The sequence below is a fragment of the Mesorhizobium sp. M1143 genome (genome assembly GCF_040318435.1).
GTDB lineage: Bacteria > Pseudomonadota > Alphaproteobacteria > Rhizobiales > Rhizobiaceae > Mesorhizobium.
Window position 1 is genome coordinate 1 of record NZ_JAMYMJ010000014.1, and the last position, 57,279, is coordinate 57,279.

49 protein-coding genes (1 of these 49 only partly in view) are annotated in these 57,279 nt (G+C 63.6%); 26 read left to right on the forward strand and 23 right to left on the reverse strand.

Features of this window, described 5'->3' with window-relative positions; all coding sequences use genetic code 11:
• Positions 1 to 7 precede the first annotated feature (7 nt).
• Positions 8 to 955: a xanthine dehydrogenase accessory protein XdhC gene (xdhC, locus tag NKH35_RS12680; protein WP_352914852.1), complete on the forward strand. Its 948-nt coding sequence runs from the start codon at positions 8 to 10 to the stop codon at positions 953 to 955.
• Positions 956 to 967: 12 nt separating this feature from the next.
• Here the strand turns inward: xdhC and NKH35_RS12685 are convergent, their stop codons facing one another.
• The 3 genes from NKH35_RS12685 to NKH35_RS12695 all read right to left on the reverse strand — a co-directional run bounded on the left by NKH35_RS12685 (position 968) and on the right by NKH35_RS12695 (position 4,184).
• Positions 968 to 2,218: an LLM class flavin-dependent oxidoreductase gene (locus NKH35_RS12685; protein WP_023711321.1), complete on the reverse strand. Its 1,251-nt coding sequence runs from the start codon at positions 2,216 to 2,218 to the stop codon at positions 968 to 970.
• Positions 2,215 to 3,156, reverse strand: coding sequence for an LLM class flavin-dependent oxidoreductase (locus NKH35_RS12690; RefSeq protein WP_023711322.1), 942 nt, complete (start codon positions 3,154 to 3,156; stop codon positions 2,215 to 2,217). The genes NKH35_RS12685 and NKH35_RS12690 overlap by 4 nt, the downstream gene beginning before the upstream one ends.
• Positions 3,157 to 3,263: 107 nt before the next feature.
• A complete protein-coding gene (locus tag NKH35_RS12695) occupies positions 3,264 to 4,184 on the reverse strand; it encodes a LysR family transcriptional regulator (protein ID WP_023711323.1) in 921 nt (306 codons plus the stop codon).
• 135 nt (positions 4,185 to 4,319) lie between these two features.
• Here NKH35_RS12695 and NKH35_RS12700 point away from each other — a divergent pair, with 135 nt between their 5' ends.
• From NKH35_RS12700 to NKH35_RS12715, 4 genes are all read left to right on the forward strand, one after another.
• Complete coding sequence (locus NKH35_RS12700) at positions 4,320 to 5,537, forward strand: urate hydroxylase PuuD (protein WP_352914763.1); 1,218 nt, start codon at positions 4,320 to 4,322, stop codon at positions 5,535 to 5,537.
• A 2-nt stretch (positions 5,538 to 5,539) separates the two neighbouring features.
• Positions 5,540 to 6,856, forward strand: a complete 1,317-nt coding sequence (gene guaD, locus NKH35_RS12705; RefSeq protein ID WP_023831269.1) for a guanine deaminase — start codon at positions 5,540 to 5,542, stop codon at positions 6,854 to 6,856.
• Positions 6,857 to 7,167: 311 nt separating this feature from the next.
• On the forward strand, positions 7,168 to 7,674 hold the full coding sequence (locus NKH35_RS12710) for a heme-degrading domain-containing protein (RefSeq protein ID WP_023711326.1): 507 nt from the start codon (positions 7,168 to 7,170) through the stop codon (positions 7,672 to 7,674).
• A gap of 167 nt (positions 7,675 to 7,841) precedes the next feature.
• Entirely contained in the window at positions 7,842 to 9,122 is a 1,281-nt protein-coding gene (locus tag NKH35_RS12715; protein ID WP_023822081.1) for a glycerate kinase type-2 family protein, read from the forward strand.
• A 276-nt stretch (positions 9,123 to 9,398) separates the two neighbouring features.
• On the opposite strand, the gene NKH35_RS12720 is transcribed toward NKH35_RS12715, so the two are convergent.
• The 4 genes from NKH35_RS12720 to NKH35_RS12735 all read right to left on the reverse strand — a co-directional run bounded on the left by NKH35_RS12720 (position 9,399) and on the right by NKH35_RS12735 (position 15,059).
• On the reverse strand, positions 9,399 to 10,868 hold the full coding sequence (locus NKH35_RS12720) for a UdgX family uracil-DNA binding protein (RefSeq protein WP_023822080.1): 1,470 nt from the start codon (positions 10,866 to 10,868) through the stop codon (positions 9,399 to 9,401).
• Between the two features lie 2 nt (positions 10,869 to 10,870).
• Positions 10,871 to 12,106 carry a putative DNA modification/repair radical SAM protein gene (locus NKH35_RS12725; RefSeq protein WP_023831270.1) on the reverse strand — a complete coding sequence of 412 codons (1,236 nt, stop codon included), beginning with the start codon at positions 12,104 to 12,106 and terminating at the stop codon, positions 10,871 to 10,873.
• A 119-nt stretch (positions 12,107 to 12,225) separates the two neighbouring features.
• Positions 12,226 to 13,611 (reverse strand): glutamine synthetase family protein, encoded by a 1,386-nt coding sequence (locus NKH35_RS12730; protein WP_023822078.1) that lies wholly within the window; start codon positions 13,609 to 13,611, stop codon positions 12,226 to 12,228.
• 65 nt (positions 13,612 to 13,676) lie between these two features.
• Entirely contained in the window at positions 13,677 to 15,059 is a 1,383-nt protein-coding gene (locus NKH35_RS12735) for an aspartate aminotransferase family protein (protein WP_023732624.1), read from the reverse strand.
• A gap of 155 nt (positions 15,060 to 15,214) precedes the next feature.
• On the opposite strand from NKH35_RS12735, the gene NKH35_RS12740 reads away from it, so the two are divergent.
• Entirely contained in the window at positions 15,215 to 15,667 is a 453-nt protein-coding gene (locus NKH35_RS12740) for a hypothetical protein (RefSeq protein WP_023683507.1), read from the forward strand.
• A gap of 1 nt (position 15,668) precedes the next feature.
• Here NKH35_RS12740 and NKH35_RS12745 read toward each other — a convergent pair whose 3' ends face one another.
• Positions 15,669 to 16,643, reverse strand: a complete 975-nt coding sequence (locus NKH35_RS12745) for a WD40 repeat domain-containing protein (RefSeq protein WP_352914768.1) — start codon at positions 16,641 to 16,643, stop codon at positions 15,669 to 15,671.
• Positions 16,644 to 16,891: 248 nt separating this feature from the next.
• Entirely contained in the window at positions 16,892 to 17,944 is a 1,053-nt protein-coding gene (locus tag NKH35_RS12750) for a CobW family GTP-binding protein (RefSeq protein WP_023695947.1), read from the reverse strand.
• Positions 17,945 to 18,365: 421 nt separating this feature from the next.
• Here NKH35_RS12750 and NKH35_RS12755 point away from each other — a divergent pair, with 421 nt between their 5' ends.
• A complete protein-coding gene (locus NKH35_RS12755; RefSeq protein WP_023671361.1) occupies positions 18,366 to 18,836 on the forward strand; it encodes a MarR family winged helix-turn-helix transcriptional regulator in 471 nt (156 codons plus the stop codon).
• Positions 18,837 to 18,841: 5 nt separating this feature from the next.
• On the opposite strand, the gene NKH35_RS12760 is transcribed toward NKH35_RS12755, so the two are convergent.
• A complete protein-coding gene (locus tag NKH35_RS12760; RefSeq protein ID WP_023736881.1) occupies positions 18,842 to 19,705 on the reverse strand; it encodes an AraC family transcriptional regulator in 864 nt (287 codons plus the stop codon).
• Between the two features lie 46 nt (positions 19,706 to 19,751).
• Between NKH35_RS12760 and NKH35_RS12765 the strand changes: the two genes are divergently transcribed.
• On the forward strand, positions 19,752 to 20,159 hold the full coding sequence (locus NKH35_RS12765; protein ID WP_023695946.1) for a DUF2000 family protein: 408 nt from the start codon (positions 19,752 to 19,754) through the stop codon (positions 20,157 to 20,159).
• Here the strand turns inward: NKH35_RS12765 and NKH35_RS12770 are convergent.
• The gene (locus NKH35_RS12770; RefSeq protein ID WP_352914771.1) at positions 20,156 to 20,794 is read right to left on the reverse strand and encodes an alpha/beta fold hydrolase; all 639 of its coding nucleotides are present in this window, start codon (positions 20,792 to 20,794) and stop codon (positions 20,156 to 20,158) included. The genes NKH35_RS12765 and NKH35_RS12770 overlap by 4 nt on opposite strands.
• A gap of 264 nt (positions 20,795 to 21,058) precedes the next feature.
• On the opposite strand from NKH35_RS12770, the gene NKH35_RS12775 reads away from it, so the two are divergent.
• The 5 genes from NKH35_RS12775 (at position 21,059) to NKH35_RS12795 (ending at position 25,628) form a co-directional block, all read left to right on the forward strand.
• Positions 21,059 to 22,000: a LysR family transcriptional regulator gene (locus tag NKH35_RS12775; RefSeq protein WP_023755786.1), complete on the forward strand. Its 942-nt coding sequence runs from the start codon at positions 21,059 to 21,061 to the stop codon at positions 21,998 to 22,000.
• A gap of 182 nt (positions 22,001 to 22,182) precedes the next feature.
• Positions 22,183 to 23,067: a DMT family transporter gene (locus tag NKH35_RS12780; RefSeq protein WP_352914775.1), complete on the forward strand. Its 885-nt coding sequence runs from the start codon at positions 22,183 to 22,185 to the stop codon at positions 23,065 to 23,067.
• Positions 23,068 to 23,132: 65 nt separating this feature from the next.
• Positions 23,133 to 24,155 carry a LacI family DNA-binding transcriptional regulator gene (locus NKH35_RS12785; RefSeq protein WP_352914855.1) on the forward strand — a complete coding sequence of 341 codons (1,023 nt, stop codon included), beginning with the start codon at positions 23,133 to 23,135 and terminating at the stop codon, positions 24,153 to 24,155.
• On the forward strand, positions 24,152 to 25,135 hold the full coding sequence (locus NKH35_RS12790) for a 2-hydroxyacid dehydrogenase (RefSeq protein ID WP_352537992.1): 984 nt from the start codon (positions 24,152 to 24,154) through the stop codon (positions 25,133 to 25,135). Before NKH35_RS12785 ends, NKH35_RS12790 begins: the two co-directional genes overlap by 4 nt.
• Before the next feature lie 82 nt (positions 25,136 to 25,217).
• The gene (locus NKH35_RS12795; protein ID WP_352914779.1) at positions 25,218 to 25,628 is read left to right on the forward strand and encodes a hypothetical protein; all 411 of its coding nucleotides are present in this window, start codon (positions 25,218 to 25,220) and stop codon (positions 25,626 to 25,628) included.
• 10 nt (positions 25,629 to 25,638) lie between these two features.
• On the opposite strand, the gene NKH35_RS12800 is transcribed toward NKH35_RS12795, so the two are convergent.
• Entirely contained in the window at positions 25,639 to 26,412 is a 774-nt protein-coding gene (locus NKH35_RS12800) for a gamma-glutamyl-gamma-aminobutyrate hydrolase family protein (RefSeq protein ID WP_352914782.1), read from the reverse strand.
• Positions 26,413 to 26,707: 295 nt separating this feature from the next.
• On the opposite strand from NKH35_RS12800, the gene NKH35_RS12805 reads away from it, so the two are divergent.
• Positions 26,708 to 27,817 carry a TRAP transporter substrate-binding protein gene (locus tag NKH35_RS12805; RefSeq protein WP_023725935.1) on the forward strand — a complete coding sequence of 370 codons (1,110 nt, stop codon included), beginning with the start codon at positions 26,708 to 26,710 and terminating at the stop codon, positions 27,815 to 27,817.
• Between the two features lie 251 nt (positions 27,818 to 28,068).
• Here NKH35_RS12805 and NKH35_RS12810 read toward each other — a convergent pair whose 3' ends face one another.
• The 4 genes from NKH35_RS12810 to NKH35_RS12825 all read right to left on the reverse strand — a co-directional run bounded on the left by NKH35_RS12810 (position 28,069) and on the right by NKH35_RS12825 (position 32,614).
• A complete protein-coding gene (locus NKH35_RS12810; protein ID WP_352914785.1) occupies positions 28,069 to 29,097 on the reverse strand; it encodes a zinc-dependent alcohol dehydrogenase family protein in 1,029 nt (342 codons plus the stop codon).
• A gap of 33 nt (positions 29,098 to 29,130) precedes the next feature.
• Positions 29,131 to 30,909, reverse strand: coding sequence for a TRAP transporter large permease (locus NKH35_RS12815; protein ID WP_023750422.1), 1,779 nt, complete (start codon positions 30,907 to 30,909; stop codon positions 29,131 to 29,133).
• The gene (locus NKH35_RS12820) at positions 30,906 to 31,511 is read right to left on the reverse strand and encodes a TRAP transporter small permease subunit (protein WP_023683517.1); all 606 of its coding nucleotides are present in this window, start codon (positions 31,509 to 31,511) and stop codon (positions 30,906 to 30,908) included. Before NKH35_RS12820 ends, NKH35_RS12815 begins: the two co-directional genes overlap by 4 nt.
• A gap of 197 nt (positions 31,512 to 31,708) precedes the next feature.
• Entirely contained in the window at positions 31,709 to 32,614 is a 906-nt protein-coding gene (locus tag NKH35_RS12825) for a branched-chain amino acid ABC transporter permease (RefSeq protein ID WP_023746552.1), read from the reverse strand.
• 148 nt (positions 32,615 to 32,762) lie between these two features.
• Here NKH35_RS12825 and NKH35_RS12830 point away from each other — a divergent pair, with 148 nt between their 5' ends.
• The 10 genes from NKH35_RS12830 (at position 32,763) to NKH35_RS12875 (ending at position 44,827) form a co-directional block, all read left to right on the forward strand.
• Positions 32,763 to 33,371 (forward strand): CGNR zinc finger domain-containing protein, encoded by a 609-nt coding sequence (locus NKH35_RS12830; RefSeq protein ID WP_023746551.1) that lies wholly within the window; start codon positions 32,763 to 32,765, stop codon positions 33,369 to 33,371.
• Positions 33,364 to 33,894: a hypothetical protein gene (locus NKH35_RS12835; protein ID WP_023746550.1), complete on the forward strand. Its 531-nt coding sequence runs from the start codon at positions 33,364 to 33,366 to the stop codon at positions 33,892 to 33,894. Before NKH35_RS12830 ends, NKH35_RS12835 begins: the two co-directional genes overlap by 8 nt.
• 221 nt (positions 33,895 to 34,115) lie before the next feature.
• The gene (locus NKH35_RS12840) at positions 34,116 to 37,586 is read left to right on the forward strand and encodes an indolepyruvate ferredoxin oxidoreductase family protein (RefSeq protein WP_352914788.1); all 3,471 of its coding nucleotides are present in this window, start codon (positions 34,116 to 34,118) and stop codon (positions 37,584 to 37,586) included.
• A 112-nt stretch (positions 37,587 to 37,698) separates the two neighbouring features.
• Positions 37,699 to 40,041, forward strand: coding sequence for a putative bifunctional diguanylate cyclase/phosphodiesterase (locus tag NKH35_RS12845; protein WP_502896363.1), 2,343 nt, complete (start codon positions 37,699 to 37,701; stop codon positions 40,039 to 40,041).
• A 167-nt stretch (positions 40,042 to 40,208) separates the two neighbouring features.
• Positions 40,209 to 40,976, forward strand: coding sequence for an N-acyl amino acid synthase FeeM domain-containing protein (locus NKH35_RS12850; protein WP_023671342.1), 768 nt, complete (start codon positions 40,209 to 40,211; stop codon positions 40,974 to 40,976).
• Between the two features lie 105 nt (positions 40,977 to 41,081).
• Positions 41,082 to 41,231, forward strand: a complete 150-nt coding sequence (locus NKH35_RS12855; protein WP_352914791.1) for a DUF3096 domain-containing protein — start codon at positions 41,082 to 41,084, stop codon at positions 41,229 to 41,231.
• A 164-nt stretch (positions 41,232 to 41,395) separates the two neighbouring features.
• Positions 41,396 to 41,620, forward strand: a complete 225-nt coding sequence (locus NKH35_RS12860; protein WP_352914794.1) for an aa3-type cytochrome c oxidase subunit IV — start codon at positions 41,396 to 41,398, stop codon at positions 41,618 to 41,620.
• Between the two features lie 100 nt (positions 41,621 to 41,720).
• A complete protein-coding gene (locus NKH35_RS12865) occupies positions 41,721 to 42,998 on the forward strand; it encodes a Re/Si-specific NAD(P)(+) transhydrogenase subunit alpha (RefSeq protein ID WP_352914796.1) in 1,278 nt (425 codons plus the stop codon).
• Positions 42,998 to 43,423 carry a proton-translocating transhydrogenase family protein gene (locus tag NKH35_RS12870; RefSeq protein ID WP_032885960.1) on the forward strand — a complete coding sequence of 142 codons (426 nt, stop codon included), beginning with the start codon at positions 42,998 to 43,000 and terminating at the stop codon, positions 43,421 to 43,423. The genes NKH35_RS12865 and NKH35_RS12870 overlap by 1 nt, the downstream gene beginning before the upstream one ends.
• 6 nt (positions 43,424 to 43,429) lie before the next feature.
• Positions 43,430 to 44,827, forward strand: coding sequence for an NAD(P)(+) transhydrogenase (Re/Si-specific) subunit beta (locus tag NKH35_RS12875; protein ID WP_023671337.1), 1,398 nt, complete (start codon positions 43,430 to 43,432; stop codon positions 44,825 to 44,827).
• Positions 44,828 to 44,919: 92 nt separating this feature from the next.
• On the opposite strand, the gene NKH35_RS12880 is transcribed toward NKH35_RS12875, so the two are convergent.
• Complete coding sequence (locus tag NKH35_RS12880; protein WP_023732634.1) at positions 44,920 to 45,837, reverse strand: membrane protein; 918 nt, start codon at positions 45,835 to 45,837, stop codon at positions 44,920 to 44,922.
• 330 nt (positions 45,838 to 46,167) lie between these two features.
• Here NKH35_RS12880 and NKH35_RS12885 point away from each other — a divergent pair, with 330 nt between their 5' ends.
• Complete coding sequence (locus NKH35_RS12885) at positions 46,168 to 47,625, forward strand: hypothetical protein (RefSeq protein WP_031261923.1); 1,458 nt, start codon at positions 46,168 to 46,170, stop codon at positions 47,623 to 47,625.
• Between the two features lie 124 nt (positions 47,626 to 47,749).
• Here the strand turns inward: NKH35_RS12885 and gyrB are convergent, their stop codons facing one another.
• The 3 genes from gyrB to NKH35_RS12900 all read right to left on the reverse strand — a co-directional run bounded on the left by gyrB (position 47,750) and on the right by NKH35_RS12900 (position 53,643).
• Positions 47,750 to 50,221, reverse strand: coding sequence for a DNA topoisomerase (ATP-hydrolyzing) subunit B (gene gyrB / locus NKH35_RS12890; protein ID WP_023732636.1), 2,472 nt, complete (start codon positions 50,219 to 50,221; stop codon positions 47,750 to 47,752).
• Positions 50,222 to 50,366: 145 nt separating this feature from the next.
• Positions 50,367 to 52,997 (reverse strand): caspase family protein, encoded by a 2,631-nt coding sequence (locus NKH35_RS12895; protein ID WP_023732637.1) that lies wholly within the window; start codon positions 52,995 to 52,997, stop codon positions 50,367 to 50,369.
• Between the two features lie 76 nt (positions 52,998 to 53,073).
• Positions 53,074 to 53,643 carry an NADPH-dependent FMN reductase gene (locus NKH35_RS12900; RefSeq protein WP_023732638.1) on the reverse strand — a complete coding sequence of 190 codons (570 nt, stop codon included), beginning with the start codon at positions 53,641 to 53,643 and terminating at the stop codon, positions 53,074 to 53,076.
• A gap of 212 nt (positions 53,644 to 53,855) precedes the next feature.
• On the opposite strand from NKH35_RS12900, the gene NKH35_RS12905 reads away from it, so the two are divergent.
• Positions 53,856 to 55,226, forward strand: coding sequence for a cytochrome P450 (locus NKH35_RS12905; protein ID WP_023732639.1), 1,371 nt, complete (start codon positions 53,856 to 53,858; stop codon positions 55,224 to 55,226).
• A gap of 15 nt (positions 55,227 to 55,241) precedes the next feature.
• Here NKH35_RS12905 and NKH35_RS12910 read toward each other — a convergent pair whose 3' ends face one another.
• The 3 genes from NKH35_RS12910 to NKH35_RS12920 all read right to left on the reverse strand — a co-directional run.
• Entirely contained in the window at positions 55,242 to 56,222 is a 981-nt protein-coding gene (locus NKH35_RS12910; protein WP_023732640.1) for a complex I NDUFA9 subunit family protein, read from the reverse strand.
• Positions 56,223 to 56,326: 104 nt separating this feature from the next.
• A complete protein-coding gene (locus tag NKH35_RS12915) occupies positions 56,327 to 56,779 on the reverse strand; it encodes a DoxX family protein (protein WP_023732641.1) in 453 nt (150 codons plus the stop codon).
• A 326-nt stretch (positions 56,780 to 57,105) separates the two neighbouring features.
• Positions 57,106 to 57,279, reverse strand: partial view of an Ldh family oxidoreductase gene (locus tag NKH35_RS12920; RefSeq protein WP_023714560.1) — the final stretch only. It continues 828 nt past the right edge of the window; only the last 174 of its 1,002 coding nucleotides appear in the window; the start codon falls outside the window, past its right edge — the gene reads right to left on this strand; it ends in the stop codon at positions 57,106 to 57,108.

Consider the following 57,279-nt stretch of genomic DNA (forward strand, 5'->3'; position numbering starts at 1 on the left):
GGCCGGGGTGGGGGTGCGGACGATCGTGCCAAGCCACCCCGTTTCGGGGGGGGGGGGGGGGCGGCGCGGCCCGCCCCCCCCGCCCCCCCCCCCCCCCGCCGCCGGGGCGGGGGGGGCGTCTGCGAAGCCCCCCGGCCCCGGGCGCGGCGGGGGGGGGTGCGTTGTCTTACCGCGCGGGCGGGGGGGGGCGGGGCGGCCGGGCGCCCCCCCCCGCGCGTGGGCCCCCCCCCCCCCCCCCCCCCCCCCCCTCACCGACCCTCCCCACAAGGGGGAGGGTAAAGAAGCCCGCATCGCGGTCGATGAAGTCCGCGCCACGCTTGACGTGCCGCTAGGTCCCGAGATCGGCCAGTGCTGCGGCGGGCGCGTCGAAGTCTTGATCCGTATCGTCGATGCCGCGCTTGCTGCCGAGCTGATCGCGGCCGCAGAAGCCGAGGAAGCCCACCTGCCGCATGTCTATATCTTCGGCGGCGGCCATGTCGGCCAGGCGCTGGCCTCGACCGTTGCACTTCTTCCCGTGCGTGGTGTCGTCATCGAGACGCGGGCCGAAGCGCTGGAAGGCATGCCGGAAACCGTCGAGACGCTGCTGACGCCGATGCCCGAGGCCGAGGTGCGAAACGCCCCCGCCGGCACCGCCTTCGCCATCCTCACCCACGACCATGCGCTGGATTTCCTCATCGTCGCCGAGGCGCTGAAGCGCGACGACGCGGCCTATGTCGGCATGATCGGCTCGAAAACCAAGAGAGCGACGTTCAGGAACTGGTTCCTGAAATCGGCGGATGGCACGGAGGCTGAGTTGGCCCGCCTCGTCTCCCCGATCGGCGGCGACGCCGTCAGGGACAAGCGCCCGCCGGTGATCGCGGCGCTCGCGGCAGCCGAGATCATGACGGCACTGGTCGTTCACAACACCGCGCCGAATGCCGACCATGAAGTCCAGCACAAGATGATGGCCGGCTAAGCTTCGGCGCGGCTAAGCAGGCCGCTTCAGGCCGAGATGATCTCGCAAGGTGCTGCCTTCGTATTCCCGACGGAACAGTCCGCGCCGCTGCAGTTCCGGCACCACCAGCGTGGCAAAGGCATCGAGCTCGCCGGGGAAGTATGACGGCATGACGTTGAAGCCGTCCGCGCCGCCGCCCTCGAACCGCGCCTGCAATTCGTCAGCGATCTGCGCCGGCGTGCCGACGATACGCCAATGGCCACGTGCGCCGGCGAAATGGCGCGCAAGCTGGCGGATCGACAGGCCGTCGCGGCGCGATTGTTCGATGACCAGCGCCTGGCGGCTTTTCATTCCCTCGGTCTCCGGCAGCTCGGGCATCGGTCCGTCGATCGGATAGCTCCCGAGATCGGAGATGCTGAGATAGCTGGACAGCAGCGCCACGCCGACATCGTCGGGGATCAGCGCCTGCAATTCCTCCTGTTTCTCCCGCGCTTCGGCCTCGGTTTCCGCCACCACGGGGGAGACGCCCGGCATGATCTTGATGTCGTCGGGCTGACGCCCATAGGCAGCCATACGGCCCTTGAGGTCGTCGTAAAAGCCCTTGGCTTCCTCGAGGGTCTGCGCCGCCGTGAACACGACGTCGGCGGTGCGGGCGGCAAGGTCGCGGCCGACATCCGAGGCGCCGGCCTGCACCATCACCGGCGCGCCCTGCGGCGAGCGCGGCAGGTCGAGCGGGTCGCGCACCGAAAAGCTCTGGCCGTTGTGACCGTGAAAGCCACTGCCTTGCCAAAGTCCTGATACCACCTCGGCGAATTCGCGCGCCCGCTCGTAGCGGTCGGCATGGGGTTTCAGGCCCATCGCGCCGAAATTGGCGGCTTCGATGGGGCTGGCCGACGTCACCAGGTTCCAGCCAGCCCGGCCACCACTCAGATGATCGAGCGACAGAAAGGTGCGCGCCAGACCGTAGGGCTCGTTGTAGCTGGTCGACGCCGTCGAAACGAGGCCGATGCCGCTGGTCTGCACGGCGAGCGCGGACAGCAGGCTGATCGGCTCGAAGCCGATCGAGCGTGAGGTCTGGCTGGCGATGCCGACATTGGCTTCGCGCAGACCGGCGGCGTCCTCGCAGAACACCATGTCGAACTTTGCCGCTTCCGCCGTGCGCGCCAGCTGGATGTAATGATCGATGTCGATGCCTGCCGTAACATGCGCCTTGGGGTGACGCCAGGCGGCGATGTGGTGGCCCGTCGCCCACAGGAAGGCGCCAAGCTTCATCTGGCGGGTCATTGCGTTCCTCCGGCAAATCCGAGATGCGAGCGCAAGATGGTGCCGGGATAATCCGGGCGGACGAGGCTGCGGCGCTGCAATTCCGGCAGCACGCGGCCGATGAAACCGTCAATCGCGGCAGGCGGTATTGCGATGTTGAACCCGTCGCAGCTTTGCGAGCTGAACAATGTTTCGAGCGCGTTAGCAGCGACATCTGCGCCAACGTTCAGCAGCAGCTTGACCGCACCCGGATCGCGTCCGCAGGCCACAACGCGGCGCTTGAGATCGTCATGGCGCGCCTTGGCGTCCTCTGTGGGTCTGTCCAGCAGGACGACATCGGCGGTGCGGGCGGCGATATCCAAGTCGGCCTCGGACAGGCCGGACAGCACCAGCACCGGCGTATCCTGCGGCGAGCGCGCGACGTTCAGCGGCCCGCGCACGGAGAAAAATTCGCCTTTGTGGTCGAGCAGGTGCATTTTTTCGGGATCGTGGAAGCGGCCGCCGGCCTTGTCGAACAGCAGCGCGTCGGCATCCCAGCCCTGCCACAGGCGCTGAACGATGCCAATGTATTCCTGCGTGCGGCGGCGGAACACATCGTCCGAAAATCCATCCGGCCGGCTGAAATTGGCGGCTTCCCCTGGCGCCTGCGCCATGGTCGCGTGCCAGCCGGCGCGGCCATGGCTGATGATGTCGAGCGAAGCAAAACGGCGCGCCAGATTGTACGGCTGGTGAGCGACCGTCGAGGCTGCAGCGACAAGGCCGATCCGACTTGTCACCGTCGCCAGCGCCGCCAGCAAGGTCGTCGCTTCGAAAGAACTCGACCCGGCGCTGTTCGGCGCGGAATCATCGAGGACAATCATGTCCAGCCCAGCCGCTTCCGCTTGCTTGGCAAAGCCGGCCAGGTCGCTAAACCCGAGCGGCTGCCCGGAAGTAATGTTGAGCGAAACGGCAAGATGCATTGTGGCTTGCTGGTCAGTCGGCATGGGACCATCGATCATAGGGCAGCGTATGCGACCCTAAGGTCACCTGCTTGTAAGACAACCCTGGCGACTGGGCCAACAGCCTCTCACCTGCCGGCCAGCAAATCCTTGATCAGCCGCTGGCAACGCTCGGCCATGAAGTCGAGCAGCAGCCGCACCTTGGGGTCTTGCAGCTTCTTGTGCGGATAGACGGCGGCGAACTGCACCGGCGTTGGCGGCGTGCTGGCCAGGATGACCTGCAGCCGCCGGTCGCGGATGAAGGGTTCCACCTCGAAGCGCGGCTTGTTGATGATGCCGCGGCCCGACAGCGCCCAGCCGGTCAGCACATCGCCATCGTCGGTGTCGTAGGGGCCGTGCACCTCGAATTTCTGCGGGCCGGACGGCGTCTGCAGCGTCCAGACATATTCGCGCGCCCCGGAATAGCGCAGCATCAGGCAGTCGTGCTTCTTGCCGATCAGCTCCTGTGGCGCCACCGGCTCGCCGCGCGCTTCAAGATATTTCGGTGCCGCCACCAGCACGCGTTCACATTCCATGATGCCGCGCATCCGCAGGCTGGAATCCTCAATGATGCCGAGCTTGAAGGCGACGTCGATGCCTTCCTTCATGATGTCGATATTGTGGTCGGAGAGCCTCAGCCGCACCTCGATATCGGGGTATTTGTCGTGGAAATCCGGAATGCCCGACGCAACCAGCCGCCGTCCAAGGCCGAGCGGGGCGGTCACCTTGATGGTGCCGCGCGGCTGGCCGGAAAGAGCCGAGACCGCGGCTTCCGCCTCGGTGATCGCCTCCAGCACCTGCTTGGCGCCGGAGTAGAACACCGTGCCATGCTCCGTCGGCATCAATTGCCGTGTGGTGCGGTTGAACAGCCGCACGCCGAGGTGTTTTTCCAGCTCCTTGATGCGGTTGGAGGCGACCGCCGGCGAAATGCGCATGTCGCGGCCCGCCGCCGAGAGATTACCAAGCTCGACGACGCGGACGAAGACGGCGATGTTGTCGAGATAGGCCATTCGTGGCTCTTTATGTGGCGGCGTACGTGGTCAGCCTAGTATTTTCCATTTTTTTTTGAAAGTCATCGTACACCTCGCCTCTTTTCGTTTGCGCCCCACACCGTAAAGTCAGCCGATCGGCAGGGACGATTTCACATGATGGATTTCGCGATTTTCTGGGACTGGCTGAGTTTCGCCGTGCGCTGGCTGCACGTCGTCACCGGCATCGCCTGGATCGGCTCGTCCTTCTATTTCGTCGCGCTCGACCTTGGCCTGCGCCAGCGCCCCGGCATGCCGGTCGGCGCATTCGGCGAGGAATGGCAGGTGCATGGCGGCGGCTTCTACCACGTCCAGAAATATCTGGTGGCGCCGGCCGAAATGCCGGAACACCTGACCTGGTTCAAGTGGGAATCCTACGCCACCTGGCTGTCCGGCTTCGCCATGCTGTGCGTGGTCTACTATGCCGGCGCCGATTTGTTCCTGATCGACCCCAATGTGCTGCCGATGTCGGTGCCGGTCGGCATCCTTTTGTCGATGGCCACCATCGGCGTCGGCTGGGTAGTCTACGATCTGCTCTGCCGCTCGCCGCTCGGCAAAAGTGACACCGGACTGATGCTGGTGCTCTATGGCGTGCTGGTGTTCATCGCCTGGGGTCTGACGCATCTGTTCACCGGCCGCGCCGCTTTCCTGCATCTGGGCGCCATCACCGCCACGATCATGTCGGCCAATGTCTTCATGGTGATCATTCCAAACCAGAAGATCGTCGTCGCCGACCTGATTGCCGGCCGCAAGCCCGACCCGAAATACGGCAAGATCGCCAAGCAGCGCTCGCTGCACAACAATTACCTGACGCTGCCCGTGCTGTTCCTGATGCTGTCGAACCACTATCCGCTGGCGTTTGCGACGGAGTTCAACTGGGTCATCGCCTCGCTGGTGTTCATCATCGGCGTCTTGATCCGGCACTATTTCAACGCCGTGCACAAGCGTGCCGGCAATCCGCACTGGACCTGGATGGCAGCTGCCGTTCTGTTCATGATCATCATGTGGCTGTCGACAGCGCCGAAAATACTGACCGGCGAGCCCAAGGCATCCGCCGCGGCCGAAGTCTATATCGCCTCGTCGCATTTCCCGGCGGTGCGCGACACCGTGCTTGGCCGCTGCTCGATGTGCCATACGGCCGAGCCGGTCTATGAAGGCATCTACCATGCGCCGAAGGGCGTGATGCTCGACACCGACGCCGGCATTGCCGAGCATGCGCGTGAAATCTATTTGCAGGCCGGGCGCAGCCACGCCATGCCGCCCGCCAACGTCACCCAGATCAGCGACAAGGAACGGGCGCTGCTGGTCGCCTGGTTCGAAGGCGCAGGGAAATAGGGATGACCTCCACACTTCTGCGCGGCCGCACCCTAAGTTTTTTGCGCTGGCCCGAAGCCATCGACGACCATGCCGCCTGGCGCTATGAGGAGGATGGCGGCCTGCTGATCCGCGACGGCCGGATCGTTGCCGTAGGCAGCTACACGGAAGTCGAAAAGCAAGCGGGCGACGGTGCGAAAAAGATCGATCATCGGCCGCATCTGCTGCTGCCCGGCTTCATCGATGCGCATGCGCATTTCCCGCAGATGCAGGTCATTGCCTCCTACGGCGCCGAACTGCTCGACTGGCTGAACACCTACACCTTTCCCGAAGAGACCAAATTCGCCAACGCCCAGCATGGCCGCCGCATCGCCCGGCTGTTCCTGGACGAGATGGTGCGCCACGGCACGACGACGGTCGCCGCCTACTGCTCGGTGCACAAGGCGTCTGCCGAAGCGTTCTTTGCCGAATCGCATGCGCGCGGCATGCTCAACATTGCCGGCAAGGTGATGATGGACCGCAATGCGCCGGCAGGCGTGCTCGACACGCCGCAATCCGGCTATGACGATACGAAGGCGCTGATTGCGGAATGGCACGGCAAGGGCCGCCAGCTTTATGCGATCACGCCGCGCTTCGCCATCACCTCCTCGCCCGAGCAGCTGGAGATGGCCGGCACGCTCTGCCGCGAAAACCCCGACCTGCACATGCAGACGCATCTGTCGGAAAACCACGCCGAAATCGCCTTCACGCAAAAACTCTATCCGCAGGCGCGCGACTACACCGATGTCTACGAGCAGTATGGCCTGCTGGGGCCAAAGAGCCTGTTCGGCCACTGCATCCATCTCTCGGAACGAGAGGCCGATGCGCTGTCGGACTCAGGCTCGGTGGCGGTGTTCTGCCCGACCTCGAACCTGTTCCTCGGCTCCGGCCTGTTCGACTACCAGCGCTTTCGTCGCCGCGACAAGCCGCTCAGGATCGCTGCCGCCACCGATGTCGGCGGCGGCACCAACTATTCGATGCTGCGCACCATGGACGAGGGCTACAAGGTGATTGCGCTGAATGGCGAAAAGCTGAACCCGTTCCAGTCCTTCTGGCAGATAACGCGTGGCAATGCCGAGGCGCTGTCTGTGGCGGACAAGGTCGGCACGCTGGATGAAGGCACCGACGCGGACATCACCGTGCTCGACGCCCGCGCCACGCCGGCGATGCGGCTGAGGATGGAGACTGTGGAGACGCTGGCGGAGGAGCTGTTCCTGCTGCAGACATTGGGCGACGACCGCGCGGTGCGCGAGGTCTATGTTGCGGGGCGGCCGGCCAAGATCGATATGATCGTGGGGTAGGACCCATCATCCGCGCGGGACAAGATGATGATTGCGCCTGGTTGCCAAGTGGTCCCCCACTCCGTCGCCGCTTCGCGGCGCCACCTCTCCCCCCTCCGGAGGGAGAGGAAGGGAGCCTTTGCTTCGGAGGACGGGCGCCGGTTCGGACAGCTTGGCGCCCTTCCTCTACCCTGTCGATCGGGGGAGAGGTGTCGAGAGAAGCTCGACGGAGTGGGGGTCGACCCTGGCGGGGCAAGACCACCACCGCGACGAGACCTTGACCGGGCGGAGCTTGTCGTACACACGATTTGTGACTGACTTCGGAGAACAAAATGGCCGCTGCCGACGACATCGCTCTGATCCAGAAACAGGAAGAGACGCTGGTCTTCCCGGCCTTCGACGAGGCCGTCGCCTTCAAGGTCGGCGCGGCGATCCGCGAGCGGGCGCTGGCCGAAAAGCTGCCCATCATTGTCGATATCAGGCTGTGGGATCGGCCGCTGTTTTATGCCGCGATGCCCGGTTCAAACGCCTCCAACCCCGACTGGGCACGACGCAAGATCAATGTGGTCAAGCGCTACCTCAGGAGCACCTATCGTCTGGTGCTGGAACAGCAGCGACCGGACCGCACCTTCAAGGTCGGCGAGGGGCTGGATATTGCTGATTACGTACTGGCCGGCGGCGGGTTTCCGGTGACTGTAAAGGGTGCCGGCGTCATCGGCGTCATCGCCGTCTCCGGCCTGCCGGAACGCCAGGATCATGGCGTCGTCGTCGATGCACTGTGCGATCATCTCGGCGTCGATCGGACACAATTGGCGCTGCCGCCGGAAGGTAAATCGTGACGTTGGCGCTGCCCCTCATCCGCCTGCCGGCACCTTCTCCCCGTATAGTGACGGGAGAAAGGACAAGCTCGAGCGCTGGCGATCCCCTCTCCCCGTCTTTCACGGGGTGAGGGTGAGGGGCAGCGCCAACGTTTGCTCATTTTAAAAACCGCCAGTTACGGCCAAGGATAACCGTGCTCGATCCCAAATCCTTTCTCATCTCGATCTTCAATGCCGCTGTTGCCGCTGCCGATCCTGAACGGACCATCAGGGATCATCTGCCGGCCAGGCCCAAGGGCCGTACCATTGTCATTGGCGCCGGCAAGGGCTCGGCGCAGATGGCGGCCGCGTTCGAGAAGGTGTGGGATGGCCCAATCGAAGGGCTGGTCGTCACCCGCTACGGCTATGGCGCCAGATGCGAGCGCATCGAAATCATCGAGGCGGCACATCCGGTACCGGACGCTGCCGGTCTTAAGGCGTCGCGGCGCCTGCTCGAAAAGGTGCAAGGGCTGACTGCGGACGACCTGGTAGTGGCGCTGATATCGGGCGGAGGATCGGCGCTGCTGCCGTCGCCTGCCGCCGGCCTGACGCTCGCCGACGAAATCGCCGTCAACGAGGCGCTGCTTGCCTCCGGCGCGCCGATCGCGGCGATGAACACAATCCGCAAGCATCTCTCGACCATCAAGGGCGGCCGGCTGGCAGCTGCCGCCTGGCCGGCCAAACTGGTATCACTGGTTGTCTCTGACATTCCCGGCGACAACCCGGCCCTGGTGGCCTCCGGCCCGACCGTGCCCGACTCCGGCAACCGCGCCGATGCGCTGGCCTCGATAGCGGCCTACGGCATGAAACTGCCCGACGCCGTCATGGCGCACATCAACTCGCCAGAGGCCGATGCGCCAGATCCGGATGACCAGCGCTTTTCACGCAATGAAGTGCACCTGATCGCCTCGGCTGGCGTGTCGCTGGAAGCGGCAGCCGCTGAGGCAAAACGGCAGGGCATCGAAGCCGTCATCCTCTCCGATTCCATCGAGGGCGAGGCGCGCGAGGTCGGTGGCGTGCATGCAGCCATTGCGCGCGAAGTGGCGACGCGCAACCGGCCGTTCAAAAAGCCGGTGCTGATCCTGTCCGGCGGCGAGACGACCGTGACCTTGTGGGCCCCTGTTGACGGAAAAAGGGGCAAGGGCGGCCGCAACTCCGAATTCCTGCTCGCCTTTGCCATCGGTATCAGCGGCGCGGAAGGTATTCATGCATTGGCCGCCGATACCGACGGCATCGATGGCTCTGAAGACAATGCCGGCGCCTTTGCCGATGGCTCAACTGTCTCGCGCATGCGTGCCGCCGGCATCGACGCCAAGGCGATGCTGGCCGGCAACAATGCCTGGACGGCGTTCAACGCGATCGGCGATCTGTTCGTGCCGGGGCCGACGGGTACGAATGTGAATGATCTGAGGGCAATCCTAATCAGTTAATTCGGCCGTGGCGGCCGAAGTTTCCAACGTTGGATTCACGACCGTAGGTGATTGGCTGAAGCCACTCAGCTTCGTCATCCCTGGGCGAAGCAGGAGCGAAGCTCCGTCGCGAAGCCCCGGGTCCATTCCGTGATGTTAGCCGTCGAGCGCAGCGGAGCAGAATTCTGCACCGTAGCAGCGTCCAAACGTCGCGGCATGAATCCTCGGGTCTGCGCTGCGTCGCTTCACTCCTTGCTCCGCCCGCGGATGACGATGTCGCTGAGGCTTTCGCTCATCTCACGACCCCATCAGCCGCTTCACCTCTCTCATATCCCTGAGAAACCGCTCGCGCTCTGCCTCCTTGTCCGCGGGCTCATGAATACGCAGAATAAAGGAGGGGTGGATGGTGATGAACACGCGCAAGCCATCATCGCGTTCGATCAACTGGCCGCGCATTTTCGTCACGGCAATGGCCTTGCCCAGCAGCGACAACGCCGCCGTTGCCCCAAGCGCCACGGCGAGGTCCGGCTTGATCAGCTCAAGCTCCCGGCCGATCCACCAGCGGCAGGCCTGGACTTCGCCGGTATTTGGCTTCGAGTGGATGCGGCGCTTGCCGCGCGGCTCGAACTTGAAGTGCTTGACGGCGTTGGTGACGTAGACTTTTTGCCGGTCGACGCCTGCGTCATCGAGAATCGCATCGAACACTTTGCCCGCTGGCCCGACAAAAGGTTTGCCGGCGAGATCTTCCTGATCGCCAGGTTGTTCGCCGACGAAGACCACTTTGGCGTCATCCGGCCCCTCGCCGAACACGGTCTGTGTCGCGTCGCGCCAGAGCGGGCAGCGACGACAACCCTTTGCAGCCTCGCGCAAATCGGAAATCGTCTTGGCATCGTCTTCATCCGGCGCCTCGGCCGGCTCGGGCTTCGGCCAATGTCTTGCCTGCAGCTTGGCGTGGTGCGGCGCCGGCGTTGTCGGCAGTCTGGCAATCATATCCCTGGCGGCCTCGTCCGCTCCTGCGATCAGATCTGGAATGAGCGAGGCCTCGGGAAGGTTCCGCCAATATTTCTTCGGCATCTCCTTCTGCATCGCCTTCACCTTGAGCCGCGCCGGGTTGAAGATGTTTTCGAAATAGGTCAGCCACAACGCCTCGGTGTCGTCCTGATCAGGTGCATCGCCCTTGGCCGCACCCGGCCCGATCGCCAGCCTTTCGCCGTTCCAGTCGGCGGAGGCATAGGGCGTCAGGATGGTCCAGCGCATGCCGGTGAACCGCCGGACGAAGAAATCCGCGTTGCGCTCGACAATGAAATGCTCCGGCTCGAACCAGGCGACGTAGCGCTCGTTCTCGCCGTCGCCGATCTTCCGGAAGCGTACGAAGGCATGCATCTTATGGCCGTCGCGCCGCACCGCCTTTTCCATGGCTTCGAGCCGCCTGGTGTCGGGATCGGATGCGATCGCCAGCAGTTTCGGCTCGGTGCGCAGGCGCCAAAGCATCCAGTAGAGAAAGGCAAACCGGCCGGGGTCGGAGTGGCAGAAGGCGGTTTCGGCATGGGCGATGAACTCGCGCGGGACGGTAAGCTGCGCGCCCTCTGGCACCGCCGGCAAGGCATCTTGAGGATCATTGGCGTCGGACCCGACACCCCAACTAATATCCTCAGGTCGGACCTCATTCAGCGCCAGACGCCGTGCCGCATCGCGCCAACCGGCGAAATCGGTCTGGCTCGCTAGCCGGACAGTGTATCGGGCAAGGTCGAGCTGAGCCGGCTGCATGGTCAAAACAGCGACAGTTGTTCGCAGGACTTTACGATCGTGTCGCGCAGGCCTGTCTTGTCGGTGAGTCCGCCCGGCGACCAGCCTTCGGCGATGATGAAGGGCCTCAGCTTGGCGATCGAATGGCAGATCCGTCCGACATCTTCCAGCCGCATGCGTCGGTGGCGGCGGGTTTCAAGGATCTTCGCCACCACCTTGGTGCCCAGACCCGGAACCCGCAGCAGCGCTTCGCGGTCGGCGCGGTTGATGTCGACGGGAAACCTCGCCCGATTGCGCAAAGCCCAGGCGAGCTTGGGGTCAATGGCGAGATCGAGCATGCCGTCGCTGCTGCCGGCGAGGATTTCCGGCTGCGAAAAGCCGTAGAAGCGCATCAGCCAGTCGGCCTGATAGAGCCGGTGCTCGCGCATCAGCGGCGGTTTTTGCAGCGGCAGCGACGATGACGAATCCGGGATTGGGCTGAAGGCGGAATAATAGACGCGCCGCAGGTGATAGCTGCCATAGAGCCGCGCGCTGGTGTGCAAAATGCCGTCGTCGGATGTTTTGTCGGCGCCGACAATAATTTGCGTCGACTGACCTCCGGGCGCAAAGCGTTCGCGCTTCTTGGTCCTCAGCGTCGGCTCGGCCTTTTCCTCCATCTTCCGGCGCAGGTTCGCCATGGAAAGCCGGATCGTTTCCGGCTTCTTCTCCGGCGCCAGTTTCTTGACGCCCTCATCGGTCGGCAGTTCGACGTTGATAGACAGCCGATCGGCGTAGAGCCCGGCCTGCTCGACCAGTTCGGCCGAGCTTTCCGGAATGGTCTTCAGATGAATATAGCCGGAGAATTTTTCGTCCAGCCGCAGCCGCCGCGCCACCTCCACCATCTCGGCCATGGTCTCGTCGGGCGAACGGATGACGCCGGAGGACAGGAACAGGCCTTCGATGTAGTTGCGCCGATAAAAGTCCATGGTCAGCTTCACCACCTCGTCGATGCTAAAGCGGGCGCGGCGCACATTCGATGACGAGCGGTTGATGCAGTAGCTGCAATCGTAAATGCAGAAATTGGTGAGCAGGATTTTCAGGAGCGAAATGCAGCGGCCATCCGGCGCGTAGGAATGGCAGATGCCCATGCCTTCTGTGGAGCCGATACCGCCGGATTGGAGCGAATCCTTCTTCGCCGAGCCGGACGAGGCGCAAGAAGCATCGTATTTGGCGGCGTCAGACAGGATTGCCAGCTTTTCACGGACGGTGGGTGCGCTCATCCGTTCATGATATGTTCTTGAAGGCTGCAGCGCCACCTCATTTGATGCAGGCGGCGAAAAAGTAATCGCCGCCTGATCGTCGGGCTAGCAGGACGACTGCCCGAGTTCCAGGCGGTCTCTCAGACCTCATGGAGGTAGAGGTGGTAATCCAGCTCGCTGACGGTGCGGGCGACGCGCAGATACTCCGACTGCTTGATCGCCACGAAGGTGCGATGCAGATCCTCGCCAAGCGCCTCTTTCAGGAAGCTCGAGGCCCGCGCCGCCTCGATCGCGGCGCGCCAGTCGACCGGCATGGTCGTGCGCGTGACGGCGGCTTCATAGCCATTCCCAGTGGTTTCGGGGCCGGGGTCGAGGCCTTCGTCCAGACCCTTGATGATGCCGGCCAGCACCGTTGCCGCGATCAGGTAGGGATTGGCGTCGACACCCGACGGCCGGTGCTCGATGCGCCGGTTCTTGGCGTCGCCCGCCGGGATGCGCAGCGCCACCGAACGGTTGTTGACGCCCCAGGTCGGCGCCACCGGCGCATAGGACTGCGAGACGAAGCGCCGCCAGGAATTGGCGTGCGGCGCAAACACCAGCATCGATTCGGCCATGGTCTGGATCAGCCCGCCGAGCCCCTGCAGCAGCGGCAGCGACCAGCTTTCGCCGCCAGCCTCGGCAAAAACGTTGCGGCCGTTCTTGTCCTGCAACGAAACATGGAAATGCATGCCGGAGCCGGCGTATTTTTCGATCGGCTTGGCCATGAAGCAGGCGGTGACACCATGGCGGCGCGCCTGCGCCCGCACCAGCCGCTTCAACATGACGAGGTCGTCGGCCGCCCGCATGACATCCTTGCGATAGTTCAGCGTCAGCTCGTACTGGCCGGGCGCGTATTCGGAAATCACCGTTTCGGCCGGAATGCCTTGCGCCTTGGCCGCGGCATAGATGTCGGAAAACAGCGGCTCCATGCCGTGCAGATGGTCGACGGAATAGACTTCCGTCTTGGCCGAGCGGCGGCCGTCGAGCACGGCGTCCGCCGGCTTTACCTTGCCGTCGGCGTCACGCTCATTGGCAAGCAGGAAAAATTCGAGTTCGAAGGCGCCGGCGGGATAGAGGCCCTTGGCCGCCAAGATGTCGACCTGCCTGGCCAGCGCCAGCCGTGGGTCCGACGACATAGGCTGTCCCTCGAGATGGTACATCGCCATCAGCAACTGGCCGCGCGGCGGGTTCGTGCCGTAAAGCGGCACCAGCGTGCCGGGGATCGGCCATGCCCTGAGATCGCCGTCTCCAGTCGTCCAGATCAGCCCGGTTTCGTGCACATCCTCGCCGGTGATGTCGAGGCCGAGGATCGAGATCGGCATGTGGCGGCCGCCCTCGAAGATGCTTTTCAGCTCATGCCGGCGCACGATCTTGCCGCGGCCGACCCCGTTGGCGTCGGTCAAGACGATATCGAAGGCTTCGATTTCGGGATGGGCGTCGAGAAAGGCTTGCGCCTCGGCGGGCGTCGAGCCCGAAGGTGAAGTCATGATTACTCTACTCAAGGTTGGCTTTGGCGCCTGTTTGTTGATCGACCGCTTGTTGGCTGCTTGTCTCATGCCGTCAGCCTTGCCGCAACCGTGGCGAAGGCGGTGATCAGCCGGTTGACCTGGGCGCCGGTGGTGGCCGGCGAGATCAGCATCATGTTGTGGAAAGGCGCGATCAGCACGCCTTGGTTGACCAGCGCGACATGGATAGCCGCCTCAAGCTCCGGCGCATGCGCAGTCTCGGCTTCGGCGCCGTTCCTGAGCGGGCCGGGTGCGCAGATGAACTCGACGCGGGCGCCGACGCGGGCGACATGCCAGGGCAGATTGTAGCGATCGATGACGCCGGTCAGCCCTGCATCGAGCCGCAGGGCCAGGCGATCCGCCCGGGCATAATTCTCCTGCGTCATCACCTCTTCGAGCGTTGCGCGCATGGCTGCGAACTGCAGCGGGTTCGCCGACAGCGTCGTGCCCATGCCGGAATAGCCCGGCTCCTTGGTTCGATTGTAGTCGGCATAGCGCGAGGCGACCTCGTCGCTCATGCCCCACACGCTTGCCGGGACGCCGCCGGCGATCGGCTTGCCCAGCACGAACAGGTCGGGCTGCAGTCCGAATTTCCTGGTGTAGCCGCCGGGTCCAGTCGAAATGGTGTGCGTCTCGTCGATCAGAAGCAGCGTTCCTGCCGCGCGCGTCAGTTTGCGCAACGCGTCGTGAAAACCCGGATCGGGCAGCACCATGCAGGAATTTGTCAGCACCGGCTCAGCAATGACGCAGGCGACATCCGTGTCCTTGAGCGCTGCTTGCAGCGCGGCGACATCGTTGAACTCGATGACCTTCGCCATCTTGGTCAGGTCGCGAAACTCACCCGCCAGCCCCGGCCGATTCACGGGCTTGCCGTCGACCATCCGGACCATCGTCTCGTCGACCGAGCCGTGATAGCAGCCGTTGAAGACCAGGATCTTTTCGCGGCCGGTGACGGCGCGGGCGACGCGCAGCGCGAAGCGGTTGGCGTCGGTGGCGGTGGTGGCGATCTGCCAGAACGGCAGACCGAAACGCTCTTGCAGCAGCGGCCCGATGGCCAGAGCATCTTCCGAAGGCAGCATATAGGTCAGGCCGCGCCGGGCCTGGCGGCGGATGGCGCGCGCCACCGGCGGCGGCGCATGGCCGAACATCGAGCCGGTGTCACCGAGGCAGAAATCGTCGAGCCGGTTGCCGTCGATATCCGTGATGGTGGCGCCCTTGGCGCTGTCGACCAGGATCGGGAATGGCGTCGGCCAGTCGTTCATCCAGTGCATCGGCACGCCGCCGAAGAAGCCTGGCAGGCCGTTACCGACCTTGGCCTGCGATTTCGGCCGCGCTTTGCGGAAGGTGTTCGCCTCGCTATCGCGCAATGCAGCGATGCGGTCACGGCTGATACCGCCGATGGACGCCTTTGAACTGTTCGTGCTGTGCATGAAATCCCTCTCGGCCGGCACACTACCCAATTGGCGACGGCAACCGCAATTGGCCGTGTTGGTGCGCTGCATTGGGTCAGCAGCAAGTTCGGCAGACTTGACCTTCCGGCGCAGTCGGGCGCCAATGCGATCGGGTCTGTGGTTTGGGGAGAAAAATGCGGACGATCATCTGCGCTATTGCGCTACTCTTGTCGGCCGCTGCGGCTTCCGCATCGGGCGGCGTCTGGTGTTCCGTCGATGACAAAGCGGTGCAATTCGAGGTCGGCGCCGGGGTCACCAGAGGTATGGGCGGCCCGACCTTCAATTTTCGCGGCGATCTCGAGATACTTGGCCGGCCGGAAGGCGACAGTCTGCGCAAGACCGTCTTCGAGGATTCCGACCTCACCCAGTACTGGCTGGACGACAAGGAGTTGCGGCTGAACGTCTACCACGAGCATCAGCTCGGAGATAAATTCAACTCTGTCGAACTGACGATCCTGACCAAGACCAGTGACGAGGGCGTCTATGACGGCCGGTACACGCTTGCCGTCTACGACAACGCCGCCGACACGGAACAGGACGGCAAGCCGAAAGAATTGACCGGCAAGGTGTCGTGCGGAGCCGAATAGGTCACGCCGAGATATCGATGACGCCGCAGTCGCCGGCGGCACTGCCGAAGGCGACCCGGCGCTCTTCCTTATCCCACATCATCGCGGTGATGGCGCCCTTGCCCGGGCGGCGCAACAGCACCTCTTTGGCATCGGTAAAGCGCACCGCCATGACCATGCCGTCATCATAGCCGACGGCGACGACATCCTGGCTCGGATGGCAGGCAACCGATGTCACCATGGCGTTGCCGCGCGTGCCGAGCTCCAGCGGCGCCTTGCCCATCGGGCCGTCCTTGCCCGAAAACGGCCAGACGATCGCCGCCGGCGCGCCGGAACTCGCCAGCCATTTGCCCTTCACGCTCCACGACAGGCTCTTGACCTTGCCGGGATAGCCGGTCATGCGCATGTGCTTGCCGTCGGCGAGCTTCCAGCCATGCAGCGCGTTTTCCTGCATGGTGGTGACGAGGAAGGCGCCATCCGGCGAGAAGGTGACGCCGGTATGGGCACCGGCCCATTCCAGCTCCACCGGCTTGCCCTCGGCGGCCGGGAAATGCAGCGTCGCGCCATTGTAGCGGGCGACGCCGAAGCGTATGCCCTTGGGGGAGAAGGCCAGCCCCTCGACCGAACGCGGATGGGCAAACTCTTTGGTCTTGCCGTCGGCAAAGCGCACGAACGCAGTCTTGCCTGTGGCATAGGCGATAGCGCCTTGCGGCCCGGCGGCGACGCTGGTGATCCACTTCTTGCCGGCGCTGGCGAGTTCGCTGACATTGCCGCCGGCGGCAACGGCAAAAATCTTGCCGTCCTCGCCGCCGGTGATCAGGCGGTCGTTGGCGGCATCATGGAACGTGGAGAGCAGGCCGTCATTGGCCTGAATTGTCTTGTGGCCGTTGTCGAGCCTATGAACTGTCCCATCGGCCAGCGCAAAATGCGGCACGTTGTCGAGGAAGTCGGCGGCAAGGCAGTGACCTTCCAGGTCGAGGGGAGCAACTGTGGGCATCAGGACCATTCCAATGAAGCTGTCACCACTCCCGGGAAGCCACTGAGGCGGCCAGGCCTGGCGTCAACCTTCCCCTTTGTGGGAGAAGGTGGATCGGCGCGCAGCGCCGAGACGGATGAGGGGTGTTGGACGGATCGCCGTCGGTGCCGAGCTGGAGCACCCCTCATCCGACCTCGCTTCGCGAGGCCACCTACTCCCACAAGGGGAGAAGGAAGAGCGGGCAGCGCTAGCGCCATAGAGTCCGGAAATCAAGCCGCCTGGCAGGCGTCAAAGCTCTTCTTCAGCCGTTCGGCGTCAAGCTCGCGGCCGATGAACACCAGCCGGCTCTCATGCTTTTCGCCGTCTTTCCAGGCGCGCTGGTGGTCGCCTTCGATGATCATGTGCACGCCCTGGATGACATAGCGCTCGTCGTCGCCCTCGAGCGCGATGATGCCTTTCAGCCGCAGGATGTTGGGACCTTCCATCTGAGTGATCTTCTCGATCCACGGGAAGAATTTCTTCGGGTCCATCTCGCCGCCGCGCAGCGACACCGACTGCACGGTCACGTCATGGATGTCGGAGGGATGCGCGTGATCGTGATGATGATGGTCGTGATCATGGTCGTGGTGATCGTGGTCGTGATCATGGTGGTCGTGATCATGATCGTGCGCCTCGAGAAAATGCGGATCGTTTTCCAATGCGCGCGACAGGTCGAAGGCGCCGCGGTCGAGCACTTCCGACAGCGCCACGCCGGCGCGCGTGGTGCGGTGGATCCTGGCCGCCGGGTTGATGGCGCGGATGGTGGCTTCGACCTTGGCCAGCTCTTCGGGCGTCACCAGATCGGTCTTGTTCAGCACGACAACATCGGCGAAGGCGATCTGGTCCTCGGCTTCCTTGGAATCCTTCAACCTGAGCGGCAGGTGCTTGGCGTCGACCAGGGCCACGACAGCGTCGAGTTTGGTCTTGGAGCGCACGTCGTCGTCCATGAAGAAGGTCTGCGCCACCGGCACAGGATCGGCGAGGCCGGTGGTCTCGACGACGATGGCGTCGAAGCGGCCGGGACGGCGCATCAGGCCTTCGACGACGCGGATCAGGTCGCCGCGCACCGTGCAGCAGACGCAGCCATTGTTCATTTCGTAGATTTCCTCGTCGGATTCCACGATCAAATCATTGTCGATGCCGATCTCGCCGAATTCATTGACGATGACGGCATAACGCTTGCCATGGTTTTCCGACAGGATGCGGTTGAGCAGCGTCGTCTTGCCGGCGCCGAGATAGCCGGTGAGAACGGTCACTGGGATTTGCGTCTGTGCTTCGCTCATATCTTGCCTCGAAATGGCTGGGCCACGGAATTGCGGGCCGCAAGAAGGGATTGTTGGCCTGATATAGGATGTGTGCCGGCCTTTTGCACGAGGCAAACCGCCTGGGTGTTTGACCCAGGATTGACGAAGCGGATGGGTAGACCCGAGAGGCCGAGTGCGAGGGATGCCGACCATCAACGTGTCGCCGGAAACGCCTCTTCGTTGACCTGTGCTGAGCCGCGCCGCGTCAAACCGTTGCAATCGCCTTGGCGGAAACTCGTTTGTCATCTAACTGAAATAAACATCTGGCATCACCATTTCGAGCACCACAAATGCTTGCCGGCAAAGCTGTTTCGAAAGCCGGAATCTTTTGGATCGTCGATTGCCAACCGGCCGGCTGCGTCTATGCTGCACGCACCGGTACGGCCGAAGAGGGATCACCATGGCCAAGGCGGACAAGACTGCAACGATGAGCCGGCTGCATTCGGCGGCAAGGCTGGCAAGGACCGCGCTGGCGGCGCGGCTTCTGGCGCACGGCTTCTATGCCGGCCAGGACCAGATCATGCTGACGCTCGACCGCGAGGACGGCCAGACGCCCGGCAATCTCGCCGGCCGCCTCGGCGTTCGCCCGCCGACCATCACCAAGACCATCAACCGGCTGCAGGCCCAGGGCTTTTTGGAAAAGCGCGCCTCTTCCGCGGATGCACGCCAGGCGCATATCTTTCTCACCGACACCGGCCGCGAGATCATCCACGCCATCGAGAAGTCGGTGAAGAAGACCGAGAAGCAGGCGTTGAAGGGCCTCGACAAGAAAGAACAGAAGACGCTGTTCAAGCTGCTCGCCCGCATCGAGGCCAATTTGTCGAACGAGGAGCTGGTGCTTGTCGACGACGATGGCGACATCGACGATTGATCTTCCTAGGCGGCTACCGAAGGCCCGCGCACCAGGGTCGACCAGCGGCCGGGCGTCAAGCCGAATGCTTTCTTGAAATGCCTGTTGAAATGGCTCTGGTCGCTGAAGCCGGCGCCAACGGCAATCTCGGCCAGCGGCTCGCCCACCTCGATCATCCGTCTTGCCTTTTGCAGCCGGCGCATCAGCAGGAACCGATGCGGGCTGGTGGAATAGGTCGCGCGAAAATGGCGTGACAGCGCATAGCGGTCGAGCCCGGTGACGGCTTCCAGCTCATCGGAACGAACGGACCGCTCGGCATTCTCCTCGAGATAGCCGCGCGCCAGCGCTGCCGCACGCGAGGCCGACTTCCCCATCGGCTTTGCTTTCTGTCCCGCATGACGCCCCAGATGCTGCGCCAGCTCCGCAACGAAATCGGCGACGAACAGCTCGTCCAGTTCCTCATCGAGCGGCGACAGGGCCGAAAGCAGCGTGCCACGCAAGGCAGGATCGCTGACCACAGCATCCCTGACGAAAGGCAGCGGCGCGCCGTCGAGGCAGTCGAGCAGCAGTGAGGGTTCCAGATAGAGGATCCGGTAGCGCAGACCATCCTCGGTCCCGGCGCCGCCATCGTGCACTTCGTCGGGATGCAGCACGATAACCTGGCCGGGCAGGCTGTGGTTGACAGTGCCCCTGTAGTGGAAGCGCTGCACACCGGAAAGCGTCACGCCGACGGCAAGTGTATCATGACGGTGTAGGTCGAAGGCGTTGCCATGGAAATGCGCCTCGATGCGCTCGATGCCGGTGCTGCCTGGCGCCGAGACGATCCGGTCTTCATCCGCGCACGAACGTCCAAGACCCTGTGTCGCCTCACCGTCTAGATCGTGCGTCATCACCTATCCCTGCCCTTCATGGGCGTGCTCCGGAGTCCTCATTTTGGTGTTCGATACGAAATTTGCAATCGTGCTGCGGGACGATCTCGCCGTCTGGCAAAAGCTCAACGTCACGGCCTTCCTGACCAGCGGCGTCGTCGCGCAATTCCCCGACATTATCGGCGAACCCTACCGCGACCGCGCCGGCAACCTTTACAATCCTCTGTCGATCCAGCCGGTCATCGTGCTTTCGGCCGATGGGCCGACGCTCAACTCCATCCACCGGAAGGCGCTGGAGCGGCGCGTGACGGCGTCAGCCTATGTCGAGGAGATGTTTGCCACCGGCTTCGATGCGGCCAACCGCGCCGTCTTCGCCGAGTTCGGCCCTGAGGACGCCAAGATCGTCGGCATCGCGCTGCGTGCCGACAAGAAACTCGTCGACAAGATCACCAAGGGCGCCCGCATGCACGCCTAATTCAGCAGGAAGCGTGTAACGGCGCTCATGAATTCAGTCGGCCGCTCGACGTTCAGCATATGGACGCCCGGAAGCAGTGTAAGCGTGGCGCCGGGGATGCTGGCTGCGATCGCCTCGCTGTGGCTTGCCAGTGTTACCTTGTCGTCTTCTCCACCGATCACCAGGGTGGGGGCGGTAATGAGGGAGACAGTCCGGCGCAGATCGCAATCGCGTACGGCGGCGAAGCATCCCGCGAGACCTTGGGGCGGCGTCGCCAGGACCATCGCGCGGAACGCGTCGACGGTTTCGTTTGGGCCGGCAAGCATCGAGGCGGGAAACCAGTTGTGCATGAACATGTCCGCGGTGGCCGACATGTTGCTCGCTGCAAGGACAGTCCTGATCTGCTCATCAAAGTAAGAAGCCGGCCCGAGATGCGGCGAGGTGTTGGAAAGGATGAGACGCTCGATGCGCTCCGAGGCATGGATACCCAGCCACTGCCCTACGAAGCCGCCCAGCGACAGCCCGCAGAAATGCACGCGGGCGATTTGAAGCGCATCCAGCAGCTCAAGGACGTCGCGGCCCAGCCGATCAAGCGAATAGGCTCCGGCCGGAGCATCGGAACTGCCGTGGCCGCGCAGCCCGGAAAGATCCGGCAAGTTCCGCTAGCTGCCGGTCCCACATATGCAGGTTCGTCGCAATGGAATTCGAGAGCACAAGCACAGGGCCGGCCCCCGCCAGCTGATAGGCGATCCGGCAGCCGTCGCCCGTCGTAAAATAAAGCGTGTCAGTCATCTGGTCCTCATCTCACCCTGGCGAAAGGAGTTCCATGCTCCCGCCGCCCTTTGAATGAGCCACCCTAGGCCTCGTAATTATCCAGGAAAATTACTATGATTGGACGATCTCAGTAGGTTTTTACGATAATGAATGGTCTGAAACTCCACGACTTACGGTGCTTTGACGCCGTGGCAAGCGAGGGCAGCTTCCAGGCGGCCGCCCTCGCCTTGAATCGATCGCATCCATCCGTCTTCGCCGCTGTCGCACGCCTCGAGCAGTTGCTCGGGCTCACACTTCTCGACCGCAGCGGATATCGGGTGGGGCTGACGGAGGCGGGCCGCGAGTTTCACGCGCGAGCGCAGCTAACATTGCGCGAGCTCGACCATCTGCGAACCTATGCGGGCCAGTTGGCGAGCGGCGAGGAGACGGTCCTGCGTGTCGTCATGGGTGATCTCTGCCCGCGACCGCAAATCCTGCGTATGCTCAGCGGCTTCTTTGCCGAACGCACCGGGACACGCCTGCACCTGGAGTACGAGGCGGTCGGCGGTCCGCTCGAACGGTTGATGGAAGGCTCGGCTGACCTCATCTTCCATCGCGCGGATCCTTCCGATCCGCATCTCGAGCGGATCGATCTCTGCGCGGTGCCCCTCGTGCCGGTGGTGGCGCCTGGGTTCCTTCCGTTCGCGCCTGGCCGCGAGATTGCGCCGGAGCAGATGCGGCCCTTCACCCAGTGCGTGATCCGCGACACGGCGCGGCGGCCATCGCCGGAGAGCTATTTCCTCATCGACGGTGCGCATCAGTGCTCGGCGCCGGATCATCTGATGAAGAAGGAACTGATCCTTCACGGACTGGCCTGGGGCCATCTGCCGGCATGGCTGATCGAGGACGAACTGCGGGATAGGAGGCTGATCTCGATCGCTGGTGCACATCTGCCCGGCCGGACGGAGATCTTGGCGGCGGTGCGCCGGCGCGACCGACCGCATGGACCCGTCGCCGAGGCGTTGTGGCTTCATCTCCAGGCGCAAGTGGCATCCGACGGCAAAGCACCGGGATGTCAGAACGTCGCAGCGGAACGCAAAGCGCCTTAGCTGGCATCGGATCGGCCTGCGCTGAACCTGTCTCAGACGCCTGTTGTGCCAGTCGCTTTTGGCTTGCCGAGCGCTGGAGATTGCCGCAAAGGTTAAGCGTTGATCCTCCCTGCCCGGCCTGACATTTGAACGTTCCCGCAAGATCAGACGAAAGCGCAACGCCGCCCGCGGCGATGCTGTTCATGCTGTCCACCTATGTCTTTTTCACCTTTCTCGACACATCGAGCAAATATCTGGTGCTGGCCGGCGTCTCGGCGCTGATCGTCGCCTGGGCCCGCTTCACCGTCCATGTCCTGCTTGTCGGCGTCTTCCTGCGCGGCTGGCGCGAGCCGTCGCGCTTCCGCGCCAACAATTTGCCGGCCCACATCCTGCGCGGCGGTCTGCTGTTCGGCTCGACGATGTGCAACGTCATGGCGCTCAAAACGCTTCAACTGGCCGAGACCACCTCGATCTACTTCTTCGGGCCGATGGTGATCACCGCCCTTGCCGGACCGCTGCTTGGTGAATGGGCCGGCTGGCGGCGCTGGCTGGCAATCCTGTCGGGCTTTGTCGGCGTGCTCGTCATTACAAGGCCGGGCATCGGCGTGTTCGGCATCGGCCATCTTTTCGCGCTCGGCTCGATGCTGTCGAACAGTTTCTACGTCATCATGACGCGGCGGATGTCAGCCAACGAAACCTCGGAGAGCCTGATCCTGTTTTCGGCGCTGGCGCCGGCCGTGCTGCTTCTGCCGATGCTGCCGTTCTCGCATGGCCTGCCGCAGGATGGCTGGCACTGGTTCATACTGGTGATGCTGGGCGTGTTCGGCGCCGGCGGCCACTGGCTGCTGGTGCAGGCCTACCGCCTGGCGACCACCACGGCGCTGGCGCCGCACCCCTATTCGCAGATGGTCTGGATGATCCTGTCCGGCTGGATCATCTTCCACCAGTTCCCCGACCGCTGGACGCTGGTGGGTGCAGCCATCATCGTCGCCAGCGGCCTTTACATCATCCATCGCGAGCACCGTTTGCGGCTGCGCAATCGCACGACCGTCGATGTCGAGGCGGAGGCTCTGGCGAAAAAACTTTGATTTGCTCCGAATCCGATGGCATAACGCCGCATTTAAAAAATTTAAAAAACTCGGGGAGCCAAGGGCTGGCACAAAAGATCAAGCTTTCGACGATCGCGGATGCGCTTGGCGTCTCCACGGCCACCGTCTCCCTCGCCTTGCGCGACAGCCCGCTGGTCGCAGGCGCCACGCGTGACCGCATCAAGGAGCACGCGCGGGCCATCGGGTATATCTACAACCGCCGTGCCGCCTCACTGCGCACCTCGCGCTCGGGCATTGTCGGCGTCGTCGTGCACGACATCATGAACCCGTTCTTCGCCGAGATCCTGCGCTCGATCGAAAGCGAACTCGATCGCAGCCGGCAGACCTTCATCCTGTCCAACCATTATGACCAGCTGGAAAAGCAACGCACCTTCATCGATACGCTGCTGCAGCTTGGTGCCGACGGCGTCATCATGTCGCCGGCCATCGGCACGCCGGCTTCCGACATCGTCATGGCCGAGGAAAACGGCCTGCCGGCGGTGCTGATCGCACGCAGCGTGGAAGGCGCCGACGTGCCGGTGTTTCGTGGTGACGATGCCTATGGCACGGCACTTGCCACCAATCATCTGATCTCGCTCGGGCACAAGCGCATCGCCATGATCGGAGGCACCGACCAGACCTCGACAGGGCGCGACCGCTACCAGGGCTATCTCAACGCCATGGAGGCCGCCGGGCTTGAGGTCAGGCCGTCCTGGCGCATCGCCGGGCCGCGCACCAAGCAGGGCGGATTCGAGGCGGCTGGACAGTTTTTGGCGCTTAAAGACAAGCCAACCGCCGCTTGCTGCTGGAATGATCTGGTCGCCATCGGCCTGATGAACGGCATTGCCCGCGCCGGCCTGGTGACGGGCGCCGACATCTCGGTCACCGGCTATGACGATCTCGAGGAGGCGGCAATCGCGACACCGGCGCTCACCACAGTCTGGAATGGCCAGCGAGAGGTCGGCCGCCGTGCCGCCAGCGCGCTGCTCGACAAGCTGAACGGACAGGCGGTACGGCCGTCACAGGAACTGATCAAGCCGGAACTGCATGTGCGCCAGTCGACCGGCAAGCCGGTGGAGCGTGCATGACCAAGACTGATGCGTTGCAGACCGTCGCCGTTCTGGTGCCAGGACATTTCAACGACCATGCGGTCGAGCGCATCGACCGCACCTTCAAGCGGGTCAAGATAGAGCGAGCCGATCCCGCCCTGGTCACCGAGGAGATGCGCCATGACGTGCGCGCCATTGCGTCCTTCGCCGGCGTCAATGCGGCATTGATGGATGCATTGCCCAACCTCGAACTCATCGCCTCCTTCGGCGTCGGCTATGATTCGGTCGATGCCGGCCATGCGGCCAAGAAAAACATCATGGTCACCAACACCCCCGATGTTTTGACCGAGGAGGTCGCCGACACCACGATCGGCCTTTTGCTCAACACCGTGCGTGAACTTTACAAGGCCGAGAAATGGCTGCGCGACGGCAGTTGGGTGAAGAAGGGCAACTATCCCCTGAGCCGGCTGACCTTGCGCGGTCGGCATGTCGGCATTTTCGGCATGGGCCGCATCGGCCTTGCCATTGCGCGCCGGCTGGAAGCGTTCGGGCTGCCGGTGGCCTACCACAACAGGCGCAAGGTCGAAGGTCTGGCTTATGAATACCACCCGACGCTGAAGGGCCTTGCCGAAGCGGTCGATACGCTGATTTCCGTAGTGCCGGGCGGCGCTTCCACGGAGAAGGCGGTCAATGCCGAAATCCTGGCGGCGCTTGGCGCCAACGGCGTTTTCGTCAACATCGGCCGTGGCAGCACGGTCGACGAGGCAGACCTCGCCGCAGCGCTTGCCAACGGCACCATCGCCGCGGCCGGGCTCGATGTTTTCGCCGATGAACCGAATGTGCCCAAGGCTTTGCTGGAGGCGCCAAACACCTCGCTTTTGCCCCATGTCGGCTCGGCCTCGCACCATACGCGCCGCGCCATGGCGGATCTGTGCGTCGACAATCTGGTATCCTGGTTCAGCGAGCGCCGGCCACTGACCCCGGTGCCTGAGACGGCGCAAGTCAAGCCACGAAGCTGAGCGGCTCTCTGCCACACTCGTTAACGTCGGCTTAACGCTTTGGAATCATTCTGCATCTGCGCCGGGGGGCGCGGAGTGCAAGATGACGAAACTTCCGGCATCGATTGCGGCAGCGGCACTTTTCGCCGGCTTTCAGCTGTTTCACGGCGGCAGCAGTGAAAGTTCGGCCAATGAAGCAAGGCCGGCAACCACCTTCAGGCTGGTCGCCAATGGCGACGAAGGCGACTGCGCGGTTAGCCGCGGCGCCGCGATTGACGATGGCCTGTCGCTGTTGACCGTGGCGCCGAATTGCCGCGGGCTGCTGCCCGGCATCGAGCGGGCAAAATTCTGGCGAGAGGGCGAGGACGGCACGATCGCGTTCAGCGCCGACGGCACCGACCCGATCGTCACCTTCTCGGTTGCGGAGGGCGACGGCTACGAATCCTACGCTCCGGCCACGCCGCTGCTGTCGCTGGCGACAACCGGCGAACGGGATCAATCCGCCGGCAATTGATCGCCGGGATTTATTCCGCCGCCGCCCGTGCACCGGCCTTCGCCGCCGCATGCAGCCGCACCGCATCGCCGAAGGCGCGGAAGATCTTGGCCGAGTTGTTGTCCGACTTGACCCAGTATTCGGGGTGCCATTGCACGCCGACGGCGAAGGCGCGGGCGTCCTTCACCGAAACTGCCTCCACCGTGCCGTCGCCGGCAACCGCCTCGACCTGCAGCTTCGAGCCGAGCCGGTCGATGCCTTGGCGGTGCAGCGAGTTGACCTTGATGTCGCTGGCGCCGAATACACCGGCCAGGCAGCTGCCCGGCTTGATCGAAATGGTCTGGTGAATGGCGAAACGTTCGTCCTGGTTGTCGCTCACGGGCGCGCGATGGTCCAGCGAACCTTCGCGCTCCTGGATCTCGGTGCCAAGCGTGCCGCCCAGCGCCACGTTCAACTCCTGGATGCCGCGGCAGATGGCAAGCAGCGGCACGCCGCGCTCGATCGCCTTGCGGATCAGCGGCAGCGTGGTGGAATCGCGCGCCGGGTCATAGGGGCCGTTGGCTTCGCTGGCGTCGCCGCCATAGAGTGATGGATGCACGTTGGACTTGGAGCCGGTGACCATGACACCGTCGACCGAAGACAACAGCTCGTCGAAATCGAGCCGGTCGCCGAAGGACGGCACCAAAAGCGGGAACACGCCGGCGCCGGAAAGTGCTGCCTCGATATATTGCTGCGGGACGGCATGCCAGGTGTAGTTGTCGAACTGACGGACGTCGGTCGATATGGCGACGAGCGGCTGGTGCATTTTGGGTCCGGATTCCATTTGGCGCGAAGCGAATAATCTATTGTGCCTGCAAAATAGGCGATCCGAAGGCGCTTTTCCATGGCAAGTTTCGCCATCTCGCATGGGCCACGCGGCGAACGTTAGACTATAGTTGCAGGCTGGCTGGCCGGCCCGCGGATTTGTCGCCAGCGCCGCCGTCAAATCCCGCTGCCATGCTGGACTCGACCCCTTGCCCGTGTATTGTTTCGGCAAATCGATACCGGGCGCGAGGAGATGTCCCTGATGTCGGTTTGTTGGTCCAAAAGGGAGGTTCTGCATGGATCGTCGTTCATTCATCCGCAAGGCCGGGGTCACCGGCGTGGGCGCTGCGGCGGCTGCCGCGACGCTAGCCGCACCGGCAATCGCCCAGTCCAATCCGAAAGTGACGTGGCGGTTGGCGTCATCCTTCCCCAAGTCACTCGATACGATCTATGGCGGCGCGGAAGTCTTCTCCAAGATGCTGTCTGAGGCGACGGACGGCAATTTCCAGGTCCAGGTCTTCGCCTCCGGCGAACTCGTGCCCGGCCTGCAGGCGGCCGACGCCACCACGGCCGGCACCGTCGAGGCCTGCCACACGGTGTCATACTATTACTGGGGCAAGGACCCGACATGGGCGCTGGGTGCGGCAGTGCCGTTCTCGCTCAACGCGCGCGGCATGAATGCCTGGCACTATCATGGCGGCGGCATCGACCTGTTCAACGAGTTTCTTGCCACGCAAGGCCTGTTCGGCCTGCCCGGCGGCAACACCGGCGTGCAGATGGGCGGCTGGTTCCGCAAGGAGATCAACACCGTCGCCGACCTCTCCGGCCTCAAGATGCGCATAGGCGGCTTTGCCGGCAAAGTGGTCTCGAAGCTCGGTGTCGTGCCGCAGCAGATCGCCGGTGGCGACATCTATCCGGCGCTGGAAAAGGGCACCATCGACGCCGCCGAATGGGTCGGCCCCTATGATGACGAGAAGCTCGGCTTCTACAAGGTCGCGCCCTACTACTACTATCCCGGCTGGTGGGAAGGCGGTCCGACCGTCCATCTCCTGTTCAACAAGGCGAAGTACGAAGAGCTTTCGCCGGCCTACAAGTCGCTGGTGCACACCGCCGCGCACGCGGCAGACGCCAACATGCTGCAGAAATACGACTATCTCAATCCTGCAGCGGTGAAGCGGCTGGTGGCCGGCGGCGCGAAATTGCGCCCGTTCAGCCAGGACATCATGGCCGCCTGTTTCGAGAAGGCCAATGAGGTCTACACCGAAATGGAAGCCACCAACGCGCCGTTTAAGAAGATCTGGGACTCGATCAAGGGCTTCCGCAAGGAGCACTATCTGTGGGCCCAGGTGGCCGAGTACAATTACGATACCTTCATGATGGTCCAGCAGCGCAACGGCAAGCTGTAGGAACATTAGCCCCTTCTCCCCGTCACTATACGGGGAGAAGGTCCCGGCAGGGGGATGAGGGGCGGCGCAAACTTCGGCGATCGCCTTGGGCCTGGTAGGCGCCTTGAGCCCGAAATTATACCTTATCCATCCAAGCGTTGACGCTGCCCCTTACCTGCCTGCCGGCATCCTCTCCCCGTATAGTGACAGGGAGAGGGACGCGGTCATCGTCGTTTCGCCAATCGCCAACGTCGCAGGATTGAGGCTGCCCTTCATTCCCTGCCCGGCACCACCAACACCTTGACCTCGCCGAGGGCGGCCGGGTTGGAGATAACCGAGGGGGCTCCGTCCAGGCCGACCTGTCTGGAGATGAGCTTGTCGATCTCGATTGCCCCGGACGCGACAAGGTCCGCCGCCCGCCTGTGGGTGAAGGGATTGATGAACGAGCCGAGAACCTTCAGTTCGCGAAACAGGATGTCGAACGGTTCGAAGGGCACTTTCACGCCTTGCGGCATCACGCCGACGATCACCACCGTGCCGCCGGACTTCGCCAGCCGCATCGATTGTTCGACGGTATCGGGGACACCGGCGCATTCGAGCACCACGTCGGCCCCGCCGGGCACAAGGCCGGTTGGGCCGGCGATCGCCTCGATCGGGTCGACCGCGCTTGGGTCGACCGTCGCCGTTGCACCGAGCTCTTCGGCGAGGGCACGGCGGGAGGCCTGCCGCGTCGACAGGATGATGGTCGCCGCTCCTGCGAGCCTCGCCAATTGCACGGTAAGCAGGCCGATGACGCCGCCACCAAGCACCACCACGGCAGCGCCGGGTCTGATTCCGGCGAGGTCGACAGCGTGCAGGCAGCAGGCCAGCGGCTCGCAGAAGGCGCCATGCGTTGGCTTGAGGTTCGCAGGCAGAAGAAAGGCCTGGCTCTGCGGCATCACGACGTAGTCGGCGAAGCCGCCGTCGCGATGGATGCCGATGGCCCTGAGATTGCTGCACAAATTGACCCGGCCAGCCCGACAATGACTGCAGCGTCCGCAGAAGATGTTGGGATCGCCGGTAACACGGTCACCGATGGCGATGCCGGAAACCGCATCACCGACAGCCTCGACGATGCCGCAGAATTCGTGACCAAGCGTCACCGGTGGGCTCGAAGGGAATTCGCCGTGGAGGAGGTGACGGTCGGTGCCGCAAACGCCGCAGGCTTCGACGCGCACCAGAACGTCCTGCGGTCCCGCAACAGGCTTGTCGACCTCCCGTAGCGCAATGCTGCCCACGGCTTCCAGGCGCATGGCTCTCATAACATCCTCACTCAGGTTCTCAGTGTTCACACATCAGTTGAAGTTCGGCGGCTGCGACAGGTCGGTCGCCGGCGCCGCCGGCTTGGCGGGCGGCGTCTCGCCGAAATTCGGCGGCTGCGAGAGATCGTTCAACGGTGGCGCCGCGGGTGATGGGCCACCGTTGGCTGGTGGTGGTGTGCCGAGAGGCGCAAGGCCTGGCATATCAGGCAAGTTGATCTCGATCGTTCCCGGATCGACGGCCGCACCCTTGTAGCGCATGACCATTTGCGGGAAGGCGATGGTCAGCCCGATCATGATCACCTGGATGCAGACGAAGGGCACGGCGCCCCAATAGATCTGGCCGGTGGTCACCGGCGCGATCTGCTTGCCGGTGAGGCGATCGAGATAGGGCACGCGCGCGGCGACAGAGCGCAGGTAGAACAGCGCAAAGCCGAAAGGCGGGTGCATGAAGGAGGTCTGCATGTTGACGCCGAGCAGCACGCCGAACCAGATCAGGTCGATGCCGAGCTTATCGGCTGCCGGCGCCAAAAGCGGCACGATGATGAAGGCGAGCTCGAAGAAATCGAGGAAGAAGGCGAGCACGAAGACCAGGATGTTGACGCCGATCAGGAACCCGACTTCGCCGCCCGGCAGCGACGTCAACAAATGCTCGACCCAGACGTGGCCGTTGACGCCGTAGAAGGTCAGCGAGAACACCCGCGCGCCGATCAGGATGAACAGCACGAAGGAGGAAAGCCTGGTGGTCGACGCGAGCGCCTGTTTGATGACATCCAGCGACAACCGCCCCTTCATTGCCGCCATCGCCAGGGCGCCAACCGCGCCCATGGCGCCGCCCTCCGTCGGGGTGGCGATGCCGAGGAAGATGGTGCCCAGCACCAGGAAGATCAGCGCCAGAGGCGGGATCAAAACGATGATCACCTGCTGCGCCAACCTGGACATCATGTTGATGTTCAGGCCCTTGTCGGCGATCGCCACGATATAGATCAGGATCACCCCGATGCTGGCGCCAAGGATATCGGCATTGTCGCCATGCGCCGGCGCAAGGTAGCGATAGGCCGCATATGAAGCCGCGACTGCCACCAGCAGTGCCGCGAGCAGCGACAGCACGCCGTGGCCAAGCGTGCGGGCCGCCAGCGGCAACGCCGGCATCGAGTTCGGCCGGACGATCGACATGGTCAGGATGTAGAGCGTGTAAAGGCCGGTCAGCACCAGGCCGGGGATCAGCGCGCCGGCATACATGTCGCCGACCGAACGGCCGAGCTGGTCGGCCAGAACGATCAGCACCAGCGACGGCGGGATGATCTGGGCGAGTGTGCCGGATGCCGCGATGACGCCCGACGCCAGTCGTCGGTCATAGCCGTAGCGCAGCATGATCGGCAGCGAGATCAGGCCCATGGCGATGACCGAAGCCGCGACCACGCCCGTGGTAGCGGCAAGCAGCGCGCCGACGAAAATCACCGCATAGGCAAGGCCGCCGCGAACCGGGCCGAACAGCTGGCCGATCGTGTCGAGCAGGTCCTCGGCCATGCCCGATCGTTCCAGCACGATGCCCATGAAGGTGAAGAACGGGATTGCCAAGAGCGTGTCGTTCGACATCACCCGGCTGCCGTAGAAATTGTCGGGCAGCGCATGCAGCAGCGGCCACGCCAGGTTGATCGAGCCGCCCGAATAGGGCGACAGCACGACACCGATGAAGAAGAACATCAGGCCGTTTGCGGCGAGTGAAAAAGCGACGGGATAGCCGATCAGCAGGAAGATGATCAGCGAAGCGAACATGATCGGCGCCATGTTCTGGGCGATGAACTCGATCATGGGCGCGCCTCCTGGGCGAGCGCCTTGGCCTCTTCAGCAAGGGCTTTAGCCTCGAGCTCGGCCTGTTCGTGCACCGAGATGAACGGATTGGGATCGTCCATGTCGCCGCGCATGATGGCTATCTTCTTGATGATCTCGGAGATGCCTTGCAGCGCCAGCAGGAAGAAGCCGACGAGCAGGATCGCCTTGGCCGGCCAGATGATCAGGCCGCCGGAATTGTTCGACATTTCGCCGCTGCGGAACGACAGCGACACGTAGGGGACAAAATAGATCACCATCAGCGTCACGAACGGCATCAGGAAGAAGACATGGCCGAGCAGGTCGATCCAGTGCTGCACGCGGCGCGACCACATGCCGTAGACGATGTCGATGCGGATATGGTCATTCTGCTTCAGCGTATAGGCGGCGGCCAGCATGAAGGCGGCGCCGAACAGGTACCACTGCAGTTCCAGCCAGGCATTCGACGAGACGTCGAAGACCTTGCGGATGATGGCATTGGCGGCGCTGACCAGGATTGCCAGCAGGATCAGCCACGATATCCACCTGCCGATGAACTCGTTCATACGGTCAATCGTTCTCGATAGAGCGAGCAGCCCTGCCATGCATTTCCTCCCTCAGGTCGAAGGCGCGCCGGCTCCCCTATTTTCCGTCGCGCCGCTGTGGCCCAACGGTATGCCGTGCGTGGTTCGGCGGGTCAACATGGCATGGCGCGATCAACGCCGTCGTGACGGGAGGCAGGGGATAAAGTGCCGACCGGCTGCTGCGTCATGCAACCAAAGTCTGACAGCGGATGCGGCGATCAGGCGATCTTCTGCTGGTCGCGGCCAGGACCGATCAGCACAAGTGCCGCGACCAGGAACAGATACATCCAGCCATCGCGCCATTCGACCGGGAAATAGCCGGCCCATAGCGACTCCGCCATGCCGAAGGCGGCCGCACCGAGCGCGGCCCGAGGCGGAGAGAGATAGCCGCCCACCGCCGTCACGAACAGGATTTTCAGCCCGTAGACAAGGCCGGAGCCGAAGCTGACATTGCCGTAGTAAAGGGCGGCCATGATTCCGGCCAGCGCGGCGCAGAAACCGCCGAACAGCACCGCATGCCGGAACACTGCACGCACGTCCACGCCGCACATGGCAGCCGCTTTGGGATCGTCGGAGACGGCGCGCCAGCGGCGGCCGAAGCCCGAGCGGGCAAACGCCCATGCAGCGAGCATGATTGCCGCCAGAACCACCGCGCAATCGATGAGCTGGATCAGCGTCAGCGTCGCCTGGAAGCCGGCATCCTGAGCAAAAACGATGGGCTGCGCCAGCATCGGCGGCAGCCACCAATCATGCGTGTCGGCGGCGATACGGCTTGCTTCCGACAGCACCAGCAGGATGCCGAGCGTCGTCACCACAATGGCATTGGGCGTGCGGTCGGCCAGCGGTTCGAAGACGCTGCGCGACAGCACGTGGCCGATCAGCGCGGCATAAAAGAAAGCCGTGACGACGCCGAGCACCACTGCCGCCAGCAAGGTCAGCCACAATACCTGATAGCCGAAGGCCACGGTCAGGATCATCGTCTGGCCGCAAAAGGCGAACAGCGCGCCATAGGCGAGATTGGTCCGGTGCAGGATGCCGTTGGTCAGCACGTAGCCGAAGGCAAGCAGCGCATAGAGCGCGCCGGAATGCAGCCCGTTCAGCACCTGCTGGAAGAAATAGAGCATGGACAGCTTTCAGGGCATGTCGCCCAAAAGTGCAAAGCGGTTTTGGGGCAACGACTTGCCTCAACAAAATCCTGCGCCGGAGCCCGCGCCAAGGTTTGCATCGTAAAATCTAACTTGTCAAACGCGATTTATCGGTTAGATTTCTGATATGACAGTATCTTGGACCCCACATCGCTTCACCGGCGGCATTCTTGCGCTCGATACGGCCAACACCGTGGTGTTGCGCAACGATCCGGAAAAGACTTTCGACCGTTTTGCCGATCCGGCCGAGATCGCGCGCTTCGCCAACGCCGCAACCGGCTTTCGCGGTGCCGAGCTTGGCGGCAGACCGCTGGAGGCGACCTCGCCGGACAGGATCGCCCCGGTGGTGCTGGCGATCCGCGAGACGACCGACCGCCTGTTTCGCGGCGCGGTGTCGAAAGGTGCGCTTGCCGCCGGCGACCTCGCCGCTTTTCTCAAGGCCTGCGCCAACGGCCTCGATCGGAGCCCTGCCGAAATCGGCGCACCGGGTAGACCGTTCGGCGATCCATCGACGCCGATCGCGTTCGAGGCGGCGCTGGCGGTTTCGGCCTTGTCGCTGCTGCGCGACGACACGGTCGCCAGGCTCAGGATCTGTCCCAATTGCAGCTGGCTGTTCGTCGACAGGAGCCGCAATTCCAGCCGCCTTTGGTGCGATATGGCTGTGTGCGGCAACCGCCAGAAAGCAAGCCGTCACTATCGCCGCCGCACGGCGGCACATGAGGTCAACAATGCTTAGGGTTGTTTTTCGTTCGATCCTTGTCGGTGCTGCGCTCATTGCAGCCGTTGCGCTTGGCGCCTGCCGCGACACCGGCGGCGACGGCAAGCTGTTCGAGGTTTCCGGCAAGGTCGTCGTCTTCAATTACCGCCTCGCCCGGGCGACCTATGTCGTGACGCTGCGGCCCCTGCAGCCGATGGGCGAAGGCCAGGTTGCGGTCGCCAGCTTCCAGAATCCGGCTGGCGGTCCTCCCCTGGTGATCGAGCAGAAGGTCTGGCCGAAGCTCGACAAGGTCAGCCTGGAAAGCCCGGCGCTGACCTGTATCGTCAAGGACAAGCCCTATGCGATTTCGATCAGCATCAGGGGTCCTGACGGCACGTTCCTGCAGAAGATCGACACGACGCTGATGTCGAGCGAGGACCAGTCGATCCTTCCCGACCGGCCGCTGGTGGTCGACCAGCTCTATACGGCCAATCCCGATCTTGCCGGCCATCCCGACGGCAAGCTGCCGGGTGAGCCGAAGCCGGATTGCTCGAAAGGCTGACGCGTCTTTGCCCGGCGCGACTGCGTGGAAATTTCTGGTCGCCGGACAACCGCCGCGGACCGATTTCGTGCCGAATACGCGACGGCAGCGGATCGTTCGTTGCGCTTTGCCTGGCACTTTCGATTTCGTTTGACCTGCCTTGCAAGCGGAGAAAGACTGCGCCATCTCACTCCTACGTTGGCTGCGCGCCCCCGGTGCTGTCTCCGCAGAGGAAATGCCTGATGACGCTGCACGACGTCGCGCTCGACGACAAGTTCGATCTTGGTAAGGAGCGCATCTTCCTGTCCGGCGCACAGGCGGTCATCCGCATGCTTTTGATGCAACGCGAGCGCGACCGCCGGGCCGGCCTCAACACGGCCGGCTTCGTGTCCGGTTATCGCGGCTCGCCGCTCGGCGGCCTCGATATGCAGCTGTGGCGGGCGAAAAAGCAGCTGGCGCAGGCCGACATCGTTTTCCAGCCCGGCCTCAACGAGGAGCTTGCCGCCACCGCCTGCTGGGGCTCTCAGCAGACGGAATTAATGGGCGAAGGCAAGCATGACGGGGTGTTTTCGGTCTGGTACGGCAAGGGACCGGGCGTCGACCGCTCCGGCGACGTTTTCCGCCACGCCAACCTCGCGGGATCGTCGAAGCATGGCGGCGTGCTTGCGCTGATGGGCGACGACCATATGGCCGAATCATCGACCAATGCGCACGCCACCGAATTCCTGTTCGTCGACACCATGGTGCCGATCCTCAACCCGGCCGGCGTTCAGGAGATCATCGACTACGGCCTCTACGGCTTTGCCATGTCGCGCTTCGCCGGCACCTGGGCGGCTATCAAATGCGTCAAGGACAACATCGAATCCACGGCCTCCGTCGATGCCGCGCTCGAGCGCCTGAACATCGTCGTGCCGGAGTTCGATATGCCGCCCGGCGGCCTCAACATCCGCGATGAGATCGACATGCTCGGCCAGGAGGAGCGGCTGCATGAATACAAGCGCGCCGCTGCATCCGCCTTCATCCATGCCAACGGCCTGAACCGCATCGTCTATTCGGGCGGCCGGGCGCCGAAGCTCGGGATCATCACGCTCGGCAAGAGCTATCTCGATGTCCGCCAGGCGCTGGAAGACATCGGCGTCGACGAGGCCGCCGCCAACCGCATCGGCATCCGCCTGTTCAAGGTCGGCTGCCCCTGGCCGCTCGACCTGCAGCATATCGCCGAATTCGCCCGCGGCCTCGACACCATCGTCGTCGTCGAGGAGAAGCGCTCGCTGATCGAGGTGCAGCTGCGCGAAAACCTCTACGGCACCGCCACCCAGCCGGCGATCGTCGGCAAGAAGGACGAGCGCGGCGACTGGCTGTTCCCGGCCAAGGGCGCGCTCGACCCCAACGAGATCGCCATTGCGCTGGGCGAGCGCATCCTGCGCACAATCGGCCCTTCGGAAGAGATCACTGCCAAGGTGGCGAAGCTGCGCCAGTTCCAGGCGATGCTTGCCGACACCAGCGATATCGGTTCGCGCACGCCGTTCTTCTGCTCCGGCTGCCCGCACAATTCCTCGACCAAGGTGCCCGACGGCTCGATCGCCGCCGCCGGTATCGGCTGCCATTTCATGGCGCTGTGGATGGACCGCAACACGGTCGGCTTCACCGCCATGGGCGGCGAGGGCGCACAATGGGTCGGCCAGGCGCCATTCTCCAAGCGCGGCCACATTTTCCAGAATCTCGGCGACGGGACCTACAATCACTCCGGCACGCTGGCGATCCGCTTCGCGCTGTCGACCGATGCCAACATCACCTACAAGATCCTCTACAACGACGCCGTCGCCATGACCGGCGGCCAGCCGCATGAAGGCGGCCTGACTGTCGACATGATCGCCAGGCAGGTGCGCGCCGAAGGCGTCGAGCGCATCGCCATCGTCACCGACGAGCCGGGCAAATATGCAGGAAAGGCCGAATTCCCCTCCGGCGCCACCATCCACCACCGCGACGACCTCGACCTCGTCCAGCGCGAGCTGCGCGACGTCAAGGGCGTCTCGGTGCTGCTCTACGACCAGACCTGCGCCGCCGAAAAGCGCCGCCGCCGCAAGCGCGGCACCTTCCCGGATCCCGACAAGCGGGTCTTCATCAACGAACTGGTCTGCGAGGGCTGCGGCGATTGCGGGGTGCAATCGAACTGCGTCTCGATCCAGCCGGTCGAAACCGAGTTCGGCCGCAAGCGCAGAATAGACCAGTCGAGCTGCAACAAGGACTTCTCCTGCGTCAACGGCTTCTGCCCGTCCTTCGTCACCGTGCACGGCGCCAAGATCAGGAAGGCCGAAGGCATTGCCGGGCGCTCCGACCCGCTTGACGGCGTGCCGGTGCCGGCCGAATTCCCGCTCGGTAGCGAGGGTTGGGCGGCGATCATCGACGGCGTCGGCGGCACCGGCGTCGTCACCATAGGTGCTGTGCTCGGTATGGCCGCCCATCTCGAGGACAAGGGCTGCGGCATGATCGACATGGCCGGCCTCGCCCAGAAGGGCGGTTCGGTGTTCACCCATGTCCGCATCGCCCGCACGCCGGACGACATCCACGCGATCCGCGTTTCGGCCGGCAAGGCCGACCTGGTACTCGGCTGCGACCTTGTCGTGTCCGGCGCCAAGAAGGTGCTTGGCGCGGTGCGCGAAGGCCATACCATCTTCCTTGCCAACACTGCCGAGATCATGCCTGGCGAATTCGCCCGCTCGGCCGATTTCTCGCTGCCCATCGAGCGCCTGAAGAAGGCGATCCGCGCTGCCGCCGGCGACGACAAGACGCATTTCTTCGACGCCACGCGCACCGCCACCCAATTGTTCGGCAATTCGCTCGGCGCCAACATGTTCATGCTCGGCTTCGCCTTCCAGCATGGCGGCCTGCCGCTGTCGGCGCAAGCTGTTGAAAAGGCGATCGAATTGAACGGCGAGGCGGTGGCGATGAACATCGCGGCGTTCCGCTGGGGCCGGCGCGCCGCGCATCAGCCGGAGTTTGTGCGCGGCCTCATCGCGCAACCGGGCAAGGCCACCGGGAACGCCGAGACGCTGGACGATATCATCGCCCGCCGCGTCGCTTTCCTCTCTGCCTATCAGAATGCCGCCTATGGCAGGCGCTATGCCGAGAAGCTGGCGGTTTTGCGTGCTGCCGAGGCCAAAGCCGTGCCTGGCTCGACCGCGGTGACCGAGGCCGCCGCCAGAAACCTGTTCAAGCTGATGGCGATCAAGGACGAATATGAGGTGGCGCGGCTCTACACCGACGGCTCCTTCGCTATGGAGCTGTCAAAACAGTTCCAGAGCTACGACAAACTCGAATTTCATCTGGCGCCACCGATCATGGGCAGGCGCGGCAATGACGGCAAGCCGAGGAAATCGAGCTTCGGCCCGTGGATGATGAAGGGATTTCGCCTGCTGGCGGCGCTGAAAGGCCTGCGCGGCACGGCCTTCGACGTGTTCGGCTACAGCACTGAGCGGCGCATGGAGCGGCAGCTTCTGGCCCGCTATGAGGCCGATCTGGAGCTTGTCGCCAAGGCACTTGCGCCAGGCAGGATCGAGGCCGCCATCGCCCTTGCCTCGGTGCCGGCGCTCATTCGCGGCTACGGCCATGTCAGGCAAGCCAGCGCCGAAAAGGCGGCGGGCGAGCGCACAAGGCTTGTCGAGCGGCTGGCCAACACGCCGGCGCGGCCTGAACTTCAGGCCGCCGAGTGATCGATACGCCTTGTTTACCTGAACACGAATTTTCGCGGTTTACGCCGATGGAGCCGACTTGACGCCAGGCGTCGGAACGGCATCTCTAAACCTTTCTTAAGGCGAATGTGACATGACTGCGGTTCGTGCGACACCGCAGGCCATGCAAGAAAACAAAGCCGCAGAGATAGGTGAGGACGTCTATGCTGGGTTCGTGCGATCGTTGTTCAACGATCCCGGGATCCTGCTGATTGGCGCATTTTGCCATGGCCTCATCGGCATTCTGGTTTATTTTACCTCGGGGCATCCGGCCTATCTTGCATTGGCCGCGCTTATGCTTGGGGCGGGGCTTTACCGTTACTACGGCATCCGCAAAGGCCTGCGCATAGGCAGTTTCGAAACTTATGAACAAGCCAAGAAGTGGGAACGCTACTACCTGGTTGGCGGCACCATCCAGGCTTTCTTCATGGGGCTTTTCTGCTTCACCTCAATCTATCTCATTCCCGATGTCTTCGGGGAAAGCGCCGCCATCGCCGTCATAATGGGCTCGACGGTGACCATTGTCGGCCGCAATTACGGCTCCAAGACCATGGTTGCGGTGCAGGCCTTCACGGTCGTGCTGCCGATCGCGGTCGGGCTGATGCTCAAGGGACATCTCGGCGATTTCATCCTCGGCCTCTACATCGTGCCGTTCATCTTCATCATCACCCGGATGGCCAGCCACGTCCGCACCGTGCTGTTCAACGCCATTTCGGAGCGCAAGACGGCCGCCAGGCTCGCCGAGCGCTTCAACCGCGCGCTCAACACCATGTCGCATGGCCTGGTCATGCTCGGCCCCGACGGCAAGGTCGTGGTCGGCAATGCCGAAGCCGCGCATCTGATGTCGCTGCGCTCGCCTGACCAACTGCTCGGGCGGTCGATCCATTCGCTGCTCCTGCGCGGCGTCGCCGGAGGCATGCTGGCGCCGAAAGACTGTCGTTATGTCGAAGCGCAGCTGACGCGCGCCTTGCGCGAGGGCCGCGACCGCAAGGTGCTGGTCTCCTTCTCCAATGGCCAGCACTATGAGTTCTCGGCCCGCGAAGGCAATCAGGATCTCGGTGTCATCACCTTCGAGGACGTCACCGCCCGCGTCGAGGCTGAGGAAAAAATCCGCTTCATGGCGCGCTATGACAGCCTTACCGGCCTGCCGAACCGCGCGTATTTCCATGAGCTGGTCGGTGAAGCCATGGCGTCGGGCAGCCGCGACCGCCTGTGCGCCCTGGCGGTGCTCGATCTCGACGATTTCAAGAGCGTCAACGACACCCTCGGCCATCCGGTCGGCGACGGACTTATCTATGCCGTTGCCGAGCGGCTGGCGGCCGTCGCCGGGCAAGGCGTCAATGTCAGCCGTTTCGGCGGCGACGAGTTCATGATCTTCTTCGACCGCGTCGAGGATGAAAGCCATCTGACGGGCCTGCTCGACCAGATCTTTGCCGATCTGCAGGGCGAGGTCGACGTCGCAGGCCACGGTCTGCGCATCCAGGCAAGCGCGGGCGCCGTGCTGTCCAGGGTCGACGACACCGATGTCGACGCCATGATCGTCAAGGCCGATCTGGCGCTCTACAAGGCCAAGGAACTCGGCAAGAACAACTGGCGGCTGTTCGAGGCAGCGATGGATGCGGCGTTCCGCAACCGCCAGCTGATGAAGGCCGACCTGCGCACGGCGGTCGAAGGCAAGGCGCTGCGGGTGGTCTATCAGCCGATCGTGGCGATGAACACCATGCGCATCGCCAGCTGCGAGGCCCTGTGCCGCTGGGATCATCCCGATCTCGGGCCGGTTTCGCCCAGCATCTTCATTCCGCTGGCCGAAGAAATGGGCATCATCTCCGAGATCAGCACCTTCGTGCTCGCGGCTGCCTGCGCCGAATGCGCCAAATGGCCGGGCCAGACCAGCGTCTCCGTCAACCTTTCGGCCAAGGATTTCCGCAACCGCGACGTTGTCCAGAAGGTTCGCGACGCGCTTGCCACTTCGGGGCTCGCCGCTGGCCGCCTCGAGATCGAAGTCACCGAAACCGCGCTGCTCGACGACAAATCGCTAACGCGCCAGTATATCGAGGAACTGAAGCAGCTTGGCGTGCGCATTGCGCTCGACGATTTCGGCACCGGCTATTCAAGCCTGAGCTACCTCCACAAGCTGCCGCTCGACAAGATCAAGATCGACCGTTCGTTCCTGATGGACGTGACCCAGAACAAGCGTTCGCTCGACTTGTTGAAGGGCATCGTCGACCTGACTCGCGTGCTCGGGCTGACCGTCACCATCGAAGGTGTGGAAACCTTCGAACAGCTGAAGATCCTGGTGCATTCGGTCAAGCCGGACCTCGTCCAGGGCTTCCTGTTTGGCGCAGCACTCAGTGCCTCGGGCATAGAGACCATGTCCAACGTGACCTGGCCTTTCGCCGCCGAGCTGCGGCCGGCGGCAAAACTCGCCACGCCCTGACCCGTCATTGAATTGCGCTTGAAAAGCCCGTCTAAAAAGCGTTGTATTGTCTAGACGTTAACTGATTGTTAAGGTTAATGATCGGTAAACACAGACGATTAGAGTTTCATCTTCTTGTTCCTTCGGTCGTCCGGTATTGTTCTCCTGCGGCGGTACGAGGGGAAGTAATGGACACGCATCAGTCAGGTGTGCTTTCGGGTGCGGCAGTCAAATCTGGCCCGCCTTCCCTGTTCGCCCGCAACGTCCTCGACGTCCTCGAGCGTGTCGAATACCGGCGCTGCGAAAGCGGCGAGGATCTCGAAGCGGTCTACCGGCTGCGCTACAAGGCCTTTCATACACACGGCCTGCTTGACACCATTACCGAACAGAAGCTCGTCGATCACCTTGACGAAGTGCGCAATTGCTACTGTTTCGGCGTCTTCATGGATGGCGAGCTAGTCAGCACCGTCAGGCTCCACCATTTGACCCGTGAGACCCCCGAAGCGCCGATCATGACCGTTTTCGGCGACCGGCTGCTGCTGCGGCTGGCGCGCGGTGAAACCTTCATCGACCCGAGCCGGTTGGCGATCGATCCGCAAATGTCGTCGGCCAACCGCGCCCTGCCCTATGTCACGCTGCGGCTCGCGGTTATCGCCAACACCTTCTTCAACGCCACCAGCTGCATTTCGATGATCCGCGAGGAGCACACGGCCTTCTACCATCGCATCTTCGGATCGGTGCAGGTCGGCGAGCCGCGCCTCTACCCGCCCTTCACCATGCCGATCTTCTTCTATGAATCGATCTGCGAGCAGAACATGGCCCCGACGCTGGAGCGCTTTCCCTTCTTCCAGTCGACGGCGCTGGAGCGGCGTATGCTGTTTGCCAAGGCGCCGGCCGGCGAGCTCGCGCCGCTGACCATCCTGCCCACCGCCAAATATTTTCGCGAAGCAGCGTAATGTCGGCAAAGCCGGCGCACTTTAGCGCCCGGTGCGAGGAGCTTTCCGGCCGCTTCGGCGTTCTGGACGTCACGACCCCGATGCGGCCATAGAAAGGAACCGGACATGCATATTCCCGAGCTAGCACTGACCCCGCTGATCTCGCTGATTGCCGGCGTGCTGATCCTGGTGATGCCGCGGCTGCTCAACTACATCGTCGCGCTCTATCTGATCGTCATTGGGGTGCTCGGGCTGTTTCCGCATCTGGCCGGTTGAAACGCAAAACCCTCAACGTTCGACGTTAGGCCGGCGACAAGCCATACCGCCGGCTTTCAACATTCCTTTGAGGCTGTTGTCACTGGTCGTGCGGCAATAGCGCCATTGCTCTTGGCCCGGCTTTTCGCTATGTGCCTCAAAGATGTCTTCGAAGGGGTATTCCTATGGCTGATCACACGCCGACCGGTCCTGTCGAACTGGGCGCGAAGATGGACTATGCCGAACATGACCGCACCTATCATGGCTTTCTGGCGCTGGCCAAATACGGCTCGCTGTTCTGCGGCGCCCTGCTCCTGGGCATGGCTTTCGGCTTCTTCGCAGGCGGCTTTTTCTCCGCGACCATCCTGTTCGTGCTGATCCTCGCCCTCGGCGCCTTCATTCTCCGATAGTCTCTTCAGACCCTTGCCAGGGGCGTAGCCGGACATCCGGCCGCACTCTTTCGCAAGCCGCACTCTTGCGCAAACAGGTTCCAGCCGAAAGGATCATGCGGTGGGACAGACGGTTTTCATCCCTCGCGAACTCGATGCCAGCGAGCCTCGTGTCGCGGCCTCGCCCGATACCGTGAAGCGGCTGGCGGCGCTGGGCTTCGATGTCACCGTAGAGACGGGCGCCGGCACCAGGTCGCGCATTCCCGATGAGGAGTTCGCCAAGGCGGGCGCCGCGATCGGCAAGGCTTCGGATGCGAGCCGGGCGGATGTGGTGCTGAAGGTGCGCCGGCCGACCGACGCCGAGCTGAAGGGCTACAAATCGGGTGCGGCGGTCATCGCCATCATGGATCCCTACGGCAATGATGCCGCGGTCGCGGCGCTTGCCGAGGCTGGGGTCACCGCCTTCTCGATGGAATTCATGCCGCGCATCACCCGCGCCCAGTCGATGGACGTGCTGTCGTCGCAGGCCAATCTCGCCGGCTACCAGGCCGTGATCGACGGCGCATCGGAGTATGACCGCGCGCTGCCGATGATGATGACGGCGGCCGGCACCGTGCCGGCGGCGAAGATCTTCATTATGGGCGTCGGCGTTGCCGGCCTGCAGGCGATCGCCACGGCGCGCCGTCTCGGCGCCGTCGTCACCGCCACCGACGTTCGTCCCGCCGCCAAGGAACAGGTGGCGTCGCTCGGCGCAAAGTTCCTCGCCGTCGAGGACGAGGAGTTCAAGGCGGCCGAGACCGCCGGCGGCTACGCCAAGGAAATGTCGAAGGAGTACCAGGCCAAGCAGGCAGCGCTCACCGCTGAGCACATCGCCAAGCAGGACATCGTCATCACCACGGCGCTGATCCCCGGCCGTCCGGCGCCGAAGCTGGTGTCGGCGGCGATGGTCGCCTCGATGAAGCCGGGCTCGGTGATCGTCGACCTCGCCGTCGAGCGCGGCGGCAATGTCGAAGGCGCAGTTGCAGGCCAGGTGTTGACCACGGCCAATGGCGTGAAAATCGTCGGCCACCTCAACGTGCCCGGCCGCGTCGCCGCATCGGCCTCGCTGCTCTACGCCAGGAACCTGTTCGCCTTCCTCGAGACGCTGGTCGACAAGACCAGCAAGACGCTCGCCATCAACCGCGAAGACGATCTGGTCAAGGCGACGATGCTGACCGACGCTGGCCGCGTGGTGCATCCGGCCTTCGCCAAGGCGGCGGAACAGCCCCATATCGAACCGGCGGCCATTCCGGCCGAGACCATGGTGGCTGATGCCACGCCGAAGAAGGCTGCACCGAAAAAGGCGTCCGACAAAGCCACTGCCGGCAAGTCCGCCGCCAAGCCGAAGGGGATCGCGTGATGGATCAGACCTTGCAGAAAGCCCTCGATCAGCTCGACCAGGCAAGTGCCGCCGTCCGGCTGGCTGTGCAGAACCTGGCCAACGCGCCCGGTGGCGCCGATGCGGCGGGCGATGCCGCGCACGCACTGTCCGGCGGCGCCATCGATCCCTTCGTCTTCCGCTTCGCCATCTTCGTACTTGCGATATTCGTCGGATACTACGTCGTCTGGTCGGTGACGCCGGCGCTGCACACGCCGCTGATGGCGGTCACCAACGCCATCTCCTCGGTCATCGTCGTCGGCGCGCTGCTGGCCGTCGGCATCTCGGCCTCCGGCATTGCCACCGGCTTCGGCTTCGTCGCGCTGATGCTGGTCTCGGTCAACATCTTTGGCGGCTTCCTGGTCACCCAGCGCATGCTGGCCATGTACAAGAAGAAGGACCGGTAGAGAGCCATGAACGCCAACTTCGCGTCCTTCCTCTACCTCGTCTCCGGCGTCCTGTTCATCATGGCGCTGCGCGGCCTGTCGCATCCGACCACCAGCCGCCAAGGCAATCTCTACGGCATGATCGGCATGGGCATTGCCATTGCCACCACGCTGGCGCTGGCGACTCCGTCCGCCGGGCGCTTCGGCCTGATCGTGCTTGGTCTGGCCATCGGCGGCGGCGTCGGCGCCGTTACAGCGCGCCGCATCGCCATGACTTCGATGCCGCAGCTGGTCGCCGCCTTCCACTCGCTGGTCGGCCTTGCCGCCGTCATGGTGGCGGCAGCCGCCATCTACGCGCCGGAAAGTTTCGGCATCGGCACGAATGGCGACATCCACGCCCAGGCGCTGATCGAGATGAGCCTTGGCGTTGCCATCGGCGCCATCACTTTCACCGGCTCCGTCATCGCCTTCCTCAAGCTCGATGGCCGCATGTCGGGCAAGCCGATCATGATCGGCGGCCGTCACATCATCAACGCGGTCCTCGGCATCGCGCTGATCGTGCTGATCGTGCTTCTGGTCACCACCGAGGCCAAGCTGGTGTTCTGGCTGATCGTCGCGGCGTCGCTGGCGCTCGGCGTCCTCTTGATCATCCCGATCGGCGGCGCCGACATGCCGGTCGTCGTCTCGATGCTGAATTCTTATTCCGGCTGGGCCGCCGCGGCACTCGGCTTCACGCTTGGCAATCTGGCGTTGATCATCACCGGCGCGCTGGTCGGCTCGTCCGGCGCCATCCTGTCCTACATCATGTGCAAGGGCATGAACCGGTCGTTCATCTCGGTCATCCTCGGCGGCTTCGGCGGCGAGACCGCGGCGGTTGCCGATGACGGCATCGAACGCACGGTCAAACAGGGCTCGGCCGACGACGCCGCCTATCTGATGATGAACGCACAGAAGGTCATCATCGTGCCGGGTTACGGCATGGCGGTTGCCCAGGCCCAGCACGCGCTGCGCGAAATGGCCGACAAGCTGAAGGCCAATGGCGTCGACGTCAAATACGCCATCCACCCGGTCGCCGGCCGCATGCCCGGCCACATGAACGTGCTGCTCGCCGAAGCCAATGTTCCCTATGACGAAGTGTTCGAACTGGAAGACATCAACTCCGAGTTCGCGCAGGCCGATGTCGCCTATGTAATCGGCGCCAACGACGTCACCAATCCGTCCGCGCGCGACGACAAGTCGTCGCCGATCTACGGTATGCCGATCCTCGACGTCGACAAGGCCCGCACCTGCCTGTTCGTCAAGCGCTCGCTCGGCTCGGGCTACGCCGGCATCGACAACACGCTGTTCTACAAGGACGGCACCATGATGCTGCTCGGCGACGCCAAGAAGATGACCGAGGAAATCGTCAAGGCGATGGATCACTGATCCCGCCGCAACCTTCCACTGGAAGGTTGTCGGTCCATCATCGGAAACAAAAAAGCCCGGTTCGACCGGGCTTTTCTATGTTGAAGACCGGTTCAGCGGCTGGTCAGGAAAACCGCTTCCTCGTCGTCGCGCTGCCTGCCGCCCAGTGCTGCCGCAGCGCTGGCGATGAAGGCGCCGATAACCAGCGACAGGGCGCCAAGCAGTGCGAAGGTGGCGCTGCCTTTCCGGGCGGCGTCGGCGGCCTGCTTGGCCTTGACCTTGGCGTCCTCGACCCTGGCCACCAGGGCGTCGACACGCGCCTTGGCGTCAGCCTCGGAAAGCCCGGTGCGGGCGGCGACGAGCTGCGACAGATAGGTCTTGTCGTCAGCCGAAATTTCGCCTGCCGCCGCACTGGCGATGAGGATGCGCGAAGCCTGCCCGGCCGCAGCCGCATCGCTGTCCGGATTGGCCGCCGCGAGCCTGGCGGCATCAGCCGGACGGAACAGCGTATCCACGAGATAGGATGTCGCATTGTCGGTCGGTGCGCTGCCGGCATTGGCGGACGCGCCGGCCGAAGCACCCATGGCGGCGCCCGAGGCAACAGTAGAAGCCGCCTGCACGCCTGAACCAAGCACTGCCGACAGCGCCGACCCGAGAATGCCGACGACCAGCAATGTCGCCAGCGCCCAGGCGAGGAGGCCGTGCGCGGTGTCACGGAAATAGACCTCGTCGGTGTGGATGCCGACCCATTTGGTGCGCAGGCGTCCGGCAAGATAGCCACCGACCCCGGAGGACAGCCATTGCACGATGATGAGCCAGATGGCGCCGGACACTGCGAAGGTGGTCAGCGAGGCACTGGCGCCGGACCACGGCGAGACCATGGTCAGCCCCAGCCCCGAACCGAGCAGCATGAGGATGAAGGTCAGCGTCGAGGCCGCGAAGGCGCCGGCGATGATCGGACCCCAGCTGACGGCCGGGGCGGAGGATTCTGTTGAGGCGGATACGTCGACAGCCGATACGGTGGACTGCATCGACGCCTCCTACCGTACGAACAGCATGATGAGAATGATGATCGGGATCGGAATACCGAGCAACCAGAGCAAAATACCGCGTCCCATAAAGAGCCTCCCTGCGAGAAATTGATCGATGTCGTCACAATGTTCCTGAGCGATTTCCGTTCCGAAGGGCAATGAAATGATTTGCTTGCCGGGAACGGAACTATTTTCCGCGCGGCCCGAGGCACGACTGCGAAACTGTGGATTGGTTCACGGAGTTCCACATGGGCTGCCGTGTATTGTTGGCTCGGTGAGCCGGGGTAGCATGAGCGATCCCGCCGTCGGATGTCGTCAACGGAGACGCTGATGCCCAAGACTGTCGCATCGCTGGCTTACAAAAAGGCGCAGCCCGGCCAGGCGGTGGTGATCGTGCACGGCATGGGCGAGCAGCGGCCGATGGGTACGCTGAGGGGATTCGTCCAGGCGGTCTGGAGCAGCGATCCCACCCGTGCTCCACCCTACGCCCAGATTCCCGATCCGGCCGTTTCCGGCGCCACGATCAACCAGAGCTGGATCACGCCCGACAGCCGGACCAAGTCACACGAGCTGCGCCGCATCACCACGCCCTACGACGTCGATGGCCGCCGTACCGATTTCTACGAGCTTTATTGGGCCGACATCACGCAAGGCACGACGCGCGGCCGGCTGGCCGCCTGGGTGACGAACCTGTTGTGGCGCAAGCTCGCCGACATTCCGCTCGACGCCCGCAAGCTTTACGTCGCCACACTTCTGATCGTTATCGTCATCCTGGGCGCAGCACTCGTGCTGGCAACATCGGTCTGGCAACAGGCCGTTACCTTGACGACCGGCCTGATGATCACCACCCTCGCTTCTTTTGTCATCTGGGCGGTGGATCAGTTCGCCCTGCCCTATTTCGGCGACGTCGCCGCTTATGTGCGCGCCGAGGCGGCGACGATCGAGAAGCGTGCGCTGATCCGCGACAGAGGCCTGACGTTGCTCAAGACGCTGATGAAGGACGATGCTTACGACCGCATCGTGCTGGTCTCGCACAGCCTTGGGTCGATCATCGCCTATGATCTGCTGCAGATCCTGTGGGCCGAGTTCCGGCCGCGAAGGCTGGAAGCGGTCCGCGACAAGGCCAAACTGGCGGCGGTCGAGGCCATCGACAAGGCAACGCTCGGCTCTGATGGGTCAGCGTGGCCAAACAATCTTGAAGACCTCGCCGGGTTCCGGCGCGGCCAATGGGCGCTCTACCAGCAGCTTCGGACCAAGGACGCCGACCACCCGCTGCCCTGGAAGATCAGCGATTTCGTCACGCTTGGCAGTCCGCTCTCCCACAGCGAATTCCTGGTGACCTACAATCTCGCGGAATTCAGGCGTGGCCTTGCCGAGCGCCTGTTCTCGGCCTGCCCGCCGATTGCCGATGACGGGCGCGCCGGCGGCACCGTGCTTTACCAGGAAGGACACAGCCAAGCAGGCAAGGCGCAGCGCGCGGTGCATCATGGCGCGGTGTTTGCGGCAACGCGCTGGACGAACGTCTACGACCGCGGCAATGGCTGGGCGACAGGCGATCCGATTTCCGGTCCGATGACGGAAAATTTCGGCCCCGGTGTGGAGACCATCCAGGTCGAGCTTCGCAGCTCACTTGGCCGTATCTTCACCCACACGCTTTATTGGTCATCGACGGCAAACGGCGTCGAAATCGCCCCGCCGGCGGGCACCGCGCCGCGCTCGCATCTGCAAGTGCTGCGCGACGCCGTCGATCTCGGGCGAAAGCTGGACCGAGTTGAGTGGCGGCGTTGAGAACGGTTCATCGCAAACGCTGGAGATTGGCTGAGACCTCACCCACGTCGTCATCCTAGGGCGAAACAGGAGCGAAGCTCCGTCGCGAAGACCCTAGGATGACGAAGCGATGGGCGCGCAGCCATCAAATGTCCAGATTGGCCACCGACAGCGCGTTGTCCTGGATGAATTCGCGCCGCGGCTCGACCTCGTCGCCCATCAGCCGCGAGAACAAACTGTCAGCATCGGTTGCGTCATTCACCTTGACCTGCAGCAGCGAGCGCACATTCGGGTCGAGCGTGGTTTCCCAGAGCTGCTCGGCATTCATCTCGCCGAGGCCCTTGTAGCGCTGCATGGTCAGGCCCTTGCGGCCGGTCGCAAACACCGCGTTGAGCAGCGCCAGCGGCCCCGAAATGACTTCGGAGACATCCTTGCGGCGCAGCACCGGCGGCTCGCCATAGACTTCCATGAGGCGCGGGGCATAGCGGTCGAGCTGGCGTGCGTCGGCTGAATTTATCAGCCCGGCATCGAGCTGCGCGAATTCCTTGACGCTGCGCACCGTGCGTTCGAACACATAGCCGCCGACGCCTTCATTGGAGGTCGACAGCCGGCCGGTCCAGCCGCGCTCGGTGTCCTCGGCAATGATATCGAGGCGCTGGGCGACGCGTTCGGCCATGGCATTGGCGCGGCCGAGGTCGTTTAGCACATCGGCGTTGAGCGCGCCGGCGATCGCCGCCTGTTCGACCACGCCCCTGTTGTAGCGCGTGTGCAGCCCGTTGATGAGCTGGCGCACGGCCAGTGCATCATCGATCGAGCCGCGCAGATCCTGTCCGGCCCGCGCCTCGCCGGAGGCAAGCGTCAGCGACGCCTCCTCCAGCCCGGAGCCGATCAGGAATTCCTCGAAGGCGCTCTCGTCCTTGATGTATTGCGAGCTTTTTCCGCGCGTCACTTTGTAGAGCGGCGGCTGGGCGATGTAGAGATGGCCGCGCTCGATCAGCTCCGGCATCTGGCGGAAGAAGAAGGTGAGCAGCAAGGTCCTGATATGGGCGCCGTCGACGTCGGCGTCGGTCATCAGGATGATCTTGTGGTAGCGCAATTTGTCGGCGTTGAACTCGTCCTTGCCGATCGAGGTGCCGAGCGCGGTGATCAGCGTGCCGATCATCTCGGAGCCTAGCATGCGGTCGAAGCGGGCGCGCTCGACATTGAGGATCTTGCCGCGCAGCGGCAGGATCGCCTGGTTCTGGCGCGAACGGCCGCCCTTGGCGGAGCCGCCGGCCGAGTCACCCTCGACGATGAAGATTTCGGATTTCGCCGGGTCGCGTTCCTGGCAGTCGGCAAGCTTGCCGGGCAGAGAGGTGACGCCGAGCGAGCTTTTGCGGGTGATGTCGCGGGCCTTGCGCGCGGCTTCACGCGCCGCGGCCGCCTGGATCACCTTGTCGATGACCACCTTGCCCTCGGTCGGGTGTTCTTCCAGCCATGTGCCAAGCGCCTCGTTGACCAGGCCTTCGACCACGGGCCGCACCTCTGACGAGACCAGCTTGTCCTTGGTCTGCGAGGAGAATTTCGGGTCGGGCACCTTGACCGACAGCACCGCCGTCAGGCCTTCGCGGCAGTCGTCGCCGATCAGCGCCACCTTTTCCTTCTTGGTCAGGCCCGACGATTCGCCATAGCCGGTGATCTGGCGCGTCAGCGCGCCACGGAAGCCGGCCAGATGGGTGCCGCCATCGCGCTGCGGGATGTTGTTGGTGAAGGCCAGCACGTTCTCGTGGTAGCTGTCGTTCCACCACATCGCCACTTCGACGGTGATGCCGTCGCGCTCGGCCTTGATGGCGATCGGCTTGTCGATCAGCGGTTTCTTGACCCGGTCGAGATATTTGACGAACTCTTCCAGGCCGCCATCATAGTGCAGTTCGTGGCGCACGAGATCGGCATGGCGGGCATCGGTCAAAATGATGCGCACCCCGGAATTCAGGAAGGCGAGCTCGCGCAGCCGGTGCTCCAGCGTGCCGAAGTCGAATTCGACCATGGTGAAGGTTTCGGACGACGGAAAGAAGGTGATCTCGGAACCGCTGCGGCCCTCATAGGTGCCGGGCTGCTTGTTCTGCTCATAGCTGCCGGTGGCCTTGAGCGGCGCATCGGCATTGCCATGCGTGAAGCTCATCTCGAAAATCTGGCCGTTGCGGCGGATTTTCAGCTTCAGCCAGGCCGACAGCGCATTGACCACCGAGACGCCGACGCCGTGCAGGCCGCCAGACACCTTGTAGGAATTCTGGTCGAATTTGCCGCCGGCATGCAGCTGCGTCATGATCACTTCGGCCGCCGAAATGCCTTCGCCAGTGTGAATATCGGTCGGAATCCCGCGGCCATTGTCGATAACGGTGACCGAACCGTCGGGATTAAGCGTCACCGTGACCAGGTCGGCATGGCCGGCCAGCGCCTCGTCGATGGCGTTGTCGACCACCTCATAGACCATGTGATGCAGGCCCGAGCCGTCGTCGGTGTCGCCGATATACATGCCCGGCCGCTTGCGGACAGCGTCCAACCCCTTCAAAACCTTGATGGAATCGGCGCCGTATTCGGCCTCAGCGCCGTTGGCGTTGTCGCTTTGATCGCTCATGAAAACCTGTCTGATTGATGCCGCATGCTCAGCGCGAAAAAATGGCTTCGAATCACGCCGCTTTGATGTCCTAGATATAGGCGCAAAAGGCGGTTTTTCCAAGGTTTGCGGGCATTTCAGGGCTGAATCCCGAGCTGGCAGCCGGCTATTTTTTCGCGGCTTTCAATTTGGCCAGAAGACGGCGCAGATATTTGATCGTGGGTTTGTCCCTCGGCGCCAGTTTGCCTGTGCGGTCAAGCTCCAGCGTCAGGTCTAGCGCCTGCGACAACACAGCCTTCGGATTCTTCGCCACATAGGCATAGTTGATGTAGGCCTGTACCAGATCGAATTGCCAGATCGCATTGTCCGGATCGGACAGGGCCAACCGCTGGCGGATGGCCAGGCTGGCTTCGAAGGCCTTCTTCGAGCCCTCATAGTGGCGCTGCTTGGTCTCCAGCAGGCCTATTTCCTCGAACGTGATCGACAGGTCGCGCTGCCAGTCGGAATTGCCCGGGTCGAGATTTGCCAACCGGTCGGCAATGACGAGACTGTCCTGGTAGTTCTGCAAAGCACCGGCGATATCGCCCTGGGCATCAAACACGCCGGCAATTTTTTCCAGACAGACCGACAGGTCGCGCTGCCAATCGGTGTTGCCTGGGTCGCTGGCGGCAAGGTCTCGCGCCGTGGCCAGCGCCTGCTGGTAGGCCTCCAACGCGAGTGGCCAGTCCTTCTGGTCGCCGTAAGCATTGCCGATCTTGGCGTAACCGACCGACAGGTCGCGCTTCAAATCGGTGTCGTTTGAGTCGCGGCGCACCAGCGCTTCGGCGATTATTTGGCTCTTGTTGTAGGCGTCGAGCGCGCCCGCAGCGTCGCCACGCTCGCGCAGGACGTCGCCGATCCTGGTGTAGCTCACGGAGACGGCGCGCTGATGCCTGGGGTCGTCGAGGTTGTTCTGCGCCAGCGCCAGCCGAATTCTCAGGCTCTCTTCGAATGCAGTCTGGGCGCCATCCAGCTGGCCGGCGGTGCGGGCAAGACCGCCGATTTCGTCGTAGGTAATGGTCAGGTCGCGCAGCAGATAGACGCTGTTCGGCTCCGCGTCGGCCAATTGCTGCTTGATGGACAGGCTTTGCTGGTAGGCCTGGGCTGCCGCACCCACGTCGCCTTGCGTGGCCAGCACATTGCCGATCTTGTCATTGGCCATGGCGAGATCGCCGAGCCAGTCCTTCTTGTCCGGCACGTTTGTGGTCAGGCCCTGCAACATGTCCCTGGCCGCCTCATAGTTTTGCAGGGAGGCCGGCAGATCGCCTTGCGCCATCTTGATGTTGGCGAACTTGATATGGCCAATGGCGAGGTCGCGCTTGACGCTCGGATCGGTTTCCTGGCGCGCTCGCTGCTCAAGATTGGCGACCAGCGCCGCAAAGGCGCGGCCGGCGGCGTCGGTTTTGCCAATCGTTGTGTAGAGGATGCCGAGCTCTTCCAGCGTGCGGCTTTGGCGGTCGGCCTGTTCCAGGCTAAGCGAGGTCTGTCCGGCTTCGCCATAGAGCGCCAGCACCGTTTCATAGTCCTTGATGGCGGTGGCATAGTCCAGGGTGGCGCGCGCCGCGCCGCCCGAGAGAAATCGCGTCGCGGCTTCGGACAGGGTGCGGCTGACGAAATTGGCCTTCAACGCCTGGCGCGAGACATTGTCGACGTCGGCGGCCTTGGCGAGGATCACGCGTGCACCATCGAAAGCGCCGAGCGCCAACTGTTCCTCGGCCTGGCGGCGCAGTTCGGTTACCTTCGGGTCATCGGCGGCCAGCGTCTTCATCTCGCCGCGCACCTTGACGAAGGCGTCGGCCGCCTCGCGCAGCTTGGCGTTCAGGCTTTCGCCGGAGAGATGGCTGGTGTCGGAACTGATCAGCGCGCCATAGAGCGGCGCCAGCGGCATGTCGGCATCGCTGGCGACCCGTTCGACCGCGCCGCGCATTTCCGGCGTCACATCGGCCATGGCAAGCAACAGCCGCTCGCGCTCCGGCAGTTGTTCCTTGGCCGCCGAGGCGAAGAACAGCTTCGGCAGCCCGCTCTCGACGTAGGGCAGCTGTTTTCCGCGCGAAAGGTCGTAGACCTCCTGCTGCACCAGCGTCAGCACCGAGCGGATTTCGAGCCCGTCGGTGCCGAGGTATTTGGTCAGCGCCGCTGTAAAGGGCGAATTCGCACCGGTACCGTCGGCAGCCGTCTCGCCGGGCGCCGCCGAAAAGGCGAACAGGATGTTTTCCGCCTTGCCTACGCGTCCGAGGCCCGGCTTGATCTTGTCCACCAGGTCCTTGATCAGCGATGTGGCGCCACGCCCGTCGCCGTTGCCGGCTGTGAACGGATCGCTGCGGCAGGCGTCGAGCACAATCAGCCCGACCTTCGCCGTGGCGGCAACCGCATCGCGCACTTCCTCCAGCGGCAGGCTGGTCTTCTCCAGCTGGTCGAGCGAGGAGGCATCGGCATCGACCGGCAGCAGCCGGTTGTCGCCGGAGATTTCGACGCCATGGCCGGAGAAATACACCAGCGCCACATCGGCGCCCTTGGCGTCCTCGCGAAAATCGTCGAGCGCGCGGCGCATGCGCCTGAGATCGCGGTTGGTTTCGAGAACGACCTCGAAGCCGAGCCTCTTCAGCGCCGCTTCCATCGCCTCGCCGTCATTGACCGGATTGGAGAGCTTCCGCACCAGCCGGTAGTCGTCCTCGGCAATGACCAACGCCACGCGCCGCTCCGCCACCGCTGTGGCGGTGGTCGCAAGCATCAACAGCAAGGCAAACAACAGGCGCAAATCGAACCGCCCCCGGCTCAGTCACCTGCCGACCATTCCACCTCTTTATGGCATGAGCAAGCCGGGGCCGGCTGCGTTACGCAGCCCGCATCGGCTTCAGCGCCTCGCTCCAGCGCGAGAGCTCGTCCAGCATGGTCTTGGTCCCACCCTCTACCTGCTCACTAGCCTGGAAGGAGCCGTCGCTCTCCAGCAGTTTCTGATACATCGGCAGCGCGACGCCTTCCGAGATGGGCATGACGCCCACCGCGGTCAGCAGCGGCTTCAGCGCCTGCGCGGCGCGCAGGCCGCCGGAGACGCCGCCATAGCTGAAGATGGCGGCTGGTTTGTATTTCCATTCGCGCGCGAGGTAGTCGATGGCGTTGACGATCGCCGGCGCGACGAAATAATTGTACTCCGGCGCCACGAACACAAAGGCATCGGCGGCGTTGATTGCCTTCGACCAAGCCTTCGTATGGTCCTTCTCGTATTTGCCGAGCTTTGGGTGATGCGGCTCGTCCAGCACCGGCAGGTGAAACGCCGCGATGTCGGTCAGCACCGGTTCGAATTTGCCGTGCTCGCGTGCAAAACCCTCGAGCCAGTGGGCGAAGACCGGCCCGGCGCGGCCGGGCCGCGTGCTGCCGATGATGATGTTCAGCTGGTGTTTCAAGGCGGGGTCTCCTGGTGGCAGTATCTGTTGGTGACTGTCCCCTACGGCAGAGTGTCCTGCCGGACAAGGCGCAAGCGTTTCACCGGCGGTCACGATCCGATGAACACACTGTCTGTCGAGCTTGCCCGCGCCGCAGCGTTTTGGTTTGCTCTTCGGTCACATGGACGCCCGGATTGCCAGCCACTACATCTAAGGTATCAGCGGAGCACCTCATGGACACACAGCCCGCCCCCTTCGTGCCGCCGGCGCCCAAGCCGCGCACGACGCCGCCTTCGACGCTGGAGATGATGCGGATCGTCTACCGCAATCCGCTCGAACTGTGGGGCGAGCACACCTACAACGAGCCCTGGATTTCGGCGAATGGCGTCGGCGGGCATCTGATCGTCGCCAACGATCCCGGCCTTATCCGCCACGTGCTGATCGACAACGCCAAGAACTACAAGATGGCGACGGTGCGCCAGATGATCCTGCGACCGATCTTGCGCGACGGGCTGTTGACCGCCGAAGGCGAGGTGTGGAAGCGCTCGCGCAAGGCGATGGCGCCGGTGTTCACGCCGCGGCATATCTTCGGCTTCGCCGAGCCGATGCTGCGCCTCACGATGCAGTTCGTCGCCCGCTATGACGAAGGCGGCATGACCGATGTCGCCCATGACATGACGCTGCTCACCTACGATATCCTGGCCGAGACGCTGTTTTCGGGCGAGATTGCGGGCGAGCCCGGCAGTTTCGCGCAGGAGATCGACCGCCTGTTCGAAACGATGGGCCGTGTCGATCCGCTCGACCTGTTGCGCGCGCCCGAATGGCTGCCGCGGCTGACCCGCATCCGCGGCCGCAAGACCATGGCCTATTTCCGCAAGATCGTCACCGATACGGTCAAGATGCGCGAGGAGCGGCTGAAGCGCGACCCCGACACCGCGCCGCAGGATTTCCTGACGCTTCTGCTGCGCGCCGAAGGCCCCGACGGGCTGACGCGGGCGGAAGTCGAGGACAACATCATCACCTTCATCGGCGCCGGCCACGAGACCACCGCGAGGGCACTGGGCTGGACGATCTACTGCCTCGCCGAAGCGCCGTGGGAGCGTGAAAAGGTCGAGCGCGAGATCGAGGCCGTGCTGGCGCGCGAACCCGACCCAACGAAATGGCTCGACGCAATGCCGTTCACCCGCGCCGCCTTCGAGGAGGCGCTGCGGCTTTATCCGCCGGCGCCGTCGATCAACCGCGAGCCGATCGAGACGGAGACCTGGAACGATCTGGTGCTCCCCAAGCGCGCGGCCGTACTGGTCATGCCCTGGGTCGTCCACCGCCACAGAAAACTGTGGGACATGCCCGACGCCTTCATGCCCGAACGCTTCCATCCGGGAAACCGCGAGAAGATCGACCGCTTCCAGTATCTGCCATTCGGCGCCGGTCCGCGCATCTGCATCGGCGCCAGCTTCGCCATGCAGGAGGCGATCATTGCGCTGGCCGTCATGCTGTCGCGCTTCCGCTTCGACGTGACGGCCGAGACCAAGCCGTGGCCGGTGCAGAAACTGACGACACAGCCGCAAGGCGGCCTGCCGATGCAGGTCACGCGGCGCGTTTAACGGCGCAACGCCTTGTTACGCGATCCCGGCAGGCTTGCGCTGGAACTGGCCTGCGGCGCGGAAGCGCCAGAGATAGCTGGGCAGGATTGTGCCGATAGACTGCGGCTGGATGTCGAGGCCGGCAAGGTTCCGGTTGGCCTTGTTGGCCTCCTCCGACACAATATTGGGCTGGCGCAGCAGCAGCACCTGGTCCTTGGTCAGCAACGGGTTGGGCAGCAGGCCGAGGATCGAGGCCTGCAGATTGGCCATCCACCACGGCACCGGCACCAGGAGCCGCTTGCGCTCGATGACGGTCAGCAGCTCTTCCATGCACTGCTTGAAGGTGAGCACTTGCGGCCCGCCGAGTTCATAGATCTGGCCGCCCTTGATCTTGCCCTCGACCGAACGCGCCACGGCTTCGGCGACATCGCCGACATAGACCGGCTGGAACTTGGTCTGGCCGCCGCCGATTAGCGGCAGCACCGGCGAATAGCGCGCCATGTCGGCGAAGCGGTTGAAGAAACTGTCCTCGGGTCCGAAATTGATCGACGGACGGAAGATTACGGCGTCCGGGATCGTCTCCAGGACGGCCTTTTCGCCGAGCGCCTTGGTGCGGGCATAGTCGGACTCGGCGTTGAGGTCGGCGCCCAGCGCCGAAATATGGGTGAGCCCTGCGCCGACCGAGCGTGCGGCTTCGGCGACGGCGCGGGCGCCGAATTCGTGCACGGTATTGAATTTCTGCCGGCCGCTTTCATGCGGGATGGCGACCAGATTGATGACATGGTCGGCGCCCTGCACGGCGCGGTCGACAGACCAGCGCACGCGCACATTGGCCTGCACCGGCTGGATCTGGCCGACATTGCCGAGGGGCTGCAGATGTCCCGCTAGATCGGGCCGGCGCACCCCCACCCTGATGCGGTAGCCGCGCTTGGCCAGCGCCCGCACGATGTGGCGGCCGACGAAGCCGGAGCCGCCGAAGACGACCACGAGCTTGGGGATCTGCAGGATTTCGGTCATGGCTGGCTCCGGCGCTCGAAAGCTTGGCTGAAGCCGTTTCTTAATCCGTTTTGGGCCAAAGGCAAAGGGTGACGCGTCGTCGCTGCCACCCTCTTATAGACCCTTCAGAACGCCTTGCCGATGCGCGCGTCGACCGACTGGCGGTTGCCGCCGCGGATAACGAAGAACAGCAGGATCGCCGCCCATAGAAGCGACTTTTCAGCGCCGGAAAAGCCCTGGCCGATAGTGATCCAGTGGAACCAGACGGTGACCAGCAGCACGATCATGCCGGCAAAGGCGGCGGGCCGAGTCAACAGGCCGATGGCGATCAGAATGCCGCCGAAGAATTCGGTGCAGGACAAAAGCAGCGACCAGAACGCGCCGGGATAGAAGCCGAGGCCTTCGACCATCTCGGCGGCGCCGAAAGGGTTGGTGATCTTCTGCGAGCCGTGAATGGTGAGAGACCCGCCGGCGACGACGCGCAGAAGGGTTTCGGCGCCATCATGCAGCGACGAATACAGGCGGCCAAACACCGGAACGATAAGTTTGCCGCGGGAAGCGTCGGTGGTTGCGGACATCGTAGCTCCTGTTGTTGTGACGATCCCTTGCAAACGCCCGATGGTTCCGGCAAGTCAAGTTCACAAAAGTTAACTCCGCCATCATGTTTTAGCACACAGAGCACGAACGCAGAAAACCCCGCCGAAGCGGGGTTTTCCGGGTGACGCAACGGTCGAGACAGAGCGCAACGGGGCGGATAACCTGAGACGGCATACGCCCGCCCGGGCCCTAAACGCATCCGACAGAAGACACCGACCGGGCAAACCCGACCCGGCAGCTATTGGTCGTTGCGATCGGTAGAAAGGTTCAGCCAGGTCGCGTAAAAATCCGTTGTCGCAGGACTGCTTCAGCCCGAATAGCGCTCGGCGAATTCGGAAATGCGCTGCACCACGGCTTTGGGGGCATTGATGCCGCGCGCCTGCGCCTTCTCGGCCGCTTCGGCCCGCGCCCGGCCCGGCACGTGCACGCCAAAGCGCCGGCGCAGCCGGTCGAGCTGGTCCTTCATGCGTTGCTCGAAATC

Excerpts from the sequence above, each read along its gene's own strand:
- NKH35_RS12720 (WP_023822080.1), bottom strand. The coding sequence starts at position 10,868 with ATGCAGCCGGCTCAGCTCGACCTTGCCCGATACACTGTCCGGCTAGCG.
- NKH35_RS12805 (WP_023725935.1), top strand. The coding sequence starts at position 26,708 with ATGGATCGTCGTTCATTCATCCGCAAGGCCGGGGTCACCGGCGTGGGC.
- NKH35_RS12810 (WP_352914785.1), bottom strand. The coding sequence starts at position 29,097 with ATGAGAGCCATGCGCCTGGAAGCCGTGGGCAGCATTGCGCTACGGGAG.
- NKH35_RS12730 (WP_023822078.1), bottom strand. The coding sequence starts at position 13,611 with ATGACTTCACCTTCGGGCTCGACGCCCGCCGAGGCGCAAGCCTTTCTC.
- NKH35_RS12695 (WP_023711323.1), bottom strand. The coding sequence starts at position 4,184 with ATGGCCTATCTCGACAACATCGCCGTCTTCGTCCGCGTCGTCGAGCTT.
- NKH35_RS12800 (WP_352914782.1), bottom strand. The coding sequence starts at position 26,412 with ATGCACCAGCCGCTCGTCGCCATATCGACCGACGTCCGTCAGTTCGAC.
- NKH35_RS12790 (WP_352537992.1), top strand. The coding sequence starts at position 24,152 with ATGACCAAGACTGATGCGTTGCAGACCGTCGCCGTTCTGGTGCCAGGA.
- NKH35_RS12710 (WP_023711326.1), top strand. The coding sequence starts at position 7,168 with ATGGCCGCTGCCGACGACATCGCTCTGATCCAGAAACAGGAAGAGACG.
- NKH35_RS12850 (WP_023671342.1), top strand. The coding sequence starts at position 40,209 with ATGGACACGCATCAGTCAGGTGTGCTTTCGGGTGCGGCAGTCAAATCT.
- NKH35_RS12820 (WP_023683517.1), bottom strand. The coding sequence starts at position 31,511 with ATGGCAGGGCTGCTCGCTCTATCGAGAACGATTGACCGTATGAACGAG.
- NKH35_RS12795 (WP_352914779.1), top strand. The coding sequence starts at position 25,218 with ATGACGAAACTTCCGGCATCGATTGCGGCAGCGGCACTTTTCGCCGGC.
- NKH35_RS12870 (WP_032885960.1), top strand. The coding sequence starts at position 42,998 with ATGGATCAGACCTTGCAGAAAGCCCTCGATCAGCTCGACCAGGCAAGT.
- NKH35_RS12685 (WP_023711321.1), bottom strand. The coding sequence starts at position 2,218 with ATGACCCGCCAGATGAAGCTTGGCGCCTTCCTGTGGGCGACGGGCCAC.
- NKH35_RS12700 (WP_352914763.1), top strand. The coding sequence starts at position 4,320 with ATGATGGATTTCGCGATTTTCTGGGACTGGCTGAGTTTCGCCGTGCGC.
- NKH35_RS12735 (WP_023732624.1), bottom strand. The coding sequence starts at position 15,059 with ATGCACAGCACGAACAGTTCAAAGGCGTCCATCGGCGGTATCAGCCGT.
- NKH35_RS12845 (WP_502896363.1), top strand. The coding sequence starts at position 37,699 with ATGACTGCGGTTCGTGCGACACCGCAGGCCATGCAAGAAAACAAAGCC.
- NKH35_RS12825 (WP_023746552.1), bottom strand. The coding sequence starts at position 32,614 with ATGCTCTATTTCTTCCAGCAGGTGCTGAACGGGCTGCATTCCGGCGCG.
- NKH35_RS12830 (WP_023746551.1), top strand. The coding sequence starts at position 32,763 with ATGACAGTATCTTGGACCCCACATCGCTTCACCGGCGGCATTCTTGCG.
- NKH35_RS12690 (WP_023711322.1), bottom strand. The coding sequence starts at position 3,156 with ATGCATCTTGCCGTTTCGCTCAACATTACTTCCGGGCAGCCGCTCGGG.
- NKH35_RS12775 (WP_023755786.1), top strand. The coding sequence starts at position 21,059 with ATGAATGGTCTGAAACTCCACGACTTACGGTGCTTTGACGCCGTGGCA.
- NKH35_RS12755 (WP_023671361.1), top strand. The coding sequence starts at position 18,366 with ATGGCCAAGGCGGACAAGACTGCAACGATGAGCCGGCTGCATTCGGCG.
- NKH35_RS12915 (WP_023732641.1), bottom strand. The coding sequence starts at position 56,779 with ATGTCCGCAACCACCGACGCTTCCCGCGGCAAACTTATCGTTCCGGTG.
- NKH35_RS12740 (WP_023683507.1), top strand. The coding sequence starts at position 15,215 with ATGCGGACGATCATCTGCGCTATTGCGCTACTCTTGTCGGCCGCTGCG.
- NKH35_RS12910 (WP_023732640.1), bottom strand. The coding sequence starts at position 56,222 with ATGACCGAAATCCTGCAGATCCCCAAGCTCGTGGTCGTCTTCGGCGGC.
- NKH35_RS12780 (WP_352914775.1), top strand. The coding sequence starts at position 22,183 with ATGCTGTCCACCTATGTCTTTTTCACCTTTCTCGACACATCGAGCAAA.
- NKH35_RS12875 (WP_023671337.1), top strand. The coding sequence starts at position 43,430 with ATGAACGCCAACTTCGCGTCCTTCCTCTACCTCGTCTCCGGCGTCCTG.
- NKH35_RS12855 (WP_352914791.1), top strand. The coding sequence starts at position 41,082 with ATGCATATTCCCGAGCTAGCACTGACCCCGCTGATCTCGCTGATTGCC.
- NKH35_RS12725 (WP_023831270.1), bottom strand. The coding sequence starts at position 12,106 with ATGAGCGCACCCACCGTCCGTGAAAAGCTGGCAATCCTGTCTGACGCC.
- NKH35_RS12885 (WP_031261923.1), top strand. The coding sequence starts at position 46,168 with ATGCCCAAGACTGTCGCATCGCTGGCTTACAAAAAGGCGCAGCCCGGC.
- NKH35_RS12745 (WP_352914768.1), bottom strand. The coding sequence starts at position 16,643 with ATGCCCACAGTTGCTCCCCTCGACCTGGAAGGTCACTGCCTTGCCGCC.
- gyrB (WP_023732636.1), bottom strand. The coding sequence starts at position 50,221 with ATGAGCGATCAAAGCGACAACGCCAACGGCGCTGAGGCCGAATACGGC.
- NKH35_RS12835 (WP_023746550.1), top strand. The coding sequence starts at position 33,364 with ATGCTTAGGGTTGTTTTTCGTTCGATCCTTGTCGGTGCTGCGCTCATT.
- NKH35_RS12815 (WP_023750422.1), bottom strand. The coding sequence starts at position 30,909 with ATGATCGAGTTCATCGCCCAGAACATGGCGCCGATCATGTTCGCTTCG.
- NKH35_RS12760 (WP_023736881.1), bottom strand. The coding sequence starts at position 19,705 with ATGACGCACGATCTAGACGGTGAGGCGACACAGGGTCTTGGACGTTCG.
- NKH35_RS12860 (WP_352914794.1), top strand. The coding sequence starts at position 41,396 with ATGGCTGATCACACGCCGACCGGTCCTGTCGAACTGGGCGCGAAGATG.
- NKH35_RS12750 (WP_023695947.1), bottom strand. The coding sequence starts at position 17,944 with ATGAGCGAAGCACAGACGCAAATCCCAGTGACCGTTCTCACCGGCTAT.
- NKH35_RS12905 (WP_023732639.1), top strand. The coding sequence starts at position 53,856 with ATGGACACACAGCCCGCCCCCTTCGTGCCGCCGGCGCCCAAGCCGCGC.
- NKH35_RS12840 (WP_352914788.1), top strand. The coding sequence starts at position 34,116 with ATGACGCTGCACGACGTCGCGCTCGACGACAAGTTCGATCTTGGTAAG.
- NKH35_RS12880 (WP_023732634.1), bottom strand. The coding sequence starts at position 45,837 with ATGCAGTCCACCGTATCGGCTGTCGACGTATCCGCCTCAACAGAATCC.
- guaD (WP_023831269.1), top strand. The coding sequence starts at position 5,540 with ATGACCTCCACACTTCTGCGCGGCCGCACCCTAAGTTTTTTGCGCTGG.